General features: G+C 70.9%; 54 protein-coding genes (2 of these 54 only partly in view). 39 read left to right on the forward strand and 15 right to left on the reverse strand.

The annotated features are described in order from the left end of the window. The 4 genes in view from ACQ0O7_RS03455 to ACQ0O7_RS03470 are tightly spaced (at most 5 nt apart) and all read left to right on the forward strand, a layout consistent with a single transcriptional unit that may run on beyond the window. Positions 1 to 157, forward strand: partial view of a DUF5682 family protein gene (locus ACQ0O7_RS03455; protein WP_430780257.1) — the end only. It extends 2285 nt beyond the left edge of the window; 157 of the gene's 2442 nt are visible here — the last part of the coding sequence; the start codon falls outside the window, past its left edge; the stop codon is at positions 155 to 157. Further along, positions 154 to 1272 (forward strand): VWA domain-containing protein, encoded by a 1119-nt coding sequence (locus tag ACQ0O7_RS03460; protein WP_430780258.1) that lies wholly within the window; start codon positions 154 to 156, stop codon positions 1270 to 1272. The genes ACQ0O7_RS03455 and ACQ0O7_RS03460 overlap by 4 nt, the downstream gene beginning before the upstream one ends. Next, positions 1269 to 3701 carry a hypothetical protein gene (locus ACQ0O7_RS03465; RefSeq protein WP_430780259.1) on the forward strand — a complete coding sequence of 811 codons (2433 nt, stop codon included), beginning with the start codon at positions 1269 to 1271 and terminating at the stop codon, positions 3699 to 3701. The genes ACQ0O7_RS03460 and ACQ0O7_RS03465 overlap by 4 nt, the downstream gene beginning before the upstream one ends. Positions 3702 to 3706: 5 nt before the next feature. Then, positions 3707 to 4324, forward strand: coding sequence for a GNAT family N-acetyltransferase (locus ACQ0O7_RS03470; RefSeq protein ID WP_430780260.1), 618 nt, complete (start codon positions 3707 to 3709; stop codon positions 4322 to 4324). A gap of 293 nt (positions 4325 to 4617) precedes the next feature. Here ACQ0O7_RS03470 and ACQ0O7_RS03475 read toward each other — a convergent pair whose 3' ends face one another. Beyond that, entirely contained in the window at positions 4618 to 5352 is a 735-nt protein-coding gene (locus ACQ0O7_RS03475; RefSeq protein WP_430780261.1) for a SanA/YdcF family protein, read from the reverse strand. A 7-nt stretch (positions 5353 to 5359) separates the two neighbouring features. On the opposite strand from ACQ0O7_RS03475, the gene ACQ0O7_RS03480 reads away from it, so the two are divergent. Next, positions 5360 to 6046 carry a GNAT family N-acetyltransferase gene (locus tag ACQ0O7_RS03480; RefSeq protein ID WP_430780262.1) on the forward strand — a complete coding sequence of 229 codons (687 nt, stop codon included), beginning with the start codon at positions 5360 to 5362 and terminating at the stop codon, positions 6044 to 6046. Positions 6047 to 6050: 4 nt separating this feature from the next. On the opposite strand, the gene ACQ0O7_RS03485 is transcribed toward ACQ0O7_RS03480, so the two are convergent. Next, positions 6051 to 8285, reverse strand: coding sequence for a glycoside hydrolase family 3 N-terminal domain-containing protein (locus ACQ0O7_RS03485; protein ID WP_430780263.1), 2235 nt, complete (start codon positions 8283 to 8285; stop codon positions 6051 to 6053). A 194-nt stretch (positions 8286 to 8479) separates the two neighbouring features. On the opposite strand from ACQ0O7_RS03485, the gene ACQ0O7_RS03490 reads away from it, so the two are divergent. The 14 genes from ACQ0O7_RS03490 (at position 8480) to ACQ0O7_RS03555 (ending at position 23018) form a co-directional block, all read left to right on the forward strand. Continuing rightward, positions 8480 to 9664 (forward strand): glutamate-cysteine ligase family protein, encoded by a 1185-nt coding sequence (locus ACQ0O7_RS03490; RefSeq protein ID WP_430780264.1) that lies wholly within the window; start codon positions 8480 to 8482, stop codon positions 9662 to 9664. Continuing rightward, the gene (gene egtB / locus ACQ0O7_RS03495; protein ID WP_430780265.1) at positions 9661 to 10959 is read left to right on the forward strand and encodes an ergothioneine biosynthesis protein EgtB; all 1299 of its coding nucleotides are present in this window, start codon (positions 9661 to 9663) and stop codon (positions 10957 to 10959) included. The genes ACQ0O7_RS03490 and egtB overlap by 4 nt, the downstream gene beginning before the upstream one ends. Then, positions 10959 to 11714: an ergothioneine biosynthesis protein EgtC gene (gene egtC, locus ACQ0O7_RS03500; protein WP_430780266.1), complete on the forward strand. Its 756-nt coding sequence runs from the start codon at positions 10959 to 10961 to the stop codon at positions 11712 to 11714. The genes egtB and egtC overlap by 1 nt, the downstream gene beginning before the upstream one ends. After that, positions 11711 to 12682, forward strand: a complete 972-nt coding sequence (egtD, locus tag ACQ0O7_RS03505; protein ID WP_430780336.1) for an L-histidine N(alpha)-methyltransferase — start codon at positions 11711 to 11713, stop codon at positions 12680 to 12682. Before egtC ends, egtD begins: the two co-directional genes overlap by 4 nt. Before the next feature lie 213 nt (positions 12683 to 12895). After that, positions 12896 to 13399 carry a hypothetical protein gene (locus ACQ0O7_RS03510; RefSeq protein WP_430780267.1) on the forward strand — a complete coding sequence of 168 codons (504 nt, stop codon included), beginning with the start codon at positions 12896 to 12898 and terminating at the stop codon, positions 13397 to 13399. Between the two features lie 1186 nt (positions 13400 to 14585). Continuing rightward, entirely contained in the window at positions 14586 to 15587 is a 1002-nt protein-coding gene (gene argC, locus ACQ0O7_RS03515; protein ID WP_430780268.1) for an N-acetyl-gamma-glutamyl-phosphate reductase, read from the forward strand. After that, complete coding sequence (gene argJ, locus ACQ0O7_RS03520; protein ID WP_430780269.1) at positions 15584 to 16756, forward strand: bifunctional glutamate N-acetyltransferase/amino-acid acetyltransferase ArgJ; 1173 nt, start codon at positions 15584 to 15586, stop codon at positions 16754 to 16756. The genes argC and argJ overlap by 4 nt, the downstream gene beginning before the upstream one ends. Then, a complete protein-coding gene (argB, locus tag ACQ0O7_RS03525; RefSeq protein WP_430780270.1) occupies positions 16753 to 17619 on the forward strand; it encodes an acetylglutamate kinase in 867 nt (288 codons plus the stop codon). Before argJ ends, argB begins: the two co-directional genes overlap by 4 nt. Further along, positions 17616 to 18770 (forward strand): acetylornithine transaminase, encoded by a 1155-nt coding sequence (locus ACQ0O7_RS03530; protein ID WP_430780271.1) that lies wholly within the window; start codon positions 17616 to 17618, stop codon positions 18768 to 18770. Before argB ends, ACQ0O7_RS03530 begins: the two co-directional genes overlap by 4 nt. Continuing rightward, positions 18767 to 19699 carry an ornithine carbamoyltransferase gene (argF, locus tag ACQ0O7_RS03535; RefSeq protein WP_430780272.1) on the forward strand — a complete coding sequence of 311 codons (933 nt, stop codon included), beginning with the start codon at positions 18767 to 18769 and terminating at the stop codon, positions 19697 to 19699. Before ACQ0O7_RS03530 ends, argF begins: the two co-directional genes overlap by 4 nt. Next, entirely contained in the window at positions 19696 to 20196 is a 501-nt protein-coding gene (locus ACQ0O7_RS03540) for an arginine repressor (RefSeq protein WP_430780273.1), read from the forward strand. Before argF ends, ACQ0O7_RS03540 begins: the two co-directional genes overlap by 4 nt. Next, on the forward strand, positions 20193 to 21086 hold the full coding sequence (locus ACQ0O7_RS03545) for a hypothetical protein (protein ID WP_430780274.1): 894 nt from the start codon (positions 20193 to 20195) through the stop codon (positions 21084 to 21086). Before ACQ0O7_RS03540 ends, ACQ0O7_RS03545 begins: the two co-directional genes overlap by 4 nt. Further along, positions 21083 to 22315, forward strand: coding sequence for an argininosuccinate synthase (argG, locus tag ACQ0O7_RS03550; protein WP_430780275.1), 1233 nt, complete (start codon positions 21083 to 21085; stop codon positions 22313 to 22315). Before ACQ0O7_RS03545 ends, argG begins: the two co-directional genes overlap by 4 nt. Before the next feature lie 316 nt (positions 22316 to 22631). Then, on the forward strand, positions 22632 to 23018 hold the full coding sequence (locus tag ACQ0O7_RS03555; protein WP_430780276.1) for a hypothetical protein: 387 nt from the start codon (positions 22632 to 22634) through the stop codon (positions 23016 to 23018). Between the two features lie 471 nt (positions 23019 to 23489). Here the strand turns inward: ACQ0O7_RS03555 and dapE are convergent, their stop codons facing one another. Continuing rightward, complete coding sequence (gene dapE, locus ACQ0O7_RS03560; protein WP_430780277.1) at positions 23490 to 24548, reverse strand: succinyl-diaminopimelate desuccinylase; 1059 nt, start codon at positions 24546 to 24548, stop codon at positions 23490 to 23492. Positions 24549 to 24641: 93 nt separating this feature from the next. Between dapE and argH the strand changes: the two genes are divergently transcribed. Continuing rightward, positions 24642 to 26093 carry an argininosuccinate lyase gene (argH, locus tag ACQ0O7_RS03565; protein WP_430780278.1) on the forward strand — a complete coding sequence of 484 codons (1452 nt, stop codon included), beginning with the start codon at positions 24642 to 24644 and terminating at the stop codon, positions 26091 to 26093. Positions 26094 to 26364: 271 nt separating this feature from the next. On the opposite strand, the gene ACQ0O7_RS03570 is transcribed toward argH, so the two are convergent. Next, on the reverse strand, positions 26365 to 26535 hold the full coding sequence (locus ACQ0O7_RS03570) for a hypothetical protein (RefSeq protein ID WP_430780279.1): 171 nt from the start codon (positions 26533 to 26535) through the stop codon (positions 26365 to 26367). Between the two features lie 105 nt (positions 26536 to 26640). Here ACQ0O7_RS03570 and ACQ0O7_RS03575 point away from each other — a divergent pair, with 105 nt between their 5' ends. Genes ACQ0O7_RS03575 through ACQ0O7_RS03585 form a run of 3 tightly spaced genes read left to right on the forward strand, consistent with a single transcriptional unit; the run spans position 26641 to position 29760 of the window. Further along, on the forward strand, positions 26641 to 27921 hold the full coding sequence (locus ACQ0O7_RS03575; protein ID WP_430780280.1) for an extracellular solute-binding protein: 1281 nt from the start codon (positions 26641 to 26643) through the stop codon (positions 27919 to 27921). 43 nt (positions 27922 to 27964) lie between these two features. Further along, positions 27965 to 28930, forward strand: a complete 966-nt coding sequence (locus ACQ0O7_RS03580; RefSeq protein WP_430780281.1) for a carbohydrate ABC transporter permease — start codon at positions 27965 to 27967, stop codon at positions 28928 to 28930. Further along, positions 28930 to 29760 (forward strand): sugar ABC transporter permease, encoded by an 831-nt coding sequence (locus ACQ0O7_RS03585; RefSeq protein WP_430780282.1) that lies wholly within the window; start codon positions 28930 to 28932, stop codon positions 29758 to 29760. Before ACQ0O7_RS03580 ends, ACQ0O7_RS03585 begins: the two co-directional genes overlap by 1 nt. A gap of 55 nt (positions 29761 to 29815) precedes the next feature. On the opposite strand, the gene ACQ0O7_RS03590 is transcribed toward ACQ0O7_RS03585, so the two are convergent. Then, entirely contained in the window at positions 29816 to 30853 is a 1038-nt protein-coding gene (locus tag ACQ0O7_RS03590; protein ID WP_430780283.1) for a LacI family DNA-binding transcriptional regulator, read from the reverse strand. A 252-nt stretch (positions 30854 to 31105) separates the two neighbouring features. Between ACQ0O7_RS03590 and pulA the strand changes: the two genes are divergently transcribed. Further along, positions 31106 to 36529: a pullulanase-type alpha-1,6-glucosidase gene (gene pulA / locus ACQ0O7_RS03595; protein ID WP_430780284.1), complete on the forward strand. Its 5424-nt coding sequence runs from the start codon at positions 31106 to 31108 to the stop codon at positions 36527 to 36529. A 62-nt stretch (positions 36530 to 36591) separates the two neighbouring features. Here pulA and ACQ0O7_RS03600 read toward each other — a convergent pair whose 3' ends face one another. The 4 genes from ACQ0O7_RS03600 to ACQ0O7_RS03615 all read right to left on the reverse strand — a co-directional run bounded on the left by ACQ0O7_RS03600 (position 36592) and on the right by ACQ0O7_RS03615 (position 41106). After that, the gene (locus ACQ0O7_RS03600; protein WP_430780285.1) at positions 36592 to 37215 is read right to left on the reverse strand and encodes a hypothetical protein; all 624 of its coding nucleotides are present in this window, start codon (positions 37213 to 37215) and stop codon (positions 36592 to 36594) included. Beyond that, the gene (locus tag ACQ0O7_RS03605; RefSeq protein WP_430780286.1) at positions 37212 to 38081 is read right to left on the reverse strand and encodes an ImmA/IrrE family metallo-endopeptidase; all 870 of its coding nucleotides are present in this window, start codon (positions 38079 to 38081) and stop codon (positions 37212 to 37214) included. The genes ACQ0O7_RS03600 and ACQ0O7_RS03605 overlap by 4 nt, the downstream gene beginning before the upstream one ends. A gap of 5 nt (positions 38082 to 38086) precedes the next feature. Further along, the gene (locus ACQ0O7_RS03610; protein ID WP_430780287.1) at positions 38087 to 38425 is read right to left on the reverse strand and encodes a helix-turn-helix domain-containing protein; all 339 of its coding nucleotides are present in this window, start codon (positions 38423 to 38425) and stop codon (positions 38087 to 38089) included. Between the two features lie 290 nt (positions 38426 to 38715). Further along, the gene (locus tag ACQ0O7_RS03615) at positions 38716 to 41106 is read right to left on the reverse strand and encodes an EAL domain-containing protein (protein ID WP_430780288.1); all 2391 of its coding nucleotides are present in this window, start codon (positions 41104 to 41106) and stop codon (positions 38716 to 38718) included. Positions 41107 to 41247: 141 nt separating this feature from the next. On the opposite strand from ACQ0O7_RS03615, the gene ACQ0O7_RS03620 reads away from it, so the two are divergent. From ACQ0O7_RS03620 to ACQ0O7_RS03635, 4 genes are read left to right on the forward strand one after another with little or no spacing between them, the layout of a single operon-like run. Next, the gene (locus tag ACQ0O7_RS03620; protein ID WP_430780289.1) at positions 41248 to 41481 is read left to right on the forward strand and encodes a hypothetical protein; all 234 of its coding nucleotides are present in this window, start codon (positions 41248 to 41250) and stop codon (positions 41479 to 41481) included. 28 nt (positions 41482 to 41509) lie between these two features. After that, a complete protein-coding gene (locus tag ACQ0O7_RS03625; RefSeq protein WP_430780290.1) occupies positions 41510 to 42217 on the forward strand; it encodes a histidine phosphatase family protein in 708 nt (235 codons plus the stop codon). Next, positions 42201 to 43034, forward strand: a complete 834-nt coding sequence (locus ACQ0O7_RS03630) for an NAD(P)H-hydrate dehydratase (protein WP_430780291.1) — start codon at positions 42201 to 42203, stop codon at positions 43032 to 43034. The genes ACQ0O7_RS03625 and ACQ0O7_RS03630 overlap by 17 nt, the downstream gene beginning before the upstream one ends. A 49-nt stretch (positions 43035 to 43083) precedes the next feature. Further along, positions 43084 to 43497, forward strand: coding sequence for a CBS domain-containing protein (locus ACQ0O7_RS03635; RefSeq protein ID WP_430780292.1), 414 nt, complete (start codon positions 43084 to 43086; stop codon positions 43495 to 43497). 26 nt (positions 43498 to 43523) lie between these two features. On the opposite strand, the gene ACQ0O7_RS03640 is transcribed toward ACQ0O7_RS03635, so the two are convergent. The 3 genes from ACQ0O7_RS03640 to ACQ0O7_RS03650 are packed head-to-tail and all read right to left on the reverse strand — an operon-like array spanning position 43524 to position 46549. Continuing rightward, the gene (locus tag ACQ0O7_RS03640) at positions 43524 to 44858 is read right to left on the reverse strand and encodes a diguanylate cyclase domain-containing protein (protein ID WP_430780293.1); all 1335 of its coding nucleotides are present in this window, start codon (positions 44856 to 44858) and stop codon (positions 43524 to 43526) included. Between the two features lie 49 nt (positions 44859 to 44907). Further along, positions 44908 to 45990: a hypothetical protein gene (locus tag ACQ0O7_RS03645; RefSeq protein ID WP_430780294.1), complete on the reverse strand. Its 1083-nt coding sequence runs from the start codon at positions 45988 to 45990 to the stop codon at positions 44908 to 44910. A 43-nt stretch (positions 45991 to 46033) separates the two neighbouring features. Continuing rightward, positions 46034 to 46549, reverse strand: coding sequence for a hypothetical protein (locus ACQ0O7_RS03650; RefSeq protein ID WP_430780295.1), 516 nt, complete (start codon positions 46547 to 46549; stop codon positions 46034 to 46036). Positions 46550 to 46655: 106 nt separating this feature from the next. Between ACQ0O7_RS03650 and ACQ0O7_RS03655 the strand changes: the two genes are divergently transcribed. The 3 genes from ACQ0O7_RS03655 (at position 46656) to ACQ0O7_RS03665 (ending at position 49826) form a co-directional block, all read left to right on the forward strand. Further along, positions 46656 to 47129 carry a ricin-type beta-trefoil lectin domain protein gene (locus tag ACQ0O7_RS03655; RefSeq protein ID WP_430780296.1) on the forward strand — a complete coding sequence of 158 codons (474 nt, stop codon included), beginning with the start codon at positions 46656 to 46658 and terminating at the stop codon, positions 47127 to 47129. Between the two features lie 21 nt (positions 47130 to 47150). Next, positions 47151 to 47537, forward strand: coding sequence for a hypothetical protein (locus ACQ0O7_RS03660; protein WP_430780297.1), 387 nt, complete (start codon positions 47151 to 47153; stop codon positions 47535 to 47537). Positions 47538 to 47666: 129 nt separating this feature from the next. Then, a complete protein-coding gene (locus ACQ0O7_RS03665; protein ID WP_430780337.1) occupies positions 47667 to 49826 on the forward strand; it encodes a HelD family protein in 2160 nt (719 codons plus the stop codon). On the opposite strand, the gene ACQ0O7_RS03670 is transcribed toward ACQ0O7_RS03665, so the two are convergent. Continuing rightward, positions 49774 to 50388: a DNA-3-methyladenine glycosylase gene (locus ACQ0O7_RS03670; RefSeq protein WP_430780298.1), complete on the reverse strand. Its 615-nt coding sequence runs from the start codon at positions 50386 to 50388 to the stop codon at positions 49774 to 49776. The two genes, ACQ0O7_RS03665 and ACQ0O7_RS03670, sit on opposite strands and share 53 nt — an antisense overlap. Next, positions 50385 to 50870 carry a MarR family winged helix-turn-helix transcriptional regulator gene (locus ACQ0O7_RS03675; protein ID WP_430780299.1) on the reverse strand — a complete coding sequence of 162 codons (486 nt, stop codon included), beginning with the start codon at positions 50868 to 50870 and terminating at the stop codon, positions 50385 to 50387. Before ACQ0O7_RS03675 ends, ACQ0O7_RS03670 begins: the two co-directional genes overlap by 4 nt. Before the next feature lie 95 nt (positions 50871 to 50965). Between ACQ0O7_RS03675 and ACQ0O7_RS03680 the strand changes: the two genes are divergently transcribed. Next, positions 50966 to 51340, forward strand: a complete 375-nt coding sequence (locus tag ACQ0O7_RS03680; protein WP_430780300.1) for a DoxX family protein — start codon at positions 50966 to 50968, stop codon at positions 51338 to 51340. Positions 51341 to 51634: 294 nt separating this feature from the next. Beyond that, positions 51635 to 51787: a hypothetical protein gene (locus tag ACQ0O7_RS03685; protein ID WP_430780301.1), complete on the forward strand. Its 153-nt coding sequence runs from the start codon at positions 51635 to 51637 to the stop codon at positions 51785 to 51787. Positions 51788 to 51818: 31 nt separating this feature from the next. Here ACQ0O7_RS03685 and ACQ0O7_RS03690 read toward each other — a convergent pair whose 3' ends face one another. Further along, positions 51819 to 52061, reverse strand: coding sequence for a hypothetical protein (locus ACQ0O7_RS03690; protein ID WP_430780302.1), 243 nt, complete (start codon positions 52059 to 52061; stop codon positions 51819 to 51821). Positions 52062 to 52243: 182 nt separating this feature from the next. Here ACQ0O7_RS03690 and ACQ0O7_RS03695 point away from each other — a divergent pair, with 182 nt between their 5' ends. The 6 genes from ACQ0O7_RS03695 to ACQ0O7_RS03720 form a co-directional block, all read left to right on the forward strand. Further along, a complete protein-coding gene (locus ACQ0O7_RS03695; RefSeq protein ID WP_430780303.1) occupies positions 52244 to 53119 on the forward strand; it encodes a helix-turn-helix domain-containing protein in 876 nt (291 codons plus the stop codon). Beyond that, positions 53112 to 53315 carry a DUF397 domain-containing protein gene (locus ACQ0O7_RS03700; RefSeq protein WP_430780304.1) on the forward strand — a complete coding sequence of 68 codons (204 nt, stop codon included), beginning with the start codon at positions 53112 to 53114 and terminating at the stop codon, positions 53313 to 53315. The genes ACQ0O7_RS03695 and ACQ0O7_RS03700 overlap by 8 nt, the downstream gene beginning before the upstream one ends. Before the next feature lie 111 nt (positions 53316 to 53426). Further along, the gene (locus ACQ0O7_RS03705) at positions 53427 to 54212 is read left to right on the forward strand and encodes a CAP domain-containing protein (RefSeq protein ID WP_430780305.1); all 786 of its coding nucleotides are present in this window, start codon (positions 53427 to 53429) and stop codon (positions 54210 to 54212) included. 48 nt (positions 54213 to 54260) lie between these two features. After that, positions 54261 to 54869 carry a type II toxin-antitoxin system PemK/MazF family toxin gene (locus ACQ0O7_RS03710; protein WP_430780306.1) on the forward strand — a complete coding sequence of 203 codons (609 nt, stop codon included), beginning with the start codon at positions 54261 to 54263 and terminating at the stop codon, positions 54867 to 54869. Between the two features lie 85 nt (positions 54870 to 54954). Next, complete coding sequence (locus tag ACQ0O7_RS03715; protein WP_430780307.1) at positions 54955 to 55542, forward strand: hypothetical protein; 588 nt, start codon at positions 54955 to 54957, stop codon at positions 55540 to 55542. Next, positions 55542 to 55693: the 5' portion of an adenylate kinase family protein gene (locus ACQ0O7_RS03720; RefSeq protein ID WP_430780308.1), read on the forward strand. It continues 496 nt past the right edge of the window; 152 of the gene's 648 nt are visible here — the first part of the coding sequence; it begins with the start codon at positions 55542 to 55544; its stop codon lies beyond the right edge, outside the window. Before ACQ0O7_RS03715 ends, ACQ0O7_RS03720 begins: the two co-directional genes overlap by 1 nt.

The following is a 55693-nucleotide window of genomic DNA, read 5'->3' on the forward strand; positions in this document are numbered from 1 at the left end:
GGCCCTGGACGAGACGATCGAGCGGCGCCTGATCCGAGCCGGACTGATCGCGGTGAAAGAGCCGGCCGTGCGGTCCGGCCCGGTAACGGCGACCGGGACCGGGACCGGGGAGACAGTGGCCCGGGACGGGCTGGGGACTACGGGGGAGACGGCATGACCGACGCCGGGCTGGAGCGATGGCGGCTGGTGCTGGGCGAACCCGCCGCGGGCAGTCTCGGTGGGCTCAGCGGTGACGCGGCGGCCCGGGACGCGGCCCTGGACTGGCTCTACGGGCGCGAGGGCGAGCTGGGCCGGCGGGACATCCGGCAACGTCACGGCGGATCCGGTCCGTCCCAGATCACCACGGTGGACTGGCTGGACGACATCACCCGGCTGTTCCCCAAGGAGACCGTCGAACGGCTGCAGCGCGACGCCGTCGAACGGTACGAGATCGACGACATCGTCACCGATCCGAATGTGCTGGAACGGATCGAGCCGAACCCGTCGCTGCTGCGGGCCGTACTCCGTACCAAGCATCTGATGAATCCCGAGGTGCTGCGGCTGGCCCGGCGGATCGTCGAGCAGGTGGTGCGGGAGCTGATGGAACGGCTCGCCACCGAGGTGCGGCAGAGCTTCTCCGGCGCCCGGTCGCGGCGGGCCAGCCGGTTCAAGCAGGCACGGGATTTCGACGCGCGGCGCACGATCCGGGCGAACCTCGGCAACTACCGGCCGGAGGAACGACGGATCTACGTGGAGACGCCGCACTTCGCGTCCCGGACCCGGCGGCAACTCAGCCAGTGGCAGGTGATCCTGCTGGTGGACCAGTCCGGCTCGATGCTCGACTCGGTGATCCACTCGGCGGTCACGGCGGCCTGCCTGTGGGGGCTGCCCGGGGTGCGTACCCACCTGATCGCCTTCGACACCGACGTCGTCGACCTCACCTCGGACGTCAGCGATCCCGTCGAGTTGCTGATGAAGACCCAGCTGGGCGGGGGGACCGACATCGGCCGCGCCGTCCGGTACGCGGCCCAGCTGGTCGAGCAGCCGAGGCGCACGATCGTGGCGGTGGTCAGTGACTTCTACGAGGGCGGATCGGAGGCGACACTGGTGCGGGCGGTTCGTGAACTGGTCGAGCAGGGGACGATCGTTCTCGGTCTGGCGGCTCTCGACGAGCAGGCGGATCCGGCGTACGACCGGGCCTGCGCGCAGCGGCTGGCCGACGTCGGCGCCTGGGTCGGTGCGATGACTCCCGGTGAGCTGGCCGCCTTCGTCGCCGAGAAGGTGGGCCGGTGAGCACCGTCACGCCGCTGCCGGTCCGCGCGGATCTGCTCGCGCTGGACGACGGTGCCCTCGCCGCTCTCGCCAACCGTGGCCTGGTGAAACGTGCCTCCCGGGAGGTCGACCGGGAGCCGCCGGAGCTGTCCGCGGACGGCCCGGTGATCATCGCGGGGTGGGGCGACGGGGTCCGCACCGAGCTGCCGGCCGGCGGCCTGGACCGGGGCAGTTGTTCGTGCGGGGCGTCCGGGGTGTGCCGCCACCTGATCGGGCTGGTCCTCGCCTACCAGCGGGCCGGCGCGGAGCCCCGGTCGGCCGACGCGGAAGCGGTTCCCCCGCCGGCCGGCTCGGTGCCGGGGAACGGCGCCGGGCCCGACGGGTCCGTACCGGCCGGGTCCTCGCCGGGCGGGTCTATGCCGGCCGGGTCTATGCCGGCCGGTGCCGTGGTCGGCGGGGCTGCGGTGGGTGAGGCCGCGCGGCGTGGGCCGGAGCCGTGGTCACCGGGCGTCTTCACCGACGAGGAGCTGGTCGCCCGGATCGGGGCGCGACTGGTGGACGCGGCGCGGCGGGCCGAACGAGGCGGGTACAGCGCGCGGATCCGGCGCGGGGCGGTGCCGGTGGTGGAGTTGCCGGCGGCGACCGTTCGGTTCCTCGTACCCCATGATCTCGGTTATGTGCACACCGACGCCAAGGCCGGGGCGCGCGACGATGTGATCGCACTGGCCGTGTGGGCGTTCCGGGCCGCTGACGAACAGCAGCCGGGCACCGGTGACTGCGTGGTCGACGTGGGCGGTTCGCGGGCGGCCGGCAAGGTCTCCGGATCAGGGCTGGAGACGGTGGTGGAGTTCGCCGCCGAGGTGCTGCGGGCCGGCGCCGTGCACGCCGGCGCCGGACTCGCCGCGATGGCCACCGGCCAGATCGCCGCCCTGGAGAAGAGTGGCCTGCGCTGGCCGCTGGACGCCGTCACCGAACTCGCCGGGCAGCTCACCGCCTACCGGGACCGCGGCGCCCGCTACTCGCCGGACCAGCTCGCCGACCTGATCGCCGAGCTGTTCGCCAGGCACCGCGCGGTCACCGTGGACGGCGGCGCGGCGGCGCGGGCCCGGGTGCTCGGCTCCGAGGAGGCGGCCGAGACCCCGCTGCGGCGGGTCCGCCTGGACGGGCTCGGCGCCCGGGTCACCGCCGTCGACGACGAGCGGCGGGTCGAGATCTTCCACGGTCAGGCGGCCAGCGGTGTGGTCCTGGTGTCGCACCGGCAGTGGACCGCCGACGAGGACGGCCCGGCCCTGTCCCGGCGGCGGCTGGCCGGCGCCACGATCGCCGCGGTGGCCTCCGGAACCCTGGTCACCGAGTCCGCGGCCCGCAGCGCCAGCCGTTCGGTACGCCTGACCGCCAGCCGGATCGCCAAGTCCACGGTGACCGCCTCCACCGGTGCCTGGGAGCATCTGCCACCCGGTCTGCTGGTGCACGACTACGCCCGGCTGGCCGCCGAACTCGACGCCATGCCACCCCGGCCGGTCCGCGCCCGGGTCCGCGCCGACCTGGTGCGGGTGCTGGCGGTCGCCGCGGTGGGCGAGGTCCACTACGCGCCGGGCGCCCAGCGGCTGACCGTGGAGATCCGCGATCGTTCCGGGACCACGGCGACGGTGGTGGCCACCCACGCGACGGTGGCACCGGCCCGGCTGGACGCGGTCGCCGCGGCCCTGACCGGGATCCGGGGCACACCGCGGTACGTGGCCGGCAGCGTGCACCGCAGCGGTGGCGCACTGGTGATCGACCCGTATGCGATCGCCGCCGACGGCCCGCCGGTGGTTCCGGACCTGGCCGCGCCCTCCGACTTCCCGGACGGCGTTCTCCCCACCGGGCAGGACTTCGCCCCATGGGGAGCGGACCCGGCGGTGGAGGGCCCGGCGGTTGCGGGGCCTGCTGCGGAAGTTGCGGAGGGGTCCGTGGAGAGGCCGGCGGTGGGGGAGCAGGCGGCAGAGGTAGCGGGCGGGCCGCCGGGGGAGGAGCAGTCGGCGGAGGCGACGGGCGGGCCGGCGGGGGAGGGGCAGCCGGCGGAGGCGGCGGCGCGGGTGACGGGCGGGACGGCGGGGGAGGGACAGACGGCGGAAGCGGCGGCGCGGGTAGCGGGCGGGCCGGCCGAGGTGCTGGCCGTGGCTGACGTCGTGGATGTGGATCCGGTGACGGAGATGCTGGTGGCGGCGGTGGCGATGGCGCGGGAGGTGCTGGCCGAGGCGGCGCACAGTGGGCTCGCGCATCTGCCGCCCTCCTATCCCGACCGGCTGGACCGGGCCCGGGCCGGGCTGGCACGGACCGGCCTGCACCGGGTCGCCGCGGCGCTCGGTGAGCTGTCCGCCCGGCTCAGCCCTGATCCGGGCCGGGAGACCGCCGAGGCCTGGGCGGACGCCTACCTGCGGGTGGGCCTGGCCGCGGACCTCCTCTGACCGGCATGGGTGGTCTCGGCGGATTCCTGATCCGGGACGCGACCGCGGCGGACCGGGGTGCGGTGCTGGACTTCTGGCCGCACCCGGACCGGTTCGACAGACGGCTGGCCTCGTCGGCGGCGGGTGACGAGGCCCTGCTGGTGGCCGAGTCCGGGTCCGGGGCCGGACTCGGGTGCGGGTCCGGGTCCGGGGCCCGGTCTGAGTCATGGTCCGGGTCCGCGGTCGGGACCGAGTGCGCGGTCAGGGCCGGGTCCGCGGTCGGGGCCGAGTGCGCGGTCGGGGCCGGATGCGCGGTGGCGGGTGTGGCCAGCCTCCGGTGGAGCGGCGGCTGTGATGATCCGAATCGGCCATTGTTGTACGCCCTGGAGGTCCGGCCGGAACTGCGGGGCCGGGGTGCCGGGACCGCGCTGATCCGATCGTGCGCGGGGCGGGCCGCCGGGCGGGGGTTCGCCGAGATCACTCTGGAGGTCGAGGTGGGCAATGCCGGGGCGATCCGCCTCTACCGGCGGCTCGGATTCGTCACGGTCGGCCCGCACCGGCACATCTGGCATGCCGGCAAGGTCACCGGCGGCACCGATGTCCTGATCATGCGAGGCCGTTCCGGGCAAATCGCCGCGGGCTGAGGAATGCGGTGAGGAGCGCGGCGGGAGCGGGGATCGGGCGAAGAGCGGGAAGTAGGTAAGGAGTGCGGCGGGGAACGGGGAGTGGGTGAGGAGTGCCGTGAGGAGCTGGGGTGGGTGAGAAGTGCCGTGAGGAGCTGGGGTGGGTGAGAGGTGCAGTGAGGAGCTGGAAGCGGGTGATGAGCTGAGAGTGCGGTGGGGAGCGGGCACCCTGGGGAGCGAAGAATGGGGTGAAGATCGAACAAAGGGTGAAAAGGTACGAAACTACGGAAGGGTAAAGCGGATGGTGAGGGAGGTCAGCCCCGGCTGACGGCGGCGTCGACGGTCGTCTCGTAGCGGCCCAGGAACACCGGGTCGCGGGCGGTCAGGACGTCGGCGGCGGCCTTGACCGCGGCACCGTACTCACGGACCTCACCGCGCAGCCACAGATCCTTGAAGGAGCGCACCGTGGAGTCCCCGACACCGCTGGCCTCGATGCCCTGCTCGCGGCAGAGGGTGACGGCCCGGGGCAGGTGGAAGTCCTGGGTGACGACGATCGCCTGGCGTACGCCGAAGATCTTGTTGGCTCGCACGCACGTGTCGTAGGTGTCGAATCCGGCGTGGTCGAGGGCCACCCGATCGGCCGGGACCCCGTTGGCGACCAGCCAGTTCCGCATCGCGCCGGGCTCGTCGTAGGTCCATCGGCCGTGATCTCCGGAGACCAGGATCGCCTTCACCTTGCCGGCTGCCAGCAGCTGCCGGGCGATCTCCAGCCGGGCGGCCAGGAACGCCGACGGCTGACCGTTGGGGTCGACCTGCGCGCCGAGGACGATGGCGACGGGCGCGGACGGCACCGTGGCGGCGTCGTAGATGTGACCGTCGGCCGACGATCGGACCCACTGGGAGCAGCCGACGGCGACGCCGACCGCGACGGCCGCGCCGAGCGCGCTCACGGTGAGCAGGCGCCGGACGGTGAACAGGGACCGGAGGCGGGTGAGTACGGGACGCTGCGGCACCGGTCCGAGGATGGCAGATCCGGTCAATGGCAGCATGACGGCCATGATCGAGAGTGCTGATTCGTTGATCCGCTGGGCGGCGCGCGCGCCCGGCGCGCGGCGCTGGGACCGGCCGGGCGCCACGGTGGTGGCCTGTGCGGGCCTGGCGCACTGGGATCGGCTGGTGATGAACGGTGAGCCGGACGCGGTGGCGGTTCTGCTGCGGGCGGTGCTGGCCGAGACGGGTGAGTCGTTCCGGCCGTTCGGGACCGAGGAGCTGGTGACCGAGGTGGTGGCGCGGGTGCCGGAGCTGGAGATGAGTGCCCGGTTCGCCTGGATGGAGACGACGCGCCGGACCAGCCGGCCGATGCTCGGGCAGTGGCTGGCGGAGGCGGACGGGGCCGAGATCACCGCGTTGATCACCGAGGCGTACCCGGAGTCGTACGCCTGGCCGGGTGACCCGGCCGTACGGCGCTGGGCGGGTGTCCGGGGTGCCGGTGGTGAGCTGTTGACGGTGGCGGCGGAGGCCTGGTCGACGCCGGAGATCGGGTTTCTGTCCGGGGTGGCGACCCGGCCGTCGGCGCGTGGTCGTGGGCTGGGCGCGGCGATCTGCGCCTTCACCACGAACGAGCTGCTGGACGGCCGGGACCGGGTGGCTCTGCTGGTCGACTACCGGAACACGGCGGCGATGGCCACGTACACCGGATTGGGGTACGCCGTGCGACGGGTGGCCGCCGCACGGCGCCGGTGAGGGCTCAGGAGATCCGGAATTTGGCGGAGAGCAGTGCCGACGGCCGCGAGTTGGGCCCGACGAGCAGTTCGAAGTCGCCGGGTTCGACGATCCGGCTGCCGGACGCGTCGACCAGGGTGCAGTCCGCGGCGTCGACCTCGACCGGCACGGTCACGCTCTCGCCGGGCGGCACGGTCACCTGCCGGTACGCCTTCAGCTCCCGGTTCGCCCAGGTCACGCTGGTGACCAGGTCGCTGACGTAGACCTGCACGGTCTCCAGGGCGGGGCGGGTGCCGGTGTTGGTGAGCCGGACCGTCGCTCGTACCACCCCGTCGGCGGCCACCTCGGGTTCTTCGACGCTGAGCCCGTCGTACGCGATCGTGGTGTAGCTGAGTCCTTCTCCGAAGGCGAACAGCGGGTCCTGGGTGAGGTCGGCGTACCGGGCGCCGTGCTGGCCGCGCACCTGGTTGTAGAAGATCGGCTGTTGTCCGGCGTGCCGGGCCGCCGAGATCGGCATCCGGCCGCTCGGCTCGATCAGGCCGTACAGCAGTTCGGCGATCGCCTGCCCGCCGCGCATGCCGGGGTTGAACGCCTGCACCACGGCGGCGGCGTTCAGCGCCGAGTCGGGCAGCGCGTGCGGTTTGCCGTCGACCAGCACGACGATCATCGGGGTGCCGGTGGCGGCGACCGCGTCGAGCAGCGCGATCTGCCCGCCCTGTAGTTCCAGGGTGGCGGTGGACTTGCCCTCGCCGGTGAGGTTGACGGTGTCGCCGACGACGACGATCGCGTAGTCGGCGGCGGCCGCGGTGGCCACGGCGGCGGCGAGCCGGTCCGGGTCGGCCGGGATGGCCTGGGAGATCGGCGGGCGGGGCTGGCCGTCCGGGAAGGTGGTGCCCTCCGGGTCGGGGACGAGGTGTTCGATCTCGACGGCCGGGTCGAAGTCGATGGTCCAGCCGTCCGGCCGCAGCGCGCGCATGCCGTCCAGGACGGTGGAGGTGAGCGAGCGGGGGTGGCCTTCGGGCATCCAGTCGACCTGGCCGGAGTCGCCGGCCCAGTCGCCGAGCTGGGCGGACACGTCGTCGGCATTGGGGCCGAGCAGGGCGATCCGCTTGGCTGTGCCGACCAGCGGCAGGGTGCCGTCGTTGCGCAGCAGGACCAGGGAGCGGCGGGCCACCTCCAGGTTCAGCGCGGTGTGGTCGGGGTGCCCGATGACCGCCTTCTGCCGCTCGGCGTCGGGGGTACGCGGGTTCTCGAAGAGGCCGAGTTCGAATTTCAGGCGCAGGATCCGGCGTACCGCGGCGTCGATCTCGTCCTCGCCGAGGACGCCGCGCCGGACCGCCTCCTGGGCCCCCTCGAAGAACGCCGGGGTCGTCATGATCAGGTCGTTGCCGGCTTTGACGGCGACCGCCGCCGCCTCGGCGTGGTCGGCGCAGACCTTCTGCTCCCAGACCATCCGGCCGACGTTGTCCCAGTCGGTCACCAGGGTCCCGGTGAAACCCCATTCACCCTTGAGTACGTCGTTCAGCAGCCATCTGTTGGCGGTGATCGGCACACCGTCCATCGACTGGTAGCCGAGCATGAAGACCCGGCAGCCGACCTCGGCGGCCCGCTGGAACGGCGGCAGGAACCAGGAGCGCAGCTTGCGGCGGCTGATGTCGGCCTCGCTGGCGTCCCGGCCGCCCTGGGTCTCGGAGTAGCCGGCGAAGTGTTTGGCGGTGGCCAGGATCGCGGTCGGGTCGGTGAGCCCGTCGCCCTGGTAGCCGCGGATCATCGCGGCGCCGAGTTCGGAGATCAGGTACGGGTCCTCGCCGAACGTCTCGTCGACCCGTCCCCAGCGCAGGTCCCGGGTGATGCAGAGCACCGGGGAGAAGGTCCAGTGCACACCGGTCGCGGAGGCCTCGATCGCGGTGACCCGGCCGACTCGCTCGACCAGCGCGGGGTCCCAGGTGGCGGCCATCGCGAGCTGGGTGGGGAAGACGGTGGCGCCGGGCCAGAAGCCGTGGCCGTGGATGCAGTCCTCGGCGGTGATCAGCGGGATCTTCAGCCGGGTCCGGGCGACCAGTCCGGCGGCCTCGGCCAGCTTCTCCGGGGAGGTGTGCAGGATCGATCCGGCGAGCTTGTCGAGGACGATCTCGCCGAGGTCGAGCCGGGCGTCGAGCTGGAGCATCTGACCGACCTTCTCGGGCAGTGTCATCCGGCCCAGCAGGTCCTCCACACGCTCCTGAACTCCCAGCGTGGAGTCCTGATATGGCAAGGGCATGCGTTTACTCCCGTGAGGTCTGCCGAAGACGAACGGTTCGGAGTCTTCCAGTCCGGAACCGGTTCCGGCACCCCGCTGCGGTTCCGGAACTTCATCGTGGGTACGAGGCGAATTCGCCGGGTTGCGAGTAAGGTCCCCAGAGGGTCCCACTCACCGGAGTCTATATATCACGCTGTGTAGTCAAAAGGGGGAGCATGGGTTCGGCTGACCGGGTCCTGCGCAGGACCGCCGACGCGATCGAGCACATACGGGGCATCTGCTTCAAGACCGGGCCACCCCGGCAGCTGGGTGCCGAACTGGAATGGACCACACATCGAGCCGCCGAACCGTCGGCATATCTGACGGCCGGCGATCTGGCCGCAGCACTCGGGGCGTACACCCCGGTGACTCTCGGCAACCCGCATCCGGAGACGCTGCCCGGAGGCGGCACGGTGACCGTCGAGCCGGGCGGTCAGATCGAGATCTCCTCGGCACCCGCCGGATCACTGACCGAGCTGCACGCCGCGGTCACCGCCGACCGGACGTTCCTCACCGAGTTGCTCCGACGCTCGGGTCTCATCCTGGGGGAGCGGGCCCTCGACCCGCACCGGCGCCCCCGCCGCATCCTCGACACCCCGCGGTACGCGGCGATGGAACGCGCCTTCGACACCGCCGGGCACACCATGATGGGCAGCACCGCCGGCTTCCAGATCTGCCTGGACGCCGGTGAGGAGCACCGGATCCCGGGCCGCTGGGCCGCCCTGCACGAGATCGGGCCGCCGATGCTGGCCCTCTTCGCCAACTCGCCGCGCGACGGCTGGGCCTCCGCCCGGATGGCCGCGTGGTACGGCATCACCACCCACCGCACCGACCCCGCCCCGCGCACCGCCGACCCGGCCCTGAGCTGGGCGGAGTACGCGCTGGACGCACCCCTGCTCTGCATCCGCCGGCCGGCCGGGAGCTGGGACGCGCCACCGGGGACGACCTTCCGGCAGTGGATCGCCGAGGGCACGCCCACCGTGGACGACCTCGACTACCACCTGGGCACGCTGTTCCCGCCGGTCCGCCCGCGCGGCTACCTGGAGGTCCGCTACCTGGACACCCAGCCGGCCGGCGAATGGATCGCCCCGGCCGCGGTGATCGCCACCCTGCTCGCCGACGACACCCTCACCGGCCGGGCCCGCGACCTGTCCGCCGCCGCGGCGGACCGCTGGCACCAGGCCGCCCGGCTCGGCCTGGCCGACCGCCCGGTGCGGGAAGCCGCCACCGCGCTGGCCGACCTGGCCTGCCGCGAACTGCACCGGACCGGGCTGCCGGCCCCGCTCCGGGACACCGTCACCACGATCGTCACCCGCCGCCTGCGCGCGGCCTCCGGACGAGGATTGGGGATCCCCGCATGACCACCCAGGACCTACGGCTCACCATCGCCGCCGAGCTGGAGCGCACCCGGGCCCGGACCACACTGCTCACCGAGACGGTCGACGACGACGATCTGACCCGGCAGCACTCGCCGCTGATGTCCCCGCTGGTCTGGGACCTGGCACACGTCGGCAACCAGGAGGAACTCTGGCTGGTCCGGGACGTGGGCGGCCGGGACCCGGTGCGGCACGACATCGACGAGCTGTACGACGCGTTCAAACACGCCCGCCGGGACCGCCCGGCACTGCCGCTGCTCGACCCGGCCGAGGCCCGCGCCTACCTGGGCCAGGTGCGGGACAAGGTGTTCGACGTGCTGGACCGGGTCCGGTTCGACCCGTCGGTGCGACTGACCGACGGCGGATTCGCGTTCGGCATGATCGTCCAGCACGAGCAGCAGCACGACGAGACCATGCTCGCCACCCACCAGCTCCGGATCGGCGCGCCGGTGCTCACCGCCCCACCGCCGCCGCCGGCCCGGATGATCCCGGCCGGGGAGATCCACATCAAGGGCGGACCCTTCACCATGGGTACGGACACCGAGCCCTGGGCCCTGGACAACGAACGTCCCGCGCATCCCGTGGACGTGCCGGCGTACTGGATCGACGCCGCCCCGGTCACCAACGGTGACTATCTGGCGTTCATGGACGCCGGGGGCTACGACGACCAGCGCTGGTGGAGCGAACGCGGCTGGGCACACCGGCAGTCGGCCGGCCTGGAGGCGCCGTTGCACTGGCTGCGCGATCACGAGGGCTGGCACCACCGCCGGTTCGGCCGGGTGGAGCCGGTCAACCCCGCCGAACCGGTGGTGCACGTCTGCTACTTCGAGGCCGAGGCGTACGCCGCGTGGGCCGGGAAACGCCTGCCCACCGAGGCCGAATGGGAGAAGGCGGCCCGCTGGGACCCGGACACCGGCCGCTCCCGCCGCTACCCCTGGGGTGACGATCCGCCCGGCCCTCAGCACGCCAACCTCGGCCAGCGGCACCTCTCCCCGGCACCCGTCGGGGCGTACCCCGAAGGCGCCTCACCGGCCGGCGTGCACCAGCTGATGGGCGACGTGTGGGAATGGGTGTCGTCCGGTTTCGAGCCCTACCCCGGATTCAGCGCGTTCCCGTACCGGGAGTACTCCGAGGTCTTCTTCGGCGGCGACTACCGGATCCTGCGGGGCGGCTCGTTCGGCACCGACCCGGCCGCCGTCCGGGGCACCTTCCGCAACTGGGACCACCCGATCCGGCGGCAGATCTTCAGCGGCTTCCGCTGCGCGCGGGACGCCGGCTGATGTGCCGTCACCTCGGGTACCTCGGCCCACCCGTACCGCTGGGCAGGCTGCTTTTTGATCCTCCGCACGCGCTGGCCACCCAGGCCTGGGCACCCCGCGACATGCGCGGCGGCGGCACGATCAACGCGGACGGCTTCGGCGCCGGGTGGTGGCCACCCGGCGCCGCCGCACCGGTCCGGCACCGCAGTGCCATGCCGATCTGGACCGACACCACCCTGCCCACCCTGGCCGCCGTCACCTCGTCCCGCGCGGTCCTGGCCGCGGTCCGCTCCGCGACCGTCGGCATGCCGGTCGTCGAATCGGCGGCGGCACCGTTCACCGACGGCCGGTGGCTGTTCAGCCACAACGGCGTGATCCGAGGCTGGCCGTCGGCGGTCGCCGCGATGGCACGAGACCTCCCGGTCGAGGATCTCCTGACCCTGGACGCGCCGACCGACTCGGCGTTTCTCTGGGCCTGCGTACGCGCCCGCCTGCGCTCCGGTGAGCCACCGTCCAAAGCGGTGGCCGCCGTCGTCGGCGAAGTGGTCGCGGTGGCCCCCGGATCCCGGCTCAACCTGCTGCTCAACGACGGCCACCAGATGATCGCGACCACCCTCGGCCACGCGCTGTCGATCCGCCCCGGCCGCGGCTCCACCCTGATCAGCTCCGAACCCCTCGACGCCGGTACGGCCTGGCAGTCCGTCCCCGACGGGCAACTCGTCGTGGCCACCGCCGCCGAGGTGGAGATCACCCCACTCTTCTCCGCTCAGCGATAGGGGAACACGTGCTCGACGTCTATCTCGATGAGGATCACGCGGCCCGGGAACTGCGCGCCGACGTGCGTGCCGGGCTCACCGCCGACCCGCGGTGGACCCCACCCAAGTGGTTCTACGACGCCCGGGGCAGCGAACTGTTCGAGGAGATCACCCGGCTGCCGGAGTACTACCCGACCCGTACCGAATCCGCGATCCTCGCCGAACGGGCCGGTGCGGTGGCCCGGCTCACCGAGGCCAAAACCCTGATCGAACTAGGCTCCGGCTCGTCCGAGAAGACCCGGCTGCTGCTGGACGCGCTCGTCGGGCACGGCACCCTCGGCGCGTTCGTGCCGCTCGACGTCTCCGCGTCCGCCCTGCGCGCGGCGGTCACCGCCCTCACCGGCGCCTATCCCGGGCTCAGCGTCCGGGGCGTGGTCGGCGACATGACCGAACACCTGCGGCACCTGCCGGACGGCGACAACCGCCTGATCGCCTTTCTCGGCGGCACCATCGGCAACCTCATCCCCGCCGAACGCACCGTCTTCCTCTCCAGCCTCCGGTCCGTGCTGCACGAAGGGGAATGGCTGCTGCTCGGCGCCGACCTGGTCAAAGACCCGGCGGTGCTGGTGCCGGCCTACGACGACGCGGCCGGCGTCACCGCCGCCTTCAACCGCAACGTGCTGTACGTGATCAACCGCGAGCTGGGCGCCGACTTCGATCCCCTGGCGTTCCAGCACGTCGCCCGCTGGAACCCGGACCACGAATGGATCGAGATGCGCCTGCGATCCATTCGGGACCAGCGGGTCGGCATCCCCGCCCTCGACCTGGACCTCGCCTTCGCCGCCGGGGAGGAACTGCGCACCGAGATCTCCGCCAAGTTCCGCCGGGACGGCCTGACCGGGGAACTGGACGCCGCCGGATTCGCCGTCCGGCAGTGGTGGACCGATCCGCGGGGATGGTTCTCGGTGACACTCGCCCAAGCCCGCTGACGGGACCCGTTTCGCGTATCGGTTTCGCGTATCGGTTTCGCATTCGCCCGGCGCGTGCGGAGGCGAAGGTTGAGCCCTCGTGCTTTTCTTGCGGGTACGACTTTCGCCCCACACACGTGGGGAGGGCACACCGGCCCGCTCCACGGGATGTCCGACCCGTGGCGGCGGTCCGGTGAGCTCGTTGCGCCACTGTGTTCGACGTGGGGGTGCCACATGGACTCGGACCGAACGACCCCGGCCGATCCGGTGCCGACCCCACACCGCCCGGTCTCATCCGAACCCCACGTCCGGCTGATCGACGCGGTGCTGCGCAGCTCACGCGCGGGCGCATCCTGGTCGGCGCAGGGCGGGCCGCGACCCCAGCTGCCCCGGGACTGGGCTGAACTGTGGAACGCCGCGGTCCGCCGGCAGATGGACCTCGCCGAACAGCCGGAGACCGAAGCCCGCCGGGCCGTCCAGGACATCCTCGACCAGATCACCCGGCTGGACCGGGAGGCGGACTGGTTCCGCACCGACCCGATGCTCCGCGACCGCGCGGTATCCGAGACGCTCCTGCACTGGACCGGCCTCGGCCCGGACGTGCCCAGCCGTCTCGCCCAGGCGGCCTGGCACCGGCAGCGGGGCCTGAGGCCGGTCGACTACGACCGGATCCAGGCGATCGCGGCGGCCCAGGACGACTGGCTAGCGGCCTGGAACACCTGGTCGACCACCCGCTGACCACCCGTTCCCCGGCCTCCGGGCGTCCGGCCCTCCTGGTGCCTGGTGCCTGGTGCCTGGTGCCTGGGTGCCTGATGCTTGGTGTGCTGTGTGCTGTGTGTTGTGTGTTGTGTGTTGTGTGCGGTGTGTTGTGTGCGGTGTGTTGTGTGCGGTGTGCGGTGTGCGGTGTGCGGTGTGCGGTGTGCGGTGCCCGGTCCCGCTTCGCAAGACCGAACGTTCTTTCTAGCCGCATCGAGCCGGGTCGGTCATGAGGGTCGACTCCGTGCCGGTCCAGCCTTCCCTGATTTCCGGTTCGCCCTCATCAATTCCCCACGCGGGCGCTGGGGTTTTCCGCAAATCTCGGCCGATTAGCCCCGTTTTGATCCCCTGGCTCGGCCGACTGGCCCCGTTTTGAACCTCTGGCTCGGCCGACTGGCGCCGTTTTGAACCTCTAGCTCGGCCGTCGGCCAACTCGCGGTCATTTCTCCGCGCGGGTGTCCGCTTCCTGCCCCGCCCGGGGCCGATCTTGGCGGATCTACCACCGTTGAGCCTTCTTCTCGGCTGCTGGCCCGCTGCGGTCAATCCTCGCGCGAATGTCCGCCATCCAGCTCCGCCCTGGCCGATCTTGGTGGATTTACCACCTTTTCCGGTGGTAAATCCACCAAGATCTCTGCTGGACGGGTTGCCCGCGCGAGGGATTGACCGCGAGTGATCAGGCGGCCGAGAGTAGGGCTCGAAAGGTGGTAAATCCTCCAAGATCGGGCCATAGTGGGGCCGGAAAACGGGTATTCGCGCGGGGGGAATCGACCGCAGGCGGGCCGGGAGTCGAAACCAGGCTCCTTTAGGTGGTGGACCCCTCGGGGGCCTGCGGGTTGGTGGTCGCCGTGCGCCGGAAAGACCGCGAGCGGGCGAGGGTCGAGGCGAAGGCTCGGTAACGAACGTTCTTTCTGGCGTTCGAGGTCTCCGGTTCGGCGCAGACCCGGGACTCCGCCCGGCGGCCGCGTTTCGGTCCGGGCCACCGGCCGGCCTCGCGCGGTCGACGCGGGAGGCTACGTAAACCCCGTATCTCCGATGTGGGAAACCGCGACGTGCCGCCGGGCCGTTCGAGTGACGCTCAGCATGCGGGACGCGGTGTTTCCCGGTTGCCGCCGCCAATGCGAGTTGATACGGTTGTCTGCATATTCATACGACGAAGGGTGGGGAGGTCATGGGCATCCGGGTCGCGGTAGCGGGAGCCAGTGGTTACGCGGGCGGTGAGCTGCTGCGCCTGGTCGCCGGACATCCCGAGTTCGACCTGGTGGCCGCGACCGCGCACAGTCAGGCCGGTTCCGCGGTCAGTGCGGTGCACCCCCAGCTGGCCGGTCTCGACCTGACGCTGGGCAGCACCGATGCGGCCACCCTGAGTGACGCCGACCTGGTGTTCCTCGCGCTGCCGCACGGTCAGTCGGCGGCGGTGGCGGCCCAGCTCGCGCCGGGCGTGCGGATCGTCGACCTGGGCGCTGACTTCCGGCTGGCGAGTGCCGAGCAGTGGACCAGGTATTACGGCGGCGGTCATGCCGGCACCTGGACCTACGGCCTGCCCGAGCTGCCCGGCGCACGGGAGGCGATCGCCGCGTCCGAGCGGGTGGCCAACACCGGGTGTTACGCCGCGACGATCACCCTGGCCCTGGCGCCACTGATCGCCGCTGGTGTCGCCGACCCGGAGGATGTCGTGGTGGTGGCCAGTTCCGGCACCTCGGGCGCCGGGCGCAACGCCAAGGTCAACCTGCTGGCCAGTGAGATCATGGGCGACCTCTCGCCCTACAAGGTGGGCGCCCACCAGCACGTCGCCGAGATCAAGCAGGCGACCGGGGCGGCCTCGCTGTCGATGACTCCGATCCTGGCGCCGATGCCCCGCGGCATCCTGGCGACGGTGACGGCCCGCCGGCTCAACGGTGGTGACCCGCGTGAGGCGCTGCAGGCGGCCTATGCGACCGACCCGTTCGTGCACGTGCTGCCGGAGGGCGCGTGGCCGCACACCGCCGCCACCGCCGGTTCCAACTCCTGCCACCTCCAGGCCACCGTCGACATCGACTCGGGCCGGATCATCGTGGTGAGCGCGCTCGACAACCTCGGCAAGGGCGCCGCCGGCCAGGCGGTGCAGAACGCCAACATCATGTTCGGCCTGCCCGAGACCACGGGCCTCAGCGTGTTCGGAGTGGCACCGTGACCGTCACCCATCCCAAGGGCTTCCGGGCCTCCGGCGTCGCCGCCGGTCTCAAGGCCAGTGGCAACGCCGATGTCGCGCTGGTCGTCAACGACGGCCCGGACTACACCGCGGCCGCCGTCTTCACCGGCAACCGGGTCAAGGCCGCGCCGGTGCTGTGGAGCCAGCAGGTTCTCAAGGGCGGCATCGTCCGGGCCGTGGTGCTCAACTCGGGCGGGGCCAACGCGTGCACCGGCTCGCAGGGTTTCCGCGACACCCACGCCACCGCCGAGCACACCGCCGCGGTGCTGCGCGGCGGCGCCAACCGGATGATGATCGGCCCCGGTGACGTGGCGGTCTGCTCCACCGGCCTGATCGGCGAGCTGCTCCCGATGGACAAGCTGCTCCCGGGGGTGAACGCGGCGGCCAAGGCGCTCGCAGCCGACGGTGGCCCGCGTGCCGCCGAGGCGATCATGACCACCGACACGGTGGCGAAGAACGCGGTGGCCCAGCGGGACGGCTGGTCGGTCGGCGGCATCGCCAAGGGCGCCGGCATGCTCGCTCCGGCCCTGGCCACCATGCTGGTCGTGATCACCACCGACGCGTCCGCCGACAACGAGGTGCTGGACGCCGCGCTGCGGGCCGCGACCCGGGTCACCTTCGACCGGATCGACGCCGACGGCTGCATGTCCACCAACGACACGGTGATCCTGCTGGCCAGTGGCGCCTCCGACCGGCAGCCCACCCTGGAGGAGCTGACCGCCGCGGTCACCGAGGTCTGTCACGACCTGGCCCAGCAGCTGATCGCCGACGCGGAGGGCGCCACCAAGCACATCGCGATCGAGGTGCAGGGTGCGGCCAGCGAGGCCGACGCGGTGCAGGTGGGCCGCACGGTGGCCGGCAACAACCTGGTGAAGACGGCGTTCTTCGGCAACGACCCGAACTGGGGCCGGATCCTCGCCGCGGTCGGCACCACCAGCGCGGTCTTCGAGCCGGACCGCATCGACGTGGCGATCAACGGGGTCTGGATCTGCAAGGGCGGCGCCGCCGCCGAGGACCGCAGCAAGGTCGACCTGTCCGGCCGCGACGTGACCGTCACGATCAACCTGCGGGAGGGCGAGATGGGCGCGACCATCTGGACCACCGACCTGTCCCACGCCTACGTGCACGAGAACTCGGCGTACTCCTCGTGAAGGCGCAGAAGAAGGCCGAGATCCTGATCGAGGCTCTGCCCTGGCTGGAGCGGTTCCACGGCAGTACCGTCGTGATCAAGTATGGCGGCAACGCCATGATCGACCCCTCGCTGCAGGAGGCGTTCGCCGCCGACATGGTCTTCCTGCGCCTGGTCGGCATCAAGCCGGTGGTGGTGCACGGCGGCGGACCGCAGATCAACCGGATGCTGAAACGGGTCGGCATCGAGTCGGAGTTCCGCGGCGGCCTGCGGGTCACCACGCCGGAGACGATGGAGATCGTCCGGATGGTGCTCACCGGCCAGGTCGGGCGGGAGCTGGTCGGCCTGATCAACCAGCACGGGCCGCACGCGGTGGGCCTCTCCGGTGAGGACGCCCGCCTGTTCACCGCGGTTCGCCGGGGCGCGATGATCGACGGCGAGGAGGTCGACATCGGCCAGGTCGGCGACGTCGACCAGGTGGACACGTCGGCCGTCGACGACCTGATCGCGGCCGGCCGGATCCCGGTGATCGCCACCGTCGCGCCGGACGCCGAGGGTGTGCTGCACAACGTGAACGCCGACACCGCAGCCTCCGCTCTGGCGGTCGCGCTCGGCGCCCGCAAGCTGGTGGTCCTCACCGATGTGCCGGGCCTCTACACGAACTGGCCGGACACCTCCTCGCTGACCAGCGAGATCGACGCGGACGCGCTGGAGAAGCTGCTGCCCTCGCTGGAGTCCGGGATGGTTCCCAAGATGGAGGCCTGCCTGCGCGCGGTGCGCGGTGGAGTTCCGGCCGCGCACGTCGTCGATGGCCGGGTCGCCCACTCGACCCTGCTCGAAGTCTTCACGGAAGAAGGATTCGGAACCATGGTGGTCCCCTCATGAGCAGCCTCGCCGAGCGCTGGCAGCAGTCGATGATGAACAACTACGGCCCGCCCACCCTCGGCCTGGTCAAGGGCGAGGGCGCGGTGCTGACCGCGGAGGACGGCACCGAGTTCGTCGACTTCCTCGGCGGCATCGCCGTCAACGCCCTCGGGCACGCCCACCCGGCCGTGGTCGCCGCCGTCACGAGCCAGATCCAGCAGCTCGGGCACGTCTCCAACCTCTACATCTCCGAGCCCCCGGTGGCGCTGGCCGATCTTCTGCTCGCGCTGGCCGGGCGTTCCGGGCGGGTGCTGTTCTGCAACTCGGGCGCCGAGGCCAACGAGGCCGCCTTCAAGATCTCCCGGCTGACCGGCCGCACCCACGCCGTCGCCACCCATGGCGGCTTCCACGGCCGGACCATGGGCGCGCTCGCGCTCACCGGCCAGCCGTCGAAACGGGAGCCGTTCCTGCCGCTGCCCGGCGACGTCACGCACGTCGACTTCGGTGACGTGGCGGCGCTCGACGCGGCGGTCACCACCGACACCGCGATGGTCATCATCGAGCCGATCCAGGGAGAGAACGGCGTCGTCGTCCCGCCGGCCGGCTATCTGGCCGCCGCCCGGGAGATCTGCACCCGCAACGGGGCTCTGCTCGTGCTGGACGAGGTGCAGACCGGCATCGGGCGGACCGGGCACTGGTTTCACCACCAGAGCGAGGGCGTCGAGCCGGATGTCGTCACCCTGGCCAAGGGCCTCGGCGGCGGCCTGCCGCTGGGCGCCTGCCTCGCCTTCGGGCCGGCCGCCGACCTGCTCACCCCGGGTTCGCACGGCACCACCTTCGGCGGCAACCCGGTCTCGTGCGCCGCCGGTCTCGCGGTGATCCGCACGATCGCCGGTGAGGGCCTGCTGGACCATGTGAAGCGGACCGGTGAGCAGATCCGGCGCGGCATCGAGGCACTCGGCCACCCGAAGATCAGTCACGTGCGCGGCGCCGGCCTGCTGCTCGGCATCGTCCTCACCGAGCCGGTCGCCGGCGAGATCGGCGCGAAACTGCTGGCCGCCGGGTTCCTCGTCAACGTCCCGCAGCCGGACGTGATCCGGCTCGCCCCGCCCTTGATCATCTCCTCCGATCAGGCGGATGCCCTGATCGCTGCCCTGGACGGTACCCGGTGACCACCCGCCACTTCCTCCGCGACGACGACCTCACGCCGCAGGAACAGTCCGAAGTCCTCGACCTGGCCGCCGAGATGAAGGCGAACCGGTTCGGCTACACCCCGCTCGCCGGCCCGCGCAGCGTCGCCGTCTTCTTCGACAAGGCCAGCCTGCGCACCCGGCTCTCGTTCGAGGCCGGCATCGCCGAGCTGGGCGGCCAGCCGATCATCGTGGACACCCAGAACACACACTTCGGCCGGGGTGAGACGCTCGCCGACGCCGGCCGGGTGGTGGCCCGCTACGTCGCGGCCATGGTCTTCCGCACCCACGGTGACGAGCGGCTGGCCGAGCTGGCCTCCGGCGTCACCGTTCCGGTGGTCAACGCGCTCAGCGACGGATACCACCCGTGCCAGCTGCTCGCCGATCTGCTCACGGTTCGTGAGCGTTTCGGTTCGACCAACGGACGCAAACTGGCGTACGTGGGGGACGCGGCCAACAACATGGCCCACTCGTACCTGATCGCCGGTGCGATGGCGGGCATGCACGTGCGGGTCGCCGGCCCGTCCGGTTTCGACCCGGCGCCGGCCGTGGTCAGCCGGGCCGGGGAGATCGCCGCGTGGACCGGTGGCTCGGTCGAGGTGCTGCGCGACCCGCGCGAGGCGGTCGACGGCGCGCACGTGATCGCCACCGACACCTGGACGTCGATGGGCCAGGAGGACGACGGCAAGGACCGGCTCACCCCGTTCTGGCCGTACCAGGTGAACAAGGACCTCCTCGCCGCCGCCGACCCGGAGGCGATCGTGCTGCACTGCCTGCCGGCACACCGCAACGAGGAGATCACCGACGAGGTGATCGACGGCCCGCAGTCCGCCGTCTTCGACCAGGCCGAGAACCGCCTGCACGCCCAGAAGGCGCTGCTCACCTGGCTTCTGGCGGTAAACGCGAAATGAGTGCCCCGCAGACGCGTGCGGCGCGGCACGCGCGGTTGGTCGACCTGATCCGCGGTCAGCGGATCAAGTCGCAGACCGAGCTGACCGTGCTCCTCTCCCACGAGGGTGTGCAGGTCACCCAGGCCACCCTCTCGCGTGACCTGGAGGAGCTGAACGCCGTGAAGGTCAGCGGCGTCTACTACATTCCGGAGGACGGGCACCGGCCGCTGCGGGAGAGCGTCGAACACGGCCCGGCCCGGCTGATCCGGCTGCTGCGCGAGCTGCTCACCGGGGTCGACCACAGCGGCAACATCGCGGTGCTGCGCACCCCGCCGGGGGCGGCCCAGTTCCTGGCCAGCGCTCTGGACCGGGCCGGGCTGGCCGACGTGGTCGGCACCATCGCCGGCGACGACACCATCTTCGTGGTGGCCCGCGGCGATGGGCCGATGTCCGGTGCGGAACTGGCCGTGAAACTCAGCGTGTGGAGCACGTCGGATTCCGAGGAGAACCGTTCATGACGTTCACACCAGTGGTCGAGGCCCGCTTCCCGGACTTCGCCGATCACACCGACAGCCTGGTCGGGCACGGTGTGGAGTTCTTCCTGGCCTCCAACGAGACGCTGCGACCGCACCTCAACGAGACGCCGTACGGGCACAAGCTCAGCTGGCTCGACTTCACCGAGACCGCCGAGAAGGACTGGTCGATCCGGGACTTCCTGAACTTCTTCAACGTGATCAACGGCATCGCGTTCGGTGACCGGGGCATCCCGATGCCGCAGTGGGTGATGGTCGACCTGATCCTGATGCCGGCCGCGGCCCTGATCGCCGGCCTGCCGCAGGAGGAGTTCGCGGCGATGGTGGAGCGGTCCACGTTCCGCTTCGACACCGACGTGAAGCAGCTGCTGCGCAAGGTGCAGCAGGACATGAAGGACAGCGGCTACCGCGGCCCGGTCCCGGTCGGCGGCTACTGCGCCGCCCCCAGCGCCGAACCGGGCCGCTGGGTGGGCTGGTCGCTGTGGTCGCTGATGCCGGCCGTCGGTCTCGGCAAGGCGGCCAAGGCGCTCGCCCTGTCCGCCTACCGTGCGCAGAAACTGGACGGCGTCACCCAGTACGACAACAGCGCCCTCAAGGTGCACACCGAGTTCGGCGCACTGAAGATCCTGGTCGCGACCGTTCCGTTCCACACCTCGCCGGGCTCGTTCGTCTACCAGAGCGACCTGCGGCTCCCGGCCGGGGGAGAGGTGCCCGAGCCGACCTTCCTGCTCGATCCGTTCGACTACGGCCGCCAGCGGGCGATGCAGAAGGACATCGAAGCCGGACGCTGCGAGTTCTATGTCCTGCCGCCCGGCCACATCCGCCACGACGGCAAGACGTACGTGCCGATTCTCGAAAAGGAACTTCCCCGATGACCAAGCGCAAGATCGTTCTCGCTTTCTCCGGTGGACTGGACACCTCGTACGCCCTCGTGGACTTCCGCGAGAAGGGCTGGGACGTGGTGACCGCCAACGTCGACACCGGCGGCCTGCACAGCGGTGAGGCCGAGGTCGTCAAGGCGCGGGCCGAGGAGTTGGGCGCCGTCGAGCACCATGTGGTCGACGCCCGCGCGGAGCTGTACGACCGGGTCATCACCTATGCGATCAAGGCCAACTACCTGCGCAACGGCGCCTACCCGTCGTGTGTCGGCGCGGAACGGCTGATCCAGGCCGAGAAAGTGGTGCAGGTCGCCCTGGAGGTCGGTGCGGACGCGGTGGCACACGGCTCGACCGGTGCCGGGGCGGACCACGTCCGCTACGACGCGGTGATCCGGGCTCTCGCCCCACACCTGGAGATCGTCACGCCGATCCGGGACGAACGGCTCACCCGGGAGGGCGAGACCGAGTTCCTGCGGTCCCGGGGCTACGAGGTCAGTGAGAAGGTCAAGCTCTACTCCATCAACGAGGGTCTCATCGGTACGTCGATCGGTGGCGAGGAGACGTACGGCTCCTGGGAGTACCTGCCGGAGTCGGCCTGGACCTACACCAAGTCGATCGACGAGGCCCCCGACAAGGGCGTCGAACTACTGATCAGCTTCGAGGCGGGCGAGGTGACGTCGGCGGTCACGGTGGCCGGCGACGCGCTGCCCACCGACCACAACTACTCGATCCTGTCGGCACTCAACACCCTCGGCGGCGAGCACGGCATCGGCCGGGGCATCCACATGGGCTCCACCATGGTCGGCAACCTGGCCCGGGTCGGGTTCGAGGCCCCCGGCATGCTGATCCTGCTGGCCGCCCACCGCGAGCTGGAGAAACTGGTCCTGTCGAACCGGCAGCAGGCGACCAAGGCGACGCTCGGCAACACGTACGGCGACCTGCTGCACGAAGCCGTCTACTTCGACCCGATCATGGACGACTTCCGGGCCTTCCTGGACTCCAGCCAGCGCCGCGTCACCGGCACCGTGCGGGTCCTGCTGCACAAGGGCAACATCGTGCTCCTGGGCAGCAAGAGCCCCTACTCCCTGCTGGACGCCGCCACCCGCTCGGGTGTCGTCTACGGCCACGGCTCCTCCCTGTGGACCGGCGAGCAGGCGAGGGCGTTCGCCCACATGTACTCGGTCCCCGGCGCCATCGCCCGAGCCGCCGCCACCCCCGCCGAGTAGCCACCCCCGGCAAACCGTTCCAGGCGCACCGCAACCCACCACGCAACGGCCACTCGACCAACGGCCGACCACCCAGGGTCGCGGTGCGCCGGGCACCACCCCGCCGTTCTGACGCCAACCGGCACGCCCCGCCGGTCCGACGCCAGCTGGCATCATCTGCCGGGTTAGCGCTGGTCGGCATCACCCGCCGGTCTGGCGTCGACCAGTATCACCCGCCGGTCTGGCGTCGACCAGCATCACCCACCGGTCTGACGCCGGCCAGCACCTATCTGCTGGTCTGGCCTTGGTCGGCACTATCCGCCGGGCGCCCGTTCGCGTGATTCAGCGGATCTTGGTGGATTTATCACCGTTTCGAGCTTTCTTCTTTTCCGCCCGATTTGTCGTCACTTCTCAGCGCCAGCGCCCTTCTCCGGTCGATCTGGTCGATATTGCCGCCGAAGCGCGTCTGCTTCTCAGTAGTGGCTGGGCCGTTCGCCGTCAATCCCGCGCGGGTGTCCTCCACCTGGCCTCATCCTGGGTGATCTTGGAGGATTTACCACCGGAAAGAGCCTTTCTCTCAGCTGCTGGCCCGCTCGCGGTCAATTCCCCGCGCGAGTGTCCGCCTTCCAGCTCCGTTCTGGCCGATCTTGGTGGATTTACCACCTTTTTCGGTGGTAAATCCACCAAGGTCTCTGCTGAGCGGGTCGCCCGCGTGAGGGGTTGACCGCAAGTGATCAGGCAGCCGAGAACAAGACTCGCTTCGGTAGCAGGTCGAGCAAGATTTCAGATTTTGCAGTCGTCGAGCAGAGGGAGATGTCTCTTTTGAGTCTTCTTCTTGATGGAGGGCTGGGTGTTGCGCAAGTCCTCGGCCGGGTGACTGGACGCCGCCCCGGCACGGGCACACTGTGACCGGTCGTGCGCGAGCCGAGCGCGGCGCGGAACCTCGCAGAAGACCCGCCGATGGTAGGTGCACCGAGATCGCGGCTGGGGATGTCGGCCTAGCGAGGGATTGGCCGTGGGCGGGCCGGAAGCAGGGAGCGAGACCTGAGACGGTTTCGTTGCCGGACGTTGGGCGGGTCGGGCCGGATGGTGGGCGGGTCGGGCCGGATGGTGGGCGGGTCGGGCCGGATGGGGCGGGTCAGGCCGGATGGGGCGGGTCAGGCCGGATGGGGCGGGTCAGGCCGAGTGGGGCGGGTCAGGAGAGCCAGGACTCCAGGACCCGCAGGGCCTGGCGGATCTCCGGGATCGGGACGAACTCGTTGTCGGTGTGGGCGAGCAGCGGGTCGCCGGGGCCGAAGTTGACCGCTGGGATGCCCAGGGTGGCGAAGCGGGACACGTCGGTCCAGCCCAGTTTCGCCTGCGGGGGGCGGCCGACCAGCTCGACGAACTCCTTCGCGGCGGGGCGGTCGAGGCCGGGGCGGGCGCCGGGGGCCGCGTCGACGACCTCCAGCTCGAAGCCGGCGAACACCTCCCGCAGATGTGCCTCGGCGGCGGCCACGTCGCGGTCGGGGGCGAAGCGATGGTTCACATAGACCGTGCACAGGTCGGGGATCACGTTGCCGGCGATGCCGCCCTCGATCTTCACCGCGTTGAGGCCCTCGTGATACTGCAGGCCGTCGACGACCGGCTGCCGCGGCTGGTAGGCGCGGAGCACGTCGAGCACCGCCCCGGCACTGTGGATGGCGTTGCTGCCGCGCCACGAGCGGGCCGCGTGCGCCGCCACGCCGGGCACGGTGATCTTCACCCGGATGGTGCCCTGGCAGCCGCCCTCGACGGTGCCGTCGGAGGGCTCGCCGAGGATCGCGAAGTCGCCGGCCAGCCACTCGGGGTGGTTGCGGACCAGCCGGCCCAGACCGTTGAGCCTGGCCGCGACCTCCTCGTGATCGTAGAAGACGAAGGTCAGGTCGTAGCGGGGCGACGTGAGCGTGGCGGCCAGGTGCAGGGCGACGGCCACCCCGGCCTTCATGTCGACGGTGCCGCGGCCGCGCATGATGTCACCGTCGACGACGACCGGCAGGTTGTCCGCGATCGGCACGGTGTCCAGGTGGCCGGCGATCACCACCCGGGTGCCGCGCCCGAACGAGGTGCGCGCCACCACCGCGTCACCGTCGCGCAGCACCTCCAGGTGGGGGCGGGACCGCAGGGCGGTCTCGACGGCGTCGGCCAGGGCCTTCTCGTCGCCGCTGACGGACGGAATGTCACAGATGGTCCGCGTGAGTTCGACGACATCACCGGTCAGATCGAGCGTGGTCATGTTGCAAACTTATCAGAGATCCGGCATTTTTATGCACAGGGCCGGATGCCGTGACCGCCGGTCGCAGCGATAGGGTCAGGACGGTAACGAAACGTGAACGACCGAGGAGTGGGTGTGCCGGAGAGCGACGAGCCGACGCGGCTCTGGGGTGCGCGGTTCGCTGGTGGGCCGGCCGAGGCGCTGGCCCGGCTGAGCGTCAGTGTCCAGTTCGACTGGCGCCTCGCGCCCTACGATCTGCTCGCCTCCCGCGCGCATGCCCGGGTGCTGGCCAACGCGGGCCTGCTCGACGCGGACGAGCTGGGCCGCATGCTGGCGGCGCTGGACGATCTGGAGTCCGCCTGCGCCGCCGGTGACTTCCGCCCGACCATCGAGGACGAGGACGTCCACACCGCTCTGGAGCGGGGCCTGCTGGAGCGGCTCGGCGCGCTCGGCGGCAAGCTGCGGGCCGGCCGGTCCCGCAACGACCAGGTCGCCACCGACCTCCGGCTCTACCTGCGTGATCACGCCCGCGGGGTGGCGGTGGCGCTGATCGAGCTGGCCGACGCGCTGACCGAGCAGGCGGCCCGCAACGTGGACACCGCGGCGCCCGGCATGACCCACGTGCAGCACGCGCAGCCGGTGAGTTTCGGGCACTGGCTGCTGGCGCACGTCCAGCCGCTGCTGCGTGACCTGGAGCGGCTGCGCGACTGGGACGCGCGCACCGCGATCAGCCCGCTGGGGTCGGGTGCGCTGGCCGGCTCGTCGCTGCCGCTGGACCCGGCGGCGGTCGCCCGGGAGCTGGGTTTCACGGCTCCGGCGGAGAATTCCATGGACGCCGTCGCCGACCGTGACTTCGTCGCCGAGTTCCTCTTCGTGACCTCGCTGATCGGGGTGCACCTGTCCCGGCTGGGCGAGGAGGTGGTGCTCTGGACGTCGACCGAGTTCGGCTGGGTGGAGCTGGACGACGCGTTCGCCACCGGTTCGTCGATCATGCCGCAGAAGAAGAACGCGGACATCGCCGAGCTGGCCCGGGGCAAGAGCGGCCGGCTGATCGGTGGCCTGGTCGCGGTGCTGACCATGCTCAAGGGCCTTCCGCTGACCTATGACCGGGACATGCAGGAGGACAAGGAGCCCGCGTTCGACGCGGTGGACACCCTGGAGCTGCTGCTGCCCGCGCTGGCCGGGATGATCTCGACGATGACCGTCCGGGTGGACCGGCTGGCCGCCGCCGCGCCGGTGGGCTTCTCGCTGGCCACCGAGGTCGCCGACTGGCTGGTGCGCAAGGGTGTGCCGTTCCGGGACGCGCACGAGATCACCGGCAAGCTGGTGGCGCTCTGCTCGGCCCGCGAGTGCGAGCTGGACGACGTCACCGACGACGACCTGAAGACGATCAGCGAGCACCTGGACCCGTCGGTGCGGGAGGTGCTGTCGGTGTCGTCGGCGCTGGCCGCGCGCACCACGCCGGGGTCGACCGGGCCGGGCCCGGTGGCCGACCAGCTCGCCACCGTGCAGCACAAGCTGGACAACTGGCGCCAGTGGGCAGTGGAAAAGGTCGTGCCCCGCTAGGCGCTGGGAAGAAAGCGGCGCCGGAAGGCAACCGCCGGAAAGCGGGCGCCGGGAAGCAACCGCCGGGAAGCAACCGCCGGGAAGCGGGCGCGGGAAAGCGGGCGCCGGAAAGCGGGCGCCCGAAGGAAAACGGGCACCCGAGGGAAACGGGTGCCAGGGAGAGCGGCGCCGGGGCAAGGTGGGCGCCCGAGGGAGAGCGGCGCCAAGAAAGAGCGGGCGCCAGAAGAAAGACCTGCGCCAGGAGGAAAGCGGGCGCGGGGAAAGCCAGGCGTCAGGAAGCGAAGCCAGGCGTCAGGAAGACCGCGAAGGCGGTGACGGGTTCTTGCCCGTCACCGCCTTTTTTCATGCCCATGGTGCAAGAGCTTGCAGCTAAATCAGCAGGAATTATGTCGGCAAGGTTCCGAGATTTGGTCAGAGACGTAAAACTGGGGCTTTTGTCCATGTTTGAGATGCTGGCTCATTGCAAGTTGATTCGCAAGGGGTTTCTAAGGCCGCAACTTCTTGCTACGGTCCGGTCGTCACTCAGCAGGTCGTCAAGGAGCGCATCATGCGTCACATAGCCAAGGGACTCGCCGCCGCCACCCTCGCCCTCTCCCTAGCCGCCTGCGGTGGCGCGGAGACCGCCGAGGAGAAGGCCCCGGCCGCACTGTCCGCCGAACTCACCTGGTGGGACACCTCGGACGCCAAGAACGAGGGCCCGGTCTTCCAGGAGCTGATCGCCCAGTTCACCGCGAAGCACCCGAACGTGAAGATCAACTACCAGTCGGTGCCGTTCGCCGACGCGCAGAACAAGTTCAAGACCGCCGCCGCGGCCAAGACCGGCGCCCCGGACATCCTGCGTGCCGAGGTCGCCTGGGTGCCCGAGTTCGCCTCGCTGGGCTACCTCTACTCGCTGGACGGCTCGGATCTGACCGCCGACGAGGCCGACTACAACCCGGCCGCGCTCGCCTCGAACAAGCTGGACGGCAAGACGTACGGCGTCCCGCAGGTCACCGACAGCCTGGCCCTGCTCTACAACAAGGAGCTCGTCGAGAAGGCGGGTGTCGAGGTCCCGAAGACCTGGGCCGAGTTGAAGACCGCCGCGCAGACGGTCAAGCAGAAGACCGGTGTGGACGGCCTCTACGTCAACCCGGCCGGCTATTTCACCCTGCCGTTCCTCTACGGCGAGGGCGGTGACCTGGTGGACACCACGGCGCAGAAGATCGTGGTGAACTCGGAGCAGAACGTCGCCGGCCTGAAGATCGCCAAGGATCTGATCGACAGTGGCGCCGCGGTGAAGCCGTCGGCCACGGACGCGTACAACACGATGATGACTCTCTTCAAGGAGAAGAAGGTCGCCTTCATCGTCAACGGGCCGTGGGAGGTCGGCAACGTCAAGTCGGCGCCGGACTTCGGTGGTGTGGAGAACCTGGGGATCGCTCCGGTTCCGGCCGGTTCGGCGAAGGCGGGCACTCCGATCGGCGGCCACAACTACGTGGTCTGGTCGGGTGTCCCGCAGGAGAAGGCGGCGGCCGCCGTCGAGTTCATCAAGCACATGAACTCGGCCGAGTCGCAGGCGTTCCTGGCCGACAAGCTGGGCCTGCTGCCGACCCGCCAGTCGGCGTACGACATCGAGTCGGTCAAGAACAACCCGGTGGTGACCGCGTTCAAGCCGGTGAGCGCGACCGCCGTGAACCGGCCGTGGATCCCGGAGGGTGGCCAGTTCTTCGGCGCGCTCGACCAGCTCGCCACCGAGGTGCTGGTGCAGGACGAGGACCCGAAGGCCGCTCTCGACGCGGTCGCGGCGAAGTACAAGGCCGAGGTCGTCCCCGGATACGCCACCAACTGAGCAGGCGGTGGGCGCCCCGGGAGGGGCGCCCGACCAGAAAGGGATGACCACAGTGACCGCGCTCCGGCGGAGCTGGGACAAGCACTGGACGGCCTGGGCGATGGTCCTGCCGGTGGTGCTGGTCCTGGCCGTTCTGATTCTCTATCCGCTGGCCAACGGCATCTGGCTGACGTTCACGAACCAGACCGAGGCCAATCAGCTGGCCGAGATCTGCACGAAGTCGATCACCGGCGGCGAGGTCTGCGAGGACAACCCGAACGCCTGGTCGTACGTGGGTCTCGGCAACTATGCCGACATCCTCACCGGCAGGGTGGGTGAGTTCTGGCAGTGGACCGGCACCACCCTGATCTGGACGATCGCCGGTGTCACCTTCCATTACGGCCTGGGTCTCGGCCTGGCCGTGATGATCCACCGGGAGATGCGTCTGCGCGGTCTCTACCGGGTGCTGCTGGTGCTGCCGTGGGCGGTGCCCGCGTTCATCAGCGCGTTCGCCTGGAAGTTCCTGTTCAACGAGCGGCTCGGCCTGATCAACTCGGTGCTGACCGCGCTCGGGTTCGACGCGGTGGCCTGGTTCGCCGATCGGTGGTCCGCGCTGTTCGTCGCGGTGGTCACCAACATCTGGCTGGGTGTGCCGTTCATGATGGTGGCCCTGCTGGGTGGCCTGCAGAGCATCCCGGGGGAGTTGTACGAGTCGGCGGAGATCGACGGCGCTTCGCCGTGGCAGCGGTTCCGCAACATCACTCTGCCGGGGTTGCGGCCGGTCAGCGCCACGGTGATCCTGCTGGGCACGATCTGGACCTTCAACATGTTCCCGATCATCTTCCTGGTGACCGAGGGGCAGCCGGCCGGGCAGACCGAGATCCTGGTGACCGGCGCGTTCCGGGCCGCGTTCGAGGGCATCCGCAACTATTCGCTCGCCTCCACGTACGGCGTGCTGATCCTGTCGATCCTGCTGGTCTTCTCGGTGTTCTACCGGCGGACGCTGCGTAAGCAAGGCGAGGTGTGGTGATGGCGGCCAGAACGAAGAGCAGGTCGATCGCCCTGCACGCGACGCTGATCCTGGCCTCGCTGATCGCGGTGGGCCCGATCCTGTGGGTGGTGCTCTCCTCGTTCAAGCCGGGCTATGCCGTGCAGAGCACCGAGATCACCCTGATCAAGGACCCGACGCTGGCGAACTACCGGTACGTGCTGTTCGAGACGAGTTTCCCGGAGTGGTTCCTCAACTCGGTGATCGTGGCGAGCCTGACCATGCTGATCGGCATCTTCTTCTCGGCGACCACCGGTTACGCGCTGTCGAGGTTCAACTTTCCGGGCCGCCGGGGCCTGATGATGGTATTCCTGGTGACCCAGATGTTCCCGGTGTCGATCCTGATCGTGCCGATCTACACGATCATGTCGAACCTCGGGTTGATCAACACGTTGCCGGCGCTGGTCATCGCGTACCTGACGATCGCGGTGCCGTTCTGCGCCTGGATGCTGAAGGGCTATTTCGACTCGATCCCGACATCACTCGACGAGGCGGCGGCCTTGGACGGGTGCGGGCCTTTCCGGACGTTCTGGCGGGTGATCCTGCCGTTGGCCCGGCCGGCGATCGCGGTCACCGGCTTCTACTCGTTCCTCACCGCGTGGGGCGAGGTGGCTTATGCGTCGGCGTTCCTCCAGACCGACGACAAATTCACCTTGGCGTACGGGCTACAGCAGTTCGTCCCGCAGTTCAATGCGCAGTGGGAATATCTCACCGCGGCCGCCGTGCTCGTCACGATCCCGGCCGGAATCGTATTCCTCTTCGCTCAGAAGCATCTCGTGTCGGGTCTGACCGCCGGCGGCACGAAGGGTTGATCGGCGGGGAAAAGCCGATGCCCCGGAAATCTTTCCGGGGCATCGGCTGAAACGGTCAGACAACCGCGACCGGCGCCCGGGAAGGCGCGATCGCGGTCGAGTTGCGCACCACCAGTTCGGGATGGAAAAGGTACTCCGAGTGGGGTGCGCCGTGGCCGTTGATCTCGTCGACCAGGGAGCGCACCGCGGCCACCGCCATGGAGGCCACCGGCTGGCGCAGGGTGGTCAGCGGCGGGTCGGTGAACGGGATCAGCGTGGAGTCGTCGAATCCGATCACCGAGACGTCCTCGGGCACCCGCAGGCCGCGCCGGCGGGCGGCCCGGATCGCGCCGAGCGCCATCATGTCGGAGGCGCAGATGATGCCGGTCGCGCCCTTGGCGAGCAGCCGGTCGGCGGCCACCTCGCCACCCTCGACGCCGAACAGGGTCAGCGAGACCAGCTCGTCGAGGGCGTCGTCCGGGACGTTCAGCTCCCGTTTCATCGCGGTGCGGTAGCCCTCCAGCTTGCGCTGGGTGTTGATGAACCGGTTGGGTCCGGAGATCATGCCGATCCGCCGGTGGCCGAGAGCGACCAGGTGGGTGACCGCGAGCTCGCCGGCGACCCGGTCATCGCACGAGACGAACGGCGCCTCCAGCTCCTTGGCGAAGCTGTTGACCAGCACGATCGGCAGCGGCCGGTCGAGCAGCCGCTGGTACCGGGAGCGGTCCGAGGTGGTGTCGGCGGCCAGCGAGGAGATGAAGACGATGCCGGAGACCTGCCGGTCCAGGAGCATCTCGACGTATTCGTCCTCGGTGACGCCGCCGGGCGACTGGGTGCACAGCACCGGGGTGTATCCGTGTTGCGCCAGTGACGATTCGACGACCTGTGCGAAAGCCGGGAAGATCGGGTTCTCCAGTTCCGGAACCACCAGACCGACCAGGCCGGCACTGCGTTTCCGGAGGCGTTCCGGTCGTTCGTAACCGAGAACGTCGAGTGCGGTCAGGACCGCCTGTCTTGTTTCAGCGGAGACACCGGGGCGGTCGTTAATGACACGCGACACCGTCGCCTCACTGACCTGAGCCTGTTTGGCGATATCGGCCATTCGCGCACGCATGGGCTCACTCTAGTCGTCTGTTGTGTGCTCGGCATGGTCCTGAAAGGTCTTCCATTGCATGCAAGACCTTGCTAACGTCCCGGCAACAGTAGCGATACAGGGCGATCCTTCGATCGAACCGCCGGCGAACGGCGCGTCTTCGAGCCTGTTCACGGATCACCCTACGGAGTGGTCCCGGTGGGTTCCGCGCCGGGTCGGCATCGAGAAATATACAACTGTCAATCCGATACCACCGAATCGGAAGGGTGCGCCGTGGCACCGAGAAAACACCGCTTACGGCTGGGCGCCGCTCTGCTCAGTCTGTTCCTCCCACTGATCGCCGTGCCGGCCGCCCCGGCCGTCGCGGCGCCGAAGGCCCCCAGTGACGCCGTCATCGCCCAGTGGGGTTCCGACGACCCCTCCGGCGGCGAGCAGTTCTACTTCGTGCTGCCGGACCGGTTCGCCAACGGGAACCCGAAGAACGACCGGGGCGGCCTCTCCGGCGACCGGCTGTCCACCGGCTACGACCCCACCGACAAGGGCTTCTACCACGGTGGCGACCTGCAGGGCGTGATCGACCGGCTGGACTACATCCAGGGCCTGGGCACCACCGCCATCTGGCTCGCCCCGGTCTTCAAGAACCGTCCCGTGCAGGGCACCGGCGCCGACGTGTCGGCCGGCTACCACGGGTACTGGATCACCGACTTCACCCAGGTGGACCCGCACTTCGGCACCAACGCCGACCTGAAGCGGCTGGTCAAGCTGGCCCACCAGCGCGGGCTCAAGATCTACCTGGACATCATCGTCAACCACACCGCGGACGTCATCAAGTACGCCGAGGACACCTACACCTACGTCGACAAGGCGGACTCCCCGTACACCGACGTCGACGGGCAGCCGTTCGAGGACCGCAACTACGCGACCTCGAAACGGTTCCCGAAGACGGACGCGACCTCGTACCCGTACACGCCGATCTTCGGCAGTGAAAAAGACAGGACGGTCAAGAAGCCGGCCTGGCTCAACGACGTGAACATGTACCACAACCGCGGTGACTCCACCTTCGCCGGCGAGAACAGCGAGTACGGCGACTTCTTCGGCCTCGACGACCTGTGGACCGAGCGTCCCGAGGTGGTCGAGGGCATGACGAAGATCTACGCGGACTGGGTGCGCGACACCGGCATCGACGGCTACCGCCTGGACACCGTCAAGCACTCCAACCTGGAGTTCTGGCAGCAGTGGGCGCCCGGTGTGGAGAGGGCCGCGAAGAAGGCCGGCAAGGACGACTTCTTCATGTTCGGCGAGGTCTACAGCGCCGACCAGGAGATTCAATCCACCTATGTACGCCAGGGGCAGCTGCCCGCCACGCTGGACTTCTCCTTCCAGGAGACGGCCCGCGGCTTCGTCACCGGCAACAGTGGCGCCGCCGCGCTGTCCGGGCTGTACGCCAAGGACGACCTCTACACCGCCCGGGACACCGGCGCGGACCGGCTGCCCACCTTCCTCGGCAACCACGACATGGGCCGGATCGGCTCCTTCATCGCCGCCGCGGCCACCGCCGACACCCAGCTCAAGCGGGACCAGCTGGCCCACGAGCTGATGTTCCTCACCCGCGGCCAGCCGGTCGTCTACTCCGGTGACGAGCAGGGCTTCACCGGCGCGGGCGGCGACAAGGACGCCCGCCAGGACATGTTCGCGAACAAGAGCGCGGACTACCTGGACGACGATCTGATCGGCACCGACCGCACCCACGCGGTCGACAACTACGACACCACGCACCCGATCTACCGGACCATCGCCGGGCTCGCCAAGCTGCGCAAGGCCCACCCGGCCCTGGTCAGCGGCGCGCAGACGACCCGGTACGCGGCCGAGGGCCCGGGTGTCTTCGCCGCCTCCCGGATCGACCGGGCCAAGCGCGCCGAATACGTGGTGGCGGTCAACAACGCCACCACCGCGCAGACCGTCTCGTTCGCCACGGCCACCCCGAACGCCACGTTCCAGCGGATCTACGGTGGCGCGGGCACGGTCCGGGCCGGAGCCGACGGGCGGATCACCATCACCGTCCCGGCACTGTCGTCGGTCGTGTTCAAGGCGTCGAGCGCGGTGCCCGTACCGGCAAGCGGTCCGGCGGTGACCATCAGCAGCCCGCAGCCGGGCGCATCGGTCCCCACCCGCACCGAGATCGTCGCCGACGTCACCGGCGACCCGCTCGCCACGGTGACCTTCGCGGCCCAGGTCGGCGACGGCCCGTGGACGCTGCTCGGCACCGCCGACCGGGCACCCTACCGGGTGTATCACGACCTGACCGGCCTGGCCGGGAACGTGCCGGTGCGGTACAAGGCGGTGGCCCGCGACAGCAGGGCCCGGCTCGCCTCCGGCACCACGAACATCACCGTCGGTACGCCGGAGGCCACCTCCACCGCCGGATACGCGGTGGTGCACTACCAGCGGACCGACGGCGCGTACGACGACAAGAACCTCTACGTGTGGGGCGACGTCGACCCGTCGATGACCACCACCTGGCCGGACGGGCAGCCGTTCACCGGCGAGGACTCCTACGGGCGGTTCGCCTACGTCAAGCTCAAGCCCGGGGCGAAGAGCGTCGGCTTCATCGTGGTCGACGATCAGGGGAACAAGGACACCGACAGCGACCGTACGATCGACGTCGGCGCCAGCCCGGAGATCTGGATCAAGCAGGGGGACACCACGGTCTACCCGACACGGCAGGCCGCGACCGGGCAACCTGATCCGGTGCAGAACGAGTCCACGGCGATCATCCACTGGAAGCGGGCCGACGGGAACTACGACGGCTGGGGCCTGCACGTCTGGTCCGGCGCCGCGAACCCGACCGACTGGTCCAGCCCGCTGCTCCCGGTGCGGTTCGACGCGTACGGCGCGGTCTTCGAAGTGCCGCTCGCGGCCGGGGCGCCCTCACTCAGCTACATCATCCACAACGGCGACACCAAGGATCTGCCCGCCGACCAGTCCCTCGACTTCGCCAAGGCGGGCCGGGAGGTCTGGCTGATCGCCGGCCAGGAGACCCGGCTGCTGCCGCTGGTCAAGACCGCGTCGGGCGGTGGGATCGTGGACGTCACCAAGTCGGCCGCGGTGTGGCTGGACCGGGGCACGATCGCCTGGAGGACCGGCACCGGCAGCACCCTGGAACCGGTCGGCGCGGGCACCGACGGCCGGGTCTACGCCCTGGTCCACGCGCCCACCGGCGGGATCGGCGTGGCTGACGGCGAACTGACCGGTACCTACTCCACCGTGCCGCTGTCGGCCCGGCGCACCGGCCTCACCGAGGCGCAGCGGGAGCGGTTCCCGCACCTGTGGCAGTACGGGGCGTTCACTCTGACGTCCCGCAACGTCGCCGACATCCTGCGCGGCCAGGTCGTGGTCACCGAGCGGGACGCCGCGGGCAAGCTGCTGTCGGCCACCGGGGTGCAGCTGTCCGGCGTGCTCGACGACGTGTACGCGTCCGCCGCCTCGTCGACGCTCGGCCCGGTCGTCAACGGCAAGAACACGACGGTCGCCGTCTGGGCGCCGACCGCCCGGGACGTCCAGCTGGAGATCGGCGACTCGCCGTCGCTGGTCAAGCTGACCAGGAACGACCGCACCGGCGTGTGGTCCGGCCGGGGCGACTGGGCCGGGAAGGACTACCGGTTCCGGGTCACCGCCTGGCAGCCGGCCACCCAGCGGATGGTCACCGCCTCGGTGACCGACCCGTACTCGGTCGCGCTCACCGCCGACTCCACCCGCAGCCGCTTCGTCAGCCTGTCCGACCCGGCGCAGACCCCCTCCGGCTGGAGCACCCTGAAGAAGCCGGCCGCCGTTCCGGCCGCCAAGATCCAGATCTCCGAACTGTCGGTACGGGACTTCTCCATCGCCGACACCACCGTCCCGCAGGCGAACCGGGGCACGTTCAGCGCCTTCACCGGCGACTCGGCCGGCAACCGTCACCTGCGGAAACTCGCCGAATCCGGGGTCACCCACCTGCACCTGCTGCCCGCGTTCGACTTCGCCACCATCCCGGAGAAACGCGCCGACCAGCAGCAGCCCGCCTGTGACCTGGCGTCGCTGCCGCCCGACTCGGACCAGCAGCAGGCCTGCATCGCGGCGGTCGCCGCCACCGACGGATACAACTGGGGGTACGACCCGCTGCACTACACGGTGCCGGAGGGCGGCTACGCGGCTGACCCGAACGCCCGTACCCGCGAATTCCGCTCGATGGTGGCCGGGCTCAACAAGGCCGGGCTGCGCGTGGTGATGGACGTCGTCTACAACCACACGTCCGCCGCCGGCACCGATCCCAAGTCGGTGCTCGACCAGATCGTGCCCGGCTACTACCACCGCCTGCTCGACGATGGGACCATCGCCAACTCCACCTGCTGCGCCAACACCGCGCCGGAGAACACGATGATGGGCAAACTCGTCGTCGACTCCATCGTCACGTGGGCGAAGGCGTACAAAATCGATGGTTTCCGCTTCGATCTGATGGGTCATCACCCGAAGGACAACATCCTGGCGGTGCGCAAGGCCCTCGACAAACTCACCGTCGGCCGGGACGGGGTCGACGGCAAGAACATTTACGTGTACGGCGAAGGCTGGAACTTCGGCGAGGTGGCGGACAACGCCCGCTTCGTGCAGGCGTCCCAGACCGAACTCGGCGGCACCGGCATCGGCACCTTCAACGACCGGCTCCGGGACGCCGTCCGCGGTGGCGGCCCGTTCGACGACAACCCGCGCGTCCAGGGCTTCGCCTCCGGGCTCGCCGGCGCCCCCAACGGCGACCCCGTCAACGGCACGGATGCCGAACAGCGGGCCCGGCTCCTGCACTACCAGGACCTGATCAAGGTGGGGCTGACCGGCAACCTGGCGAACTACACGTTCACCGGATCGTCCGGCGAGACCGTCAAGGGATCCGAGGTCGACTACAACGGGGCGCCGGCCGGCTACACGGTCGACCCCGGTGAATCGATCACCTACGTCGACGCGCACGACAACGAGATCCTGTACGACGCGCTGGCGTACAAACTGCCCCAGGCCACCACCGCCCTGGACCGGGCCCGCGCCCAGTCGGTGGCGCTCGCCACCACCGTTCTCGGACAGGGCGCCGGATTCGTCACCACCGGCAGCGAACGGTTGCGGTCCAAATCACTGGACCGGAACTCGTACAACTCCGGCGACTGGTTCAACCAGATCCTCTGGAACTGCGCCGACGGCAACGGCTTCGGCCGCGGCCTCCCCCCGAAGGCGGACAACGAGTCCAAGTACGAGTACGCCCGCCCGCTGCTCGCCGACCCGGCCCTGATCCCCGACTGCGCCGCGGTGAACCTGGCCGACTCCACCTACCAGGAGCTGCTCCGGATCCGGAAGTCCACGCCGGCGTTCGGCCTCGCCACCGGGAAGACCGTCCAGCAGCGGGTGTCGTTCCCGCTCTCCGGAAAGAACGAGACCCCGGGCGTCATCACCATGACCATCGACTCCCGCGGCATCGACAGGAAGTGGAAGTCGATCACGGTGGTCTTCAACGCGGGCACCACCACCGCCACCCAGACGGTGCCGTCCCTGGCCGGCGCCAAACTGGCCCTCCACCCGATCCAGGCGGCCTCGGCCGACCCGGTCACCCGGACCGCCTCGGTCAAGGCCGGCACCTTCACCGTCCCGGCCCGCACGGTGTCGGTGTTCGTCCAGAGCTGAGCCCCCCGGGCCGGCGCGGGCCCTTCCACCCCCGCGCCGGCCCGGTCCCACATCCAAGCCGGTTACGGCTCGCTCTGCCAGCGCGTGGTGGTCAGCAGGGAAGTCTTGCCGATGGGCGGCAGTCCATCGTCGAGGCCACGGGGACGCTGGTAGATATCGCGCATCCGGCCCCGGTTCGGGATGTGTCCCGTGCCGGCCGCCCGCTCCAGAACGGTGAGCGTGCCGGCCAGGCTGATCGAGCCCACAGCATGGTCTCCATCCCGAAGCCGCCGAAGCCGGTGGATCTCACCGGTGGCGGTCCGTGCTCCGGGGCCGTCGTCGATCAGCACGATCACGTGAGCGCCTGCCTCAGCGGCCACCACGGCGTGCGCGATCACCATCGTTTCGCCGAGATCCTTGGCATGCTTCAACCGCTCGGCCATGGGTTGCCGGGTGAGCCGGTCCACGACTCGGGACAACGCGGGAGTGACATCGTCGGGAAGAATCTGGATCCAGTTCGGGGTCAGTTTCTTCCAGGCCGCCGCGGCCGGCCGGAAACGTGGATCCTGAGCGGCTTTGCGAAGCACCTCGTCACCGACCGTGGCAGGGGCACTGAGCTTGCCCAGCACGGCTATCAGAAGCCGCTCCTGATTGATCGACAGGAAGTTCAGGCCGGGTCCGGCATCGATGATCGGTCGCTGGGTCATACCGCGTCCGGCGCCGGCGTCGTGAGTGTGCCGTCCGGCGGACCGAGAATGTCGTCCAGGTCGTCGAGATCCACGACCACGTCGGGTAGCTCGGCGGGATCAGTCCAGGTGACGGGCCGCTGGGCGGGAAAGACGCCAGCCTCGCGCAGTTCCGTCGCCGCCTCGTCGGCAGTGATGCCACGCAGGGTGGCGATCGTCTGGGCGGAGACGACTCCCTCGGTGTAGCCCCGGACGGCGCGGGCCAGGAGCTGCTGCGGGGCCCGCCGGCGGTTGCTGTCGGCTTGAAGCGCGCGGTATTGATCTCCCCAGCCGAAACGGACGGCCAGCTGTGGAGCGGTCACCGCCCACCAGGCGCTTCTGGTGTCGGCATCGATGTGACCCGCCTGCTCCAGCGCTATGGTGGCGATCTTCGGAGACACCAGGAACCGCTGAACCACAGCCGACAGCGTCGGCAGATCCACTTCGTGGCCCTCGTCCAGAAAAGCCGTCAACCCTTCGCCCGGCACCAGCAGATGACGGGCGAAGGCGGTGGCGCGGCTCTCCGTGGGCGACGGCGCGCTCCAGTCACAGGTGGTGTTGTCCGCCCAGTCGCCGAACACGACGTGCGCGAGCTCGTGAGCCAACGTGCTGCGTTGCCGCATCGGATGTCGGGTCCGGGCGACGCCGATGAACACGGTGTCGCGGCGCGGATCCCGCATCGTCAGACCGTGCTCATCGGGGCCTGCGTCCAGAACGGCCACATCGATGCCGGCCGACTGCTCGATCAACGCGACGAGGTCGCCCAGTGGCTGCCAGCCGAGCCGATGCTCGACCCGGAACCTCTCCGCCGCCGCACGCCCGTCAACCTCGGCGTCCACCGTCGTCACCGCCGTCAGATCGTGGCCGGGATGGCCTGCTCGTCCAGGTAGTCGTCCAACTCGAGGAAGTGCAGCAACGCCTCGCGCATCTTTTCCATGCCCGAGCCGTTGGTGGCTCGGGCGGCGCACTGCGCGCGCTCGGCCACCGTGCTCGCCCCGGTCAACTGGGCCACCGTGCAGCCGGTCGCCCAGGAGATCGCCACGATCTCCGGCAGCTTCGCCACACGATCGCCGGTGATGATGCGCGACAACGTGGGCTGCGAGATGCCGGTGGCGTCGGCGAGGGCTCGCTGACTCAAACCCGCGGATATCCGTGCTTTGTCTATCAGCGCGCCGATGTCGATGCTGGTCATGACCATCACCCCCAACGCTGAATCATGATCAGATGTTGTGATTCAGTCTACGCGATCGGGCCTGCCGGTGCTATCGGCCGGTGGTCGCCTCCTCGTGGTGGGAGCCGGCGGAGGCGATGCGGTGGGCGTACGCGATCAGTGGTTCTGGTACAGGTCTCGCAACAGGGAGATCTCCGCGCCGTGGTGGATCGTCTCGCGGTTGATGTGCGGGACCAGGGTGGTGGCCGGGGGCTCGTCGGCGAACGGGCGCTCGGCCGGGCCGCACGGGCGGCTCAGGCCCTCCTCGCCCGCTATCCGGTTCGGACCGGTTCGGTGAGCAGGGCGCGCAGCTGGTCGGCGGGCTGGGGGCGGCCCAGGTGGTAGCCCTGGGCGTATTGGCAGCCCATCGCGATCAGCAGGGCCAGCTGGTCGGCGTCCTCCACGCCCTCGGTGACCACCCGCAGGCCGAGGGTGTGGCCGAGTTGCATGATCGCGCTGACCAGTTCCTGCTGGCGGGCGTTGCCGACCAGGCCGTCGATGAACGAGCGGTCGATCTTGAGGACGTCGACCGGGATGTCGCGCAGGTAGCCGAGTGACGAGTAGCCGGTGCCGAAGTCGTCGATGGCGATCTTCACGCCGAGTTCGCGCAGCTCCTGCAACCGGATCGAGGTGACCGCCAGGTCGCGCATCATCACCGTCTCGGTCAGTTCCAGGGTCAGGCAGTGCGCCGACAGGCCGGTGGTGGCCAGCGCGTACGCCACGTGCTCGGTGAGGTCGGGCAGGTCCAGGTGGGCGGCGGACAGGTTGACGCTGACCCAGGCCGGCGCGGTCCGCGGACTCTCCTCCTGCCACTGCCGGATGGTGTGGCAGGCCTGGATCAGGATCCACCGGTCGATCTCGATGATCATCCCGGTCTCCTCGGCGAGCGGGATGAACGAGCCGGGCTGTTGCAGGCCGCGCTGCGGGTCCTGCCAGCGCACCAGCGCCTCCGCCCCGGAGACCTGGCCGCCGGGCAGTGACACCACCGGTTGCAGATGCAGCCGCAGCTCGCCGCGGTGCACCGCCTCGCGTAGCCGGGTCTCCAGGTCGAGCCGGTTCAGCAGCTGTTCGTGCATCCGGGTCTCGAAGATCAGGTAGCGGTTGCGGCCGCCGTCCTTGGCCGCGTACATCGCCACGTCGGCGTTGCGGACCACCTCGTCGGCGTCGGTGAACCGGGCCGCGTCCGGCACCACGCCGACGCTGACCGTGACCACCGCCTCCCGCCCGTGCACCGCGAACGGCCGGGCGATCGTCTCCAGGCAGGCCAGCGCCACCCGTTCGACCGAATCCGGAGCCTCCAGGAGTACGGCGAACTCGTCCCCGCCCAGCCGGGCCACCGTGTCCTGGGGCCGCAGCACCCCGGTCAGCCGGTCGGCCGCGGTTCGCAGCAGCAGGTCGCCGGCGTTGTGCCCGAGACTGTCGTTGACCCGTTTGAAACCGTCCAGGTCCAGGTAGAGCAGCGCGATCGGCTCGCCGGACACCCGGGAGCGGGTGAGCGCGTGATCCAGCCGGTCCAGCAGCAGCTTGCGGTTCGGCAGCCCGGTCAGCCCGTCGTGCAGCGCCTGGTGCCGCAGGTCACGTTCCAGGTCCCGCTGGCGGGTCACGTCGCGCAGCACGATCACCGCGCCGACCTGGTCGATCTCGCTGATCGTGTACTCGACGCGTACCGCGGTGCCGTCCGGTCTCGGCAGCAGGCCCTCGCGGGTGCCGTTGCACAGGCCCTCGGCCTCCGGCAGCAGCACGCCCGCCTCCCGCTGCAGCAGCCCGCCGACCCCGAGGCCGGTGATCCGCCCGGCGGCCTCGTTGGCGAACGCGATCCGCCCGGCCGGGTCGACGCCGCAGATGCCCTCGCCGGCGTTGGCCAGGATGCTGTCGGTGTATCCCTTGGCCAGGATCTCCCGGGCCGAACGTTCCAGCTGTTCGGCCATCGCGTTGAAGGCGCGGGCCAGCCGGCCGATCTCGTCCCGGCCGTCGTGCGGCACCCGGTGCGAGTAGTCGCCGCTACGGATGGTGCGCACCGCGGTGGTCAGCGAGGTGATCCGCCGGGTGAGCGAGCCGGCCAGCGCCAGCCCCAGCGTCACCACCAGCAGGATGACCACGGCCGCGCTGCCCAGCGTGACCGTCTGCGCCTGCCGGGTGGCGCCCATCATCGGCTCGTAGATCGGGGTGTACTCCAGGATGACCGCGCCGATGGTGTTGCCGGCCTTGCTGGTCATCGGCACCACCACCTGCCGGATGCCGTCCGGATGGCCGGCGCCGGTCTCCAGGAAGACCCGGGACTCGCCGTCGGTGATGGTCCGGGCCACCTCGTTGCCGGCGTCACCGTCGTAGACCAGGCCGACGCCTTCGCGGGTGATGTCACCGAGGATGTACTTGCCGCTGTCGACCACCACCACGTCCCGGTGCTGGGTCTCCCGCATCCGCCGCAGGTACCGGTCGAGGGCCGACGGGCTGTAGTAGAGCGGTGTGACGATCTCGTCCTCACGGTCCCTGACCAGGCCGATCGACACGTCCTTGGCGATTCCCTGGGCCAGCCGGGCCGCCTCCTGGGTGGCGGCGCGCTCGGCCGAGGCGGTGTTCGCCTGCCAGGAGATCAGGGCGGTCCCCGCCACCATGACCGCGACCAGGAGATAACCACCGAGAAGTTTCTGCCGTACGTTCATCCCACCGCCCATCTTCCCCGGACACGTTCGGTGATGAGAGGAAAAATCGGTAAATGTGGGTGTGCTCAAGGGCGCTCGTCCGCGGCCGATCAGGAGCGTTCGAACGGTGGCGCCGGCCACCCGAGCCGGAGGTGCCCGCTGGTGGACCCGCTGCTGCTGATCCTGCGCGAACAGATGGCCCGCAAACTGTCGGAGGTGGCCGGCACGATGGCGGCCACCATGGAGGTGCTGGCCGCCACCCGGACGATCGCCGGCGACGTCCGCGGCACCGAGTCCCTGCGCGCCGCCATCGAGGAGCTCGGCGCCACCCGCGACCAGCTGCTCGGCCAGGCCCGCGCGCTGGAGGCGTTCGCGCCACGCCCCGCCGCGGGATAGAACCCGCCCGGGCGGGTAAGGGCCGGTGGTGGAGGAATTGCACTGGCTCGCGGTGGTGCGGCACGGCCTGAGCACCGGCAACGTCACCGCGGAGGAAGCCGAGACGGGCGGCGCCGACCAGATCGACATCCCGGAGCGCGACGCCGACGTGCCACTCGCGCCGACCGGCCGGGAGCAGGCCGAGGCGGTCGGCCGGCTGCTGCGCGCGGATCCGCCCGACCTGGCGGTGATCTCGCCTTACCTGCGTACCCGGCAGACCGCGGAGATCGCGCTGGCCGGGCTGGACCGGGTGCGCACCGTGGTCGACGAGCGGCTGCGGGACCGTGAGCTGGGCGTGCTCGACCTGCTCACCGCCCGCGGCGTCCGGGCGCGGCTGCCGGACGAGGCCCGCCGGCGGGAGCGGCTCGGCAAGTTCTACTACCGGCCACCGGGTGGCGAGTCCTGGGCCGACGTGCTGCTGCGGCTGCGCGCCCTGCTGCGGGAGATCCGCCAGGACCATCCCGGCGGCCGGGTGGTCCTGTTCGCCCACGAGGCCACCGTGCTGATGGTGCGCTACCTCGCGGAGGGGCTGAGCGAGGCCGAGCTGATGGAACTGTCCCGCGGCGTCACCATCGCGAACTGCTCGATCAGCAGCTGGCGTGACGGTGCGCCGGAACTCTTCAACGCGGTCGATCACCTGCGCCGCGAGGGCGCCCCGCCGACCCGGCAGGAGGACGTCGATGACGAACCGGCCTGATGAACGGGTGGTCACCCCGCGGCTGCTCCGGGACTGGGCGCTGCCCGAGCCGGAGGGCGGCAAGGAGTCCCGCGGCACCGTCCTGGTGGTCGGCGGCGCCCGCAGCACCCCCGGCGCGGTGCTGCTGGCCGGGCTCGCCGCGCTGCGGGCCGGCGCCGGCCGGCTGCAGATGGCCGTCGCCACCGAGTCCGCGGTGCCGCTCAGCATCGCCGTTCCGGAGGCCAAGGTGGTCGGTCTCGACCCGTCCGACGAGGTGCTGCGGCTGGCCGCGGAAGCCGACGTGATCGCGCTCGGCCCCGGCCTCGACGACATCGACAGCACCATCCGGCTGATGGGGACGGTGCTCGGTGCGGCCGGCCCGGACGCCGCCGTGGTGCTGGACGCCTACGCTCTCGGGGCGCTGAGCAAGGAACCGGGACTGCTCACGTCGCGGCGCGCAGTGCTCACCCCCAACGTGGTGGAGGCCGAGCACATGCTGGGCCGTGACCCCGGCGACGACCTCGCCGCGGCGGCCCACGAGCTGGCGGTCCGCCACCACGCGGTGGTCTCCCTGTACGGGCACGTGGCCGCCCCGGACGGCCGGGCCTGGCGGGAGGAGAGCGGCCACGCCGGCCTCGGCACCTCCGGCAGCGGCGACGTGCGCGCCGGGATCGTCGCCGGACTCCTCGGCCGGGGCGCGGACCCGGCCCAGGCGGCCTGCTGGGCGGCGTTCGCGCACGCGGTCAGCGGTCAGCGGCTCGCCCCACGGTACGGACGGATCGGATTCCTGGCCCGGGAACTCGTCGACGAGGTGGCATCGACGATTGCTTCGGTGTGACGGGGGTAGGCGGGTTGCTCCACCCGCACCGTAGAGAAGGAGCACCGCCATGACGACCGCCCGCGACATCATGACCCCGGACGTCACCTGCGCCCGGGAACGCGAATCCCTGGCCGACGCCGCCCGCAAGATGGCCGACCTGGACGTCGGCTCGCTGCCGGTCTGCGGCGACGACGACCGGCTGCAGGGCATGATCACCGACCGGGACATCGTGCTCAAGGCGGTGGCCCAGGGCCGCAACCCCGGCGAGGTCTACGCCGGTGAGATCGCCCAGGGCAAGCCGGTCACGATCGGCGCCGACGACGACGCCGCCGAGATCCTGCGGACCATGACCCAGCACCGGGTACGCCGGCTGCCGGTGATCGACGGCCACCGCCTGGTCGGCATCGTCGCCGTCGCCGACGTGGCCCGCGCGCTGCCCGACCACCCGGTCGGTGAACTGCTGGACGCGCTCAGCGCGTGATCCCGGCCCTCCGGTGGCGGTCGTGCTCAGGCCGCCACCGGGCGCTCGTGCAGGGCGCCGGCCGCCTCGTTCAGCAGGGCGTCGGCGTCCGGGTGGCCGTCCCACACCGCCACCCCGACCGCGGCCCGCGGCAGCAGTTCGGTGCGGGACACCCGGAACGGCTCCTGTACGGCGGCCAGCAGCCGCCCCGCCACCAGCCCGGCGTCCTCCGGCGAGTCCATGCCGTCCAGCAGCACCGCGAACTCGTCGCCACCCAGCCGGGCCGCCGTGTCCGCGCCCCGGATCCCGTCCCGCAGCCGCTGGGCCACCGCCACCAGCAGCTGGTCCCCGGTGGTGTGCCCGAACCGGTCGTTCACCGCCTTGAATCCGGACAGCTCGAACAGCAGCAGCGCCACCGGGGTGTCCCGGTCCGCCCGTGCCACCGCCTGCTGCAGCCGGTCGCGGAGCAGCGCCCGGTTCGCCAGCCCGGTCAGGCTGTCGTGGAACGCCTGATGGCGCAGGTCGGCGTCGTTGTCCACGTGGCGCAGGCCGAGCACCGTCTGCGCGGCCAGCGCCTCCAGCGCGGGCAGCACCTCGGCCGGGATCGGGGCGTCACCGCCGGCCATCAGGGTGCCGTAGAGGTGCTTGTCGCTGCGGAGCGTGACGGTCACGCGTACCGCGGCGATGTCTCCGGCCAGCAGCGAATCCGGGGCCGGGCCGGCGACCGTGCGCACCACCTCCCCGTCCGGGGTGTTGCCGGTGACCGCGGCCCAGCCGCCCGGCAGACCGCCCAGCAGGTCCCGGGCCGCCTCCGTGGACAGCCGGCACACCGTCTCCCGCTCGGAGGTGGTGACCAGCGTCGAACCCAGCCGGGCGAACACCCGCTCCCGGGCGGTGGCCCGCTCCTGCCGCCGGGTGCTCTCCGCCACCAGTGCGGTGAACAGGGCCAGCGGCGGCACCCCGGCGGCCTGCTGCAGGAACACGCCGAGCTGATCCGGATCGGTCAGCACGATCGCCCCCACCGACCCGGCGAACAGCGACGCGGTGAGCAGCAGGGCGTGCCGCCACGTCCCGTAGAGACCCCGGAACGCGACTGTCACGAACAGCAGGCCCAGCGTGATCAGCCAGTTGTGCGACCCGAACCCGACCAGCCCCAGCAGCAGGCCCTCGACCGGGGCCGCCCAGACCGGGAACCCGGCCCGCCGGTAGCCGTGCAGCCACCAGGAACCCAGCGCCAGCGCGGCGGAGACGGCGGCCACCCGCCACAGCGGCGCCGGGCCGTCGCCGGTCAGGATCCGGGGCACCGCTGTCGTCACGTGGAACAGGATGAGGATCAGGAACAGCCACCGGATGCGAGCGCCGAGTTGCCGCGGCGGTGCCATCCGGCGAAGCCAAGCCGGTGCCCGTGTCATGGCCGGATGATCGGCACCCTCAGTCCTCGAACGAAGCCCAATCCAGGCCCAGTTTGCGCAGCCGGCGCAGCGACGAACGGTCCCGGGTGGCGACGTACACCTCGAACCAGTCCGCGTCGTCCGCGCCGACCAGCGCGATCGTGTCCGGCCCGGCGAAGATCCGGGTCCGCGCGCACGGCCAGCGCAGCGGCCGCAACGGCACCCGGCGCAGCGGGGCGGTGATCCGGCGGGCCTGCGCCCGGTCCACGAACGCCATCCCACCGGCCGTCCGCCCGTCCATCGCGGCGGTGGCCAGGACCGAGAGCAGCAGGTACGCGGTGAGCCGCTCGCGCTCCCGCAGCGGCTGGTCGCTCAGGCCGTGGTAGTAGACCGCGGGGTCGTCCTCGCCCGGATCCATCAGCAGGTCGAAGGTGCCGTCCCCGGCGGTGCCGAAGATCAGCCGGCCGTCCGGGCCGCCCGGCACCGGCTCGCGCAGGATCCGCAGCGATCCGCCGTGGATCTCCTCCCGGCCGGCCGCCGCCCGGTGGAACACCCGCAACGCCGGCGGCAGCGCGGAACCCGGCTCCACCGGGGGAACCTCCCCCCACCAGCCGGCCACGAAACGGTCCAGGGCGGTCAGCGGATCGTCCGGCAGCAGGTCCAGCCAGTCCACGTCCGGCTCGCCGGCCCCGGTCACCCCCAGCAGATGCTCCGGCAGCGGGGTGTCCAGCCGCAGATCGAGCCGCTGCAGCACGCCACGGCGGCGGGCCGGCTCGGTCACCCGGGCGGTGCCCAGGGTCAGGCACCCGTCGCCGAGCCGGGCGAAGACGTGCAGCGGCAGCCCGTCCCCGCCGGTCAGGCGCCCCTCGATGAGCCGCGGGAACGGCCCGGAGACGGTCACGTCCTCGGCGGTGCGCACCCCGCCGGCGATCAGCACGGTGCCCTCCGGCCCGGCGGCGAAGATCGTGTCCGCGGTGCTGTGCACCCGGGCGCCGGGCCCGGCCGCGGCCAGCGCACCGGCCTCGGCGACGACGGACCAGAGGCGGATCTCCACCGGCCCACGGTAGAGGCCGGGCGCCACCGGCGCCTCGTGCACGCGGGTGGCCTCCCCCTCGGCGGTCACCCGCGTGCACGGACTCCGACGGTATCCGGTGCCGGCGAGCCGATCAGTGGCTCTCGTGGTCGGTGGCGCGGGCCGCGCACAGGAAGGCGCCGCCGACCGCGAACGCGCCCAGCACGGCCAGCGAGATCTGTGTCTCGTGGTCGACCTGGCGCTCGTAGACCGACCGGCCGACCACCGTCTCCCGATCGTGGTCGACCAGCACGTACGCCCCGGCCCGGCTCTGCGGGCTGCCGTCCAGCGCGCCGAACGACAGCACCAGCGACAGCCAGAACCCGGCGAACGCCACCGCGGCCACCACCGCCGCCCACACCGGCACGTGCGGCGGCACCCAGGAGGCCAGACTCCAGAGCCGGCGCGGCTGCTGGGTGCGGTAGCCGCGCCGGTTCGCCAGGATGCCGGCCGCGAACCCGGGCACCGTCAGGAGCGCCGCGAACCCGACCGCGAGCGGGGTGGCCACCAGGCGCGTCCCGAACGCCAGCAGCACGATGAGGACGGCACACCACATCACACCGGCCCCGGACACCAGGCTCAGCCGCAACAGACCGCGTCTCGTGAACATCACCGTCGACGCTAGTGTCCCGGCCACCCCGCCGGAGCCGTTTCGCCGAGAACCGGAATGCCCGGATTCTCTGCGGCGTCCACAGTGGGGTTCCTAGAGTGAGGCGATGCTCACCCGTGGTGTTGTCCTTCCGTTGCTGGCCGTCGCCATGCTCGCCGTCCCGGCCGGGCCCGCCGCCGCGGTGCCCGGGCCGCCGCCGTTGCATCAGGGCTGGATCGTCACCCAGCAGACCCCGTACCGCTGCCTGACCGGCGGCCCGTCCGGGACCACGCTCTTCACCAGCACCTGTGACCGGGCGAACAAGGCGCAGGACTTCTATCAGACCAGTGACGGCCACTTCACCCAGGGCGAGAACTGTGTCGAGCCGCGGACCACCACCAAAGGCATCAAGGCCAAGGTCGCATTGTGTACGTACAAGGCCGAGCAGAAGTGGTGGTTCACCACGGTGCTGCAGGCCGGTGATCAGAAGGGCCCGTGCCTGACCGAGGCGTCGGTGGACGCGGCCGGCCGGGGGCGGGTGCGGCTGCAGGACTGCTCCGGTGCGGCCAGCCAGCAGTGGCGGTCGCTGAACCCCTGGTGATCCATCGAGGATCGTTTATGGTTGGGCGTGCGTGAAGACGGGTGTGCCTGGTGCGGGGAGCGGCGCGACGAGACCGTTTTCGGATTGCGGATCTGGTCCGGGCGGGTCAGTGACGCGTACCTGGCGCGCCCGGTCCGGTCCCGGATCCGGGCGGTCGTGGTGTGGCGGGGCCGGCACGTGGTGGAGCCGGCCGATCTGAGCCCGGTGGAGGCCGATCTCTACCACCGCGAGGTGGTGACCGTGGCCCGGGCGATCCGCGACTGCTTCCGGGTGCGCCGGCTGAGTTATCTGACCACTCCGGACGCGGAGCCCCACCTGCACACCTTCGTCTCCGGCGACCGCGTCGAGGGCGGTCCGGGGGAGGGCTGGCGCGCCGACGCGGCGGCGCTGCACACCACACTCGGCTGATCGGGGGTACGCTGGCGATGTTTGCGCTGATTTTTGTGCGCAAAGCCGAAAAACCCACTATCAGATTAAGGGATCGGGGTCGCCTTGTCAAGTCTGTCAAGCCTTTCCACCGAACAGGACTACCTCTCGATGCTCTACCGCCACCTCGACGACCTGCGGGACCGGGCCCGGCAGCGTCTGGAGGCCGAATGGCGCAGCCCCGGCGGCACCCGGCAGGAACTGTCCCAGCGCGACAGCGCCGCCGGGCACCACGCCGACCGGCTGGCCCGCTACGACGCCGTCGAGACCGGACTCTGCTTCGGCCGGATCGACCCGCTCGACGGCGGCCCACTGCGGATCGGCCGGATCGGCATCCACGACCACGACGCCGACGAACCGCTGCTCGTCGACTGGCGCGCGCCCGCGGCCCGGCCGTTCTACCTGGCCACCGCGGTCACCCCGCACGGCATCACCCGCCGCCGGCACATCCGCACCCGCGGGCGCACGGTGACCGGCCTGGACGAGGAGATCTTCGGCGCCCGCCCGCCCGGGGACGAGCCGCCGGTCGGGGAGGCCGCGCTGATCGCCGCCCTGGACGAGCACCGCACCGGCCGGATGCGCGACATCGTCGAGACCATCCAGGCCGAACAGGACCGGGTGATCCGGATGCCGGCCGGCGGCGTGCTGGTGGTCCAGGGCGGGCCCGGCACCGGCAAGACAGCTGTCGCCCTGCACCGGGCCGCCTACCTGCTCTACACCCACCGGGAGCAGCTCGGCGCCCGGGGCGTGCTGATCGTCGGCCCGAACCCGACGTTCCTGCGCTACGTCTCCCAGGTGCTGCCGTCGCTGGCCGAGACCGGGGTGTTGCTGGCCACGCCGGCCGAGCTGCTGCCCGGTGTCGAGGTTTCCGGGAGCGAGCCCGCCGAGGTGGCCGAGATCAAGGGCCGTGCCGAGATGCTCACCTTCCTCGCCGACGGGCTTCGCGGCCGGCAGCGGGTGCCGGACGAGCCGATCGAGATCGTGGTGGACCGGCACGTGCTGCGCCTGGACCGGCACGACTGCGAGCCGGTCCGGCGGCGGGCCCGGGAGTCCGGCCGCCGGCACAACCCGGCCCGCCCGATCGTCACCGCCGGGATCCTGGACGTGCTGGCCGCCCAGGTCGCCGAACGGATCGGCGCCGACCCGTTCTGGGACGACCCGCTCGGCGAGGACGACGCCCCGGGTGTGCCGAACGTGCTCGACGAGGCCGACCTGGCGGACCTCCGCACCGACCTGGCCGACCATCCGGCGGTACTGGCGGTACTCGACGAACTGTGGCCGGTGCTCACCCCGGAACAGTTCCTGACCGGCCTGTACGCGTCGACCGATCGCGCCGGGCTGCGGCGCGCGCCCGGCGGCGGCTGGACCGCTGCCGACGTCCCGCTGCTGGAGGAGGCGGCCGAACTCCTCGGCGAGGACGACCGGGCCGAACGGGCCCGTGCGGCCCGGTCCGCACAGCGCCGGCTCGACTACGCGCAGGGTGTGATCGACGTCATGCACGGCTCCCGGGCGACCGACGAGGCGGTCCTCAACGTCACCGACATCCTGGACGCCGAGGAGCTGGCCGGCCGGTACGCCACCCGGGAAGCACTGTCCGCCGCCGAGCGCGGGGCCACCGACCGGCACTGGGCGTTCGGGCACGTGATCGTGGACGAGGCGCAGGAGATCAGCCCGATGGCCTGGCGGATGCTGATGCGGCGCTGCCCGAGCCGGTCGATGACGGTGGTCGGCGATCTCGCCCAGGGCGGCACCCTCGGCGGGCCGCGGTCCTGGGACGAGGTGCTGTCCCCGTACGTCGCCGATCGCTGGCGCCTCGCCGCGCTGACCGTGAGTTACCGGACCCCCGCCGAGATCATGGCGTACGCCGGGCGGATGCTCGCCGACGCCGACCCGCCGATCGAACTGCCCCACCCGGTCCGCTCCACCGGCGCCGAGCCCCGCGAGGAGCACGGCGACCTGACCCGGCTGGCCGAACTGGTGGCCGCCGAGCCGGACGGCCTGGCGGTGATCGTCCCGGCCGGGCGGCTCGCCGAGGTCGCCGCCGCGCTGCCCGGGCTGAGCCGGGACATCGAGGACCCGGCGGTGCTGCTCACCGCGACCCAGGCGAAGGGGCTGGAGTTCGACGCGGTGCTGCTGGTCGACCCGGAGGTGATCCGGGCCGAGTCGCCGCGCGGCTCCGGCGACCTCTACGTGGCGCTCACCCGGGCCACCCGGCGGCTCACGGTGCTGCGGACGGGCGGCGGCGCGGAGTGTGCCGGCGGTAGGCACTGACCGCCGGGTCGCCGGTGATCCAGAACCGCCACGGCACGTCGTGCGCCGAGGTCACGCCGACCCGCGGCCCGGCCGACACCGGGCCGACCGGGCCGTCCGGTGGGGACAGCACGGCCGGGCCGCCCCCGAACAGCGGTGTGCCGTCGGCGGACCGGTCCAGGCCGAGGACCTGCATCAGCTTGCCGGGCCCGGCGGCCAGGGCGGCGCCGGTCCGGGCGGCCGGGCGCCGCTGCCGGGCCAGCTCCTCGCCGTCGACCACGGCACCGGCGCGCAGCAGCACGGCGGCGGCCCGCCCGTCCTCGCCGCAGACCACGTTGGCGCAGAAGTACATGCCGTAGATCTGGTAGACGTACAGCCGCCCGGCCGGGCCGAACATCACCGCGTTACGGGCGGTCCGGCCGCGGTGCGCGTGACTGGCCGGGTCCTCGCCGAGCCCGCTGTACGCCTCGGTCTCGGTGAGCCGCACGGTCACCCCGTTGGCGGTGATCCGCCAGCCGAGCAGCCGGCGGGCGGCCTCGTCGACCCGGTCGGCGGGCAGCTCCCGGAAGTCCGGCGTGCTCACCGGAGACCGGGGCAGGGGTGGTCCGGGTCGATCGCGGTGGTGATCCGGCCGCCGATCTCCCGCAGCTGCCGGACCTGCGCTCTGGTGAGCGAGTCGAAGACCAGGGTGCGCACGTGCTCGACGTGGCCGGGCGCCGACTCGACCACCTTGTCCCAGCCGTCCGCGGTAAGCGTGGCCAGGGTGTAGCGGCCGTCGGCCGGGTCGGCGCACCGGCTCACCCAGCCGCGTCTCTCCAGCCGGCCGACCGCCTGGGAGAGCCGGGCCAGTGAACCCTCGGCGAGCAGCGCCAGCTCGCTCATCCGCATCGTCCGGCCCGGCGCCTCGGACAGGCCGGCCAGGATCCCGTACTCGAAATGACTGATGCCGGCGTCGCGCTGCAGCTGGGTGTCGAGGGCGGCGGGCAGTCGCATGAAGACGCCCATCAGGGTCATCCAGGCGGCGCGCTCGTCACTGCTCAGCCAACGTGGCTCGGAGGTCTCCACACCCGCATGATAGCTCACCGATCACTTGCATCTTTAAGTCAATGCCCCTACCTTTCACTCAACTGTTTAAGTCAAAACGAGTGAGTCGAGGCACTATGAACGTCGTCCTGTGGGTCGTCGCGTCCCTGCTCGCCGCCGCTTTCCTGGCGGCCGGCGCGATGAAGGCGCTCCAGCCCAAGGAGAAACTGGCCGCCTCCGGGCTGGCCTGGGCCGAGGACTTCAGCGCCGGCCAGGTCAAGGCGATCGGCGCGGTCGAGGTGCTCGGCGCGGTCGGCCTGGTCCTGCCGGCGCTGATCGGCATCGCCCCGGTCCTGGTGCCGGTGGCCGCCACCGGGCTGGCCGTCGCGATGGCCGGCGCGGTCGTCGTGCACATCCGCCGGGGTGAGATCCCGGGGGCCGCGCCGGCCGTGGTCCTGCTCCTGCTGGCGGCTTTCGTGGCGTGGGGGCGTTTCGGGCCGTACGCGTTCTGACCTGGCCTCCCGCCGGGTGCGGCTCTCCCAAGGCATCGATATAGTTCGCTGTCTTGGGTCGGAGTGGGGAGCGTGCGATGCGGAAGCCGGACGACGAGGGCGGGCTCGGGGCGCGACTGGTCGCCCTCGGTGGGCTGGAACTCTCCCACTTCGACATCCACCCGGCCGTCCCGGAGGCGGGGGATTCCGGCCGTACCGGCGGCGGTCGGACCTTGATCGTCTCGGCCGTGCTGCCGCGACGGCGACCGGGCCCGTCCACTGGTCGAGGGGCGGTACCGCCTGACGGTCTACGAGGTGGCCACCCGCCGCAAGCTCCTGGAGAAGTCCCTGACCGGTGCCGATCGGTCCTGCCCGTTCGTGGTGCTGTCCGGTGCCGGCGGCACGCTGCACAGCGCGGTCCGCGATCGACAGCTCTACGACCTGCTCCGTGAGCGCGTCGAGGGCTAGCGAACGTCCGGCCACACGGTCTGGCCTCGGCCTAGCCGCCGGCCCAGCCGAGGAAGCGCTCGTAGAGGTCGGCCGGTGGGCCGCCGCTGCCCGCCGCGAGATCGTCGATCGCCTCCAGCATGCACGAGCCCAGGAAGACCGAGAGGCCGTGCGGAAAGTTCTGGTACTGCTCGGACAACTCGACCTTGGCGATGGCACAGGGCCACGGCTGTCCGCAGATCCGGCAGTCCCAGGCCGGGCGTACGCCGACGTGTTCGGTCCGCGGTACCAGCATTCGATCCTCACCCTGCACTCACCATGTGCGATACGACGGCTACACATTGGAGCGTGACGTGCCTTAGGCTGAGTCTCAAGCCGGAACGGCGAGAATCCCGGAAATGGATTCTCACTGTCTCGCTCGTGGCGATCGGATCGTCTCGTTCGATACACCCGGACAGCGACGATCGTGGGAGTGACATGACCGAGACGGGCTCGACGGTCCCGAGGCGGCAGGTCGGCCGGCTGCTCCGGCAACTGCGTGAGCAGGCCGGCATCTCCCTGATGGCGGCCGCCCAGGAGCTGGAGTTCTCCCGCGCCCGGATGTACCGGATCGAGAACGGCGAGGTCCCGGTCCGCAAACACGACGTGATCGCCATGTGCGGGGTCTACGCCGCACCCGGCCACATGACCGAGGTGCTGATCGGGCTGGCCGCCGAGTCCAAGGCGAAAGGCTGGTGGCACGCGTACGGCGACGTCGTCCCGGCCTGGTTCGAGCTCTACGTCGGCATGGAACAGGCGGCGTCCCGGCTGCGGTCGTTCGCACCCGGCGTGATCCCCGGCCTGCTGCAGACCCGGGAGTACGCCGAGGCGGTGTTCCGCAAATGGCACGGCGACGACGAGGACGCCGTGGCCAACGCGGTGGCCGTGCGGCTGGAACGGCAGTCGCTGCTCAGCCGGCGGCTGCCCGAGGCGCCCCGGCTGGACGTGGCCGTCGACGAGGGCGCGCTGCGCCGGGCCGTCCCGGACACCCTCGGCATGCAGAAACAGCTGGCCCACCTGGTCAACGTGTCGACCCGGCCCAACATCAGCGTCCGGGTGATCCCGCTGTCCGCCGGCCCGCACCCGGCGGCCAGCTCCGGGCAGTTCACCATCCTCGAATTCCCGGCCGTCGGCACCGCGTCGCCCGAGCCCACCACCATCTACTGCGAGAACCTCACCGGAGCGCTCTACCTGGATAAGCTCGCGGAGGTGGAGGCGTACGAATCGATCTGGGCGCAGATCGACGCGACCGCACTGGACCGGGCCGATTCCGACGATCTCATCCGCACGATCATCGAGGAGAGCGATGGCTGACCTGACCGGTGCCGTCTGGCACAAGAGCACTCGAAGCGGCGGCAACGGGGGCGACTGTGTCGAGGTCGCCGCCAACCTGCCCGGCATCGTGGCACTGCGCGACAGCAAGGACCCGGGCGGCGGCACACTGGTCTTCAGCCGCGCCGAGTGGGCGGCCTTCCTGTCCGGGATCCGGCACGGAGAGTTCGACCTTTAGGAATTTGTGAGCCCCACCTTAAGGAATGCTTTGCCGGGCGGTCACCGGCGGTGGGCTCGGGCATGGTGTGGGTGCGTCGTCCCCGTCCCGCCACACCGAGGTGAATAGACCGTGCCCCTCTCCGCCGCTGCCCGTTTCCGGTACTCCCTGGCAGCAGGTTCGACAGCGGTGGTGATCGGCGCGGGCTTCCTGGTCGCGGGCCTGCCCCACGGTGGGACCGAATCACCCGCACCCAGCTCGGTGAACGCCCCACTGGCCGCCGCCGCCGAGACCCCCGGCGGCGACGACCCGCTCCTCGACGCGCCCACCTCGGAACCGGCGGTGGCGTCCCCGAGCGCCACCGCCGCGTCGCCGTCGCCGTCATCCCCGGCGAAGTCGAAGAGCCCGTCCCCGTCGCCGTCCGCGCCGAAGAAGGCCGCCGCCGGTACGCGCAAGGCCTCGCCCTCGGCGACCCGGACCACCGCGCCGGTCACCTCCGGATCGGTCACCGAGCGGGTGCTCGCGCACATCAACGCGGCCCGCGAGGCGGAGGGCCTGAAGGCGCTCAGCCTGGACGGCAACCTGTCCAAGGCGGCCGCCGTGCACAACCAGCTGATGATCGACGGCTGTGGACTGTCGCACCAGTGCTCCGGCGAGTCCGGCCTGGGGGAGCGGTTCAGCGCCCAGGACGTGTCGTGGCGTACCGCCGGGGAGAACATCGGCTTCGGCTCCAGCGGCAGCAGCGTCGCGGCGATGGCCGGCGCCGCCAACGGTCTCACCGACTCGATGCTGGCCGAGATCCCGCCGAACGACGGCCACCGCAAGAACCTGCTCAACGCCGACTTCACCCGGATCGGCCTGAGCATCGTCCGCGACGACGAGGGAAAGACCTGGATGACCCAGGATTTCGTCGGGTAGGGATCTTGGCCCTGTGCGGTGGGAGCAATCCGGCCTTAGGGTGACGCGGTGCTCGAATTGCTGAAAGCGTTCTTCCGGCGGCTGGCGGGTGCACCTGAGCGGCAGCCGGTCCCCCCGGCCACCCCTGCCAAACCCGCCCCCTCCGCTCCGGCCCGGCCGCCCACACCCGGCCCCTCCGCGTCGGCCCGGCCGCCCAAGCCCGCCGCGCCGAAACCCGCCGCGCCCCGGCCGCCGACGCCGAAACCGGCCTCGCTGCGCCGGGCGCCGCGCACCGTGGCGGCACCGAAACAGGGCCGGCACCTCGCCTACGCGCCCGCCCTGGACGGCGACGCCGACCCGGGTGAGATCGTCTGGACCTGGGTGCCCTACGAGGACGATCCGTCACAGGGCAAGGACCGGCCGGTGCTGGTGGTCGGGCGGGACGCGGGCACACTGCTCGGGCTGATGCTCTCCAGCCAGGGGGAGCGCGACGGACAGCGGCACTGGCTGGCGCTCGGGCCCGGCGAGTGGGACCGGGACTCGCGGCCGAGCTGGGTCCGGCTGGACCGGGTGCTGGAGGTCGACGAGGACGGCATCCGCCGCGAGGGCGCGATCCTGGACCGCCCCCGGTTCGACCGGGTCGCCGCGATCCTGCGCCGCAACTACGGCTGGCCGTGACGCAGAGAGGTATCCGGTGGGCCGAAACCTGTCTGAGCTACGGCTGGCCGTAGCTCAGACAGGGGTGCCGGATAGCGTTGGGCTCATGAACGTCATGACCGGTTTCGGAGGCAAGCAGGCCTGGCTCGCCGTCGCTCTCCCCGACGGCGGGCCGGACGCCCTCCTGGCCGCGCTCGAACTCCGTGATCTCGGCACCGTCCCGTGGCGGGACGGCCTGGATCTGGCCCATCTCACCGACGACCGGGTGGCGATCACCCCGCCGCTGCCGGGCGCCCGGGGCGTGTCCTGGGTGCTCGCGGTGGGCCGGCGGCTGATGACCCCGGGCCCGGATGTCGTCGCCCTGTCCGCCACGCTGCGGACCGAGGTGCAGTTCTTCGCCACGCACCGGGTCACCGAGCTGCATCGATGGCAGCGCGCGGTCGACGGCGACCTGGTGCGGGCTTTCGGTTACGTCGGCCAGTCCGGCGACGTGACCTCCTGGTTCGGTGACCCGGACCCGGCCGAGCGGGATGCCGGGCTGCCCGGTGTGTTCGAGCCGGCGGAGACGTCCGTGCTGGTCGCCGAGCGAGACGTGTTCCGGGTGGCCGGCGCCTGGAGCATCGACCCGACCACGTTGTCCGGGCCCGCGCCCGGCCCGCTGCGCATGGGCGCGGCGGACGCTGAGGAGGCGTGATGCGCAAGTACGTGATCATGGGTGTGCAGGGCAGTGGCAAGGGCACCCAGGCCAAGATGCTGCGTGAGGCGTACGACCTGGTGCACATCAGTGTGGGTGACATCTTCCGCTGGCATGTGCGGCAGCACACCAAGATGGGCGCCCAGGTCAA

The sequence above is a fragment of the Actinoplanes sp. G11-F43 genome, assembly GCF_050589265.1.
Classification (GTDB): Bacteria; Actinomycetota; Actinomycetes; order Mycobacteriales; family Micromonosporaceae; genus Actinoplanes.

Bases quoted from the DNA above. Each gene is read 5' to 3' on its own strand.
- ACQ0O7_RS03460 (WP_430780258.1), top strand. From the start codon at position 154: ATGACCGACGCCGGGCTGGAGCGATGGCGGCTGGTGCTGGGCGAACCC.
- ACQ0O7_RS03470 (WP_430780260.1), top strand. From the start codon at position 3,707: ATGGGTGGTCTCGGCGGATTCCTGATCCGGGACGCGACCGCGGCGGAC.
- ACQ0O7_RS03475 (WP_430780261.1), bottom strand. From the start codon at position 5,352: ATGCTGCCATTGACCGGATCTGCCATCCTCGGACCGGTGCCGCAGCGT.
- ACQ0O7_RS03480 (WP_430780262.1), top strand. From the start codon at position 5,360: ATGATCGAGAGTGCTGATTCGTTGATCCGCTGGGCGGCGCGCGCGCCC.
- ACQ0O7_RS03485 (WP_430780263.1), bottom strand. From the start codon at position 8,285: ATGCCCTTGCCATATCAGGACTCCACGCTGGGAGTTCAGGAGCGTGTG.
- ACQ0O7_RS03490 (WP_430780264.1), top strand. From the start codon at position 8,480: ATGGGTTCGGCTGACCGGGTCCTGCGCAGGACCGCCGACGCGATCGAG.
- egtB (WP_430780265.1), top strand. From the start codon at position 9,661: ATGACCACCCAGGACCTACGGCTCACCATCGCCGCCGAGCTGGAGCGC.
- egtC (WP_430780266.1), top strand. From the start codon at position 10,959: ATGTGCCGTCACCTCGGGTACCTCGGCCCACCCGTACCGCTGGGCAGG.
- ACQ0O7_RS03510 (WP_430780267.1), top strand. From the start codon at position 12,896: ATGGACTCGGACCGAACGACCCCGGCCGATCCGGTGCCGACCCCACAC.
- argC (WP_430780268.1), top strand. From the start codon at position 14,586: ATGGGCATCCGGGTCGCGGTAGCGGGAGCCAGTGGTTACGCGGGCGGT.
- ACQ0O7_RS03530 (WP_430780271.1), top strand. From the start codon at position 17,616: ATGAGCAGCCTCGCCGAGCGCTGGCAGCAGTCGATGATGAACAACTAC.
- ACQ0O7_RS03540 (WP_430780273.1), top strand. From the start codon at position 19,696: ATGAGTGCCCCGCAGACGCGTGCGGCGCGGCACGCGCGGTTGGTCGAC.
- ACQ0O7_RS03545 (WP_430780274.1), top strand. From the start codon at position 20,193: ATGACGTTCACACCAGTGGTCGAGGCCCGCTTCCCGGACTTCGCCGAT.
- argG (WP_430780275.1), top strand. From the start codon at position 21,083: ATGACCAAGCGCAAGATCGTTCTCGCTTTCTCCGGTGGACTGGACACC.
- dapE (WP_430780277.1), bottom strand. From the start codon at position 24,548: ATGACCACGCTCGATCTGACCGGTGATGTCGTCGAACTCACGCGGACC.
- ACQ0O7_RS03570 (WP_430780279.1), bottom strand. From the start codon at position 26,535: ATGGACAAAAGCCCCAGTTTTACGTCTCTGACCAAATCTCGGAACCTT.
- ACQ0O7_RS03575 (WP_430780280.1), top strand. From the start codon at position 26,641: ATGCGTCACATAGCCAAGGGACTCGCCGCCGCCACCCTCGCCCTCTCC.
- ACQ0O7_RS03580 (WP_430780281.1), top strand. From the start codon at position 27,965: ATGACCACAGTGACCGCGCTCCGGCGGAGCTGGGACAAGCACTGGACG.
- ACQ0O7_RS03585 (WP_430780282.1), top strand. From the start codon at position 28,930: ATGGCGGCCAGAACGAAGAGCAGGTCGATCGCCCTGCACGCGACGCTG.
- ACQ0O7_RS03590 (WP_430780283.1), bottom strand. From the start codon at position 30,853: ATGCGTGCGCGAATGGCCGATATCGCCAAACAGGCTCAGGTCAGTGAG.
- ACQ0O7_RS03600 (WP_430780285.1), bottom strand. From the start codon at position 37,215: ATGACCCAGCGACCGATCATCGATGCCGGACCCGGCCTGAACTTCCTG.
- ACQ0O7_RS03610 (WP_430780287.1), bottom strand. From the start codon at position 38,425: ATGACCAGCATCGACATCGGCGCGCTGATAGACAAAGCACGGATATCC.
- ACQ0O7_RS03615 (WP_430780288.1), bottom strand. From the start codon at position 41,106: ATGAACGTACGGCAGAAACTTCTCGGTGGTTATCTCCTGGTCGCGGTC.
- ACQ0O7_RS03630 (WP_430780291.1), top strand. From the start codon at position 42,201: ATGACGAACCGGCCTGATGAACGGGTGGTCACCCCGCGGCTGCTCCGG.
- ACQ0O7_RS03635 (WP_430780292.1), top strand. From the start codon at position 43,084: ATGACGACCGCCCGCGACATCATGACCCCGGACGTCACCTGCGCCCGG.
- ACQ0O7_RS03640 (WP_430780293.1), bottom strand. From the start codon at position 44,858: ATGGCACCGCCGCGGCAACTCGGCGCTCGCATCCGGTGGCTGTTCCTG.
- ACQ0O7_RS03650 (WP_430780295.1), bottom strand. From the start codon at position 46,549: ATGTTCACGAGACGCGGTCTGTTGCGGCTGAGCCTGGTGTCCGGGGCC.
- ACQ0O7_RS03655 (WP_430780296.1), top strand. From the start codon at position 46,656: ATGCTCACCCGTGGTGTTGTCCTTCCGTTGCTGGCCGTCGCCATGCTC.
- ACQ0O7_RS03665 (WP_430780337.1), top strand. From the start codon at position 47,667: ATGCTCTACCGCCACCTCGACGACCTGCGGGACCGGGCCCGGCAGCGT.
- ACQ0O7_RS03680 (WP_430780300.1), top strand. From the start codon at position 50,966: ATGAACGTCGTCCTGTGGGTCGTCGCGTCCCTGCTCGCCGCCGCTTTC.
- ACQ0O7_RS03690 (WP_430780302.1), bottom strand. From the start codon at position 52,061: ATGCTGGTACCGCGGACCGAACACGTCGGCGTACGCCCGGCCTGGGAC.
- ACQ0O7_RS03695 (WP_430780303.1), top strand. From the start codon at position 52,244: ATGACCGAGACGGGCTCGACGGTCCCGAGGCGGCAGGTCGGCCGGCTG.
- ACQ0O7_RS03700 (WP_430780304.1), top strand. From the start codon at position 53,112: ATGGCTGACCTGACCGGTGCCGTCTGGCACAAGAGCACTCGAAGCGGC.
- ACQ0O7_RS03715 (WP_430780307.1), top strand. From the start codon at position 54,955: ATGAACGTCATGACCGGTTTCGGAGGCAAGCAGGCCTGGCTCGCCGTC.